General features: G+C 45.8%; 56 protein-coding genes and 2 pseudogenes (2 of these 58 running past the window's edge). 19 read left to right on the top strand and 39 right to left on the bottom strand.

Going from position 1 to position 57,671, the window contains the following annotated elements; translation table 11 throughout:
• On the bottom strand, window positions 1–1,349 hold the 5' portion of the coding sequence (locus NSS94_RS01540) for an ABC transporter ATP-binding protein (protein WP_341038399.1). Its footprint begins 394 nt before the window's first position; the window shows 1,349 of its 1,743 coding nt (coding positions 1–1,349); it begins with the start codon at window positions 1,347–1,349; the stop codon falls past the left edge of the window.
• Window positions 1,350–1,476: 127 nt separating this feature from the next.
• On the opposite strand from NSS94_RS01540, the gene NSS94_RS01535 reads away from it, so the two are divergent.
• A complete protein-coding gene (locus NSS94_RS01535; RefSeq protein WP_318628192.1) occupies window positions 1,477–2,154 on the top strand; it encodes an RNA polymerase sigma factor in 678 nt (225 codons plus the stop codon).
• Window positions 2,155–2,248: 94 nt separating this feature from the next.
• Here NSS94_RS01535 and NSS94_RS01530 read toward each other — a convergent pair whose 3' ends face one another.
• The 3 genes from NSS94_RS01530 to NSS94_RS01520 are packed head-to-tail and all read right to left on the bottom strand — an operon-like array spanning window position 2,249 to window position 5,296.
• A complete protein-coding gene (locus NSS94_RS01530; protein WP_245249107.1) occupies window positions 2,249–3,109 on the bottom strand; it encodes a carbohydrate ABC transporter permease in 861 nt (286 codons plus the stop codon).
• Window positions 3,110–3,121: 12 nt separating this feature from the next.
• Window positions 3,122–4,006, bottom strand: coding sequence for a carbohydrate ABC transporter permease (locus NSS94_RS01525; RefSeq protein WP_209949946.1), 885 nt, complete (start codon window positions 4,004–4,006; stop codon window positions 3,122–3,124).
• Between the two features lie 36 nt (window positions 4,007–4,042).
• The gene (locus NSS94_RS01520) at window positions 4,043–5,296 is read right to left on the bottom strand and encodes a sugar ABC transporter substrate-binding protein (protein WP_209949945.1); all 1,254 of its coding nucleotides are present in this window, start codon (window positions 5,294–5,296) and stop codon (window positions 4,043–4,045) included.
• 602 nt (window positions 5,297–5,898) lie between these two features.
• Between NSS94_RS01520 and bglX the strand changes: the two genes are divergently transcribed.
• The 3 genes from bglX to NSS94_RS01505 all read left to right on the top strand — a co-directional run bounded on the left by bglX (window position 5,899) and on the right by NSS94_RS01505 (window position 12,693).
• Entirely contained in the window at window positions 5,899–8,061 is a 2,163-nt protein-coding gene (bglX, locus tag NSS94_RS01515; RefSeq protein WP_341040374.1) for a beta-glucosidase BglX, read from the top strand.
• A 25-nt stretch (window positions 8,062–8,086) separates the two neighbouring features.
• On the top strand, window positions 8,087–11,527 hold the full coding sequence (locus NSS94_RS01510) for a GH36-type glycosyl hydrolase domain-containing protein (protein ID WP_341038395.1): 3,441 nt from the start codon (window positions 8,087–8,089) through the stop codon (window positions 11,525–11,527).
• Between the two features lie 161 nt (window positions 11,528–11,688).
• The gene (locus NSS94_RS01505; protein WP_029516849.1) at window positions 11,689–12,693 is read left to right on the top strand and encodes a LacI family DNA-binding transcriptional regulator; all 1,005 of its coding nucleotides are present in this window, start codon (window positions 11,689–11,691) and stop codon (window positions 12,691–12,693) included.
• Between the two features lie 93 nt (window positions 12,694–12,786).
• Here NSS94_RS01505 and NSS94_RS01500 read toward each other — a convergent pair whose 3' ends face one another.
• From NSS94_RS01500 to NSS94_RS01475, 6 genes are all read right to left on the bottom strand, one after another.
• Window positions 12,787–13,464, bottom strand: a complete 678-nt coding sequence (locus NSS94_RS01500) for a hypothetical protein (RefSeq protein ID WP_340953849.1) — start codon at window positions 13,462–13,464, stop codon at window positions 12,787–12,789.
• A gap of 93 nt (window positions 13,465–13,557) precedes the next feature.
• A complete protein-coding gene (locus NSS94_RS01495; protein ID WP_340953847.1) occupies window positions 13,558–14,778 on the bottom strand; it encodes a stalk domain-containing protein in 1,221 nt (406 codons plus the stop codon).
• Window positions 14,779–15,111: 333 nt separating this feature from the next.
• Window positions 15,112–15,597 carry a CcdC protein domain-containing protein gene (locus NSS94_RS01490; RefSeq protein ID WP_029516852.1) on the bottom strand — a complete coding sequence of 162 codons (486 nt, stop codon included), beginning with the start codon at window positions 15,595–15,597 and terminating at the stop codon, window positions 15,112–15,114.
• 40 nt (window positions 15,598–15,637) lie between these two features.
• A complete protein-coding gene (locus NSS94_RS01485; RefSeq protein ID WP_029516853.1) occupies window positions 15,638–16,405 on the bottom strand; it encodes an ABC-2 transporter permease in 768 nt (255 codons plus the stop codon).
• Complete coding sequence (locus tag NSS94_RS01480) at window positions 16,402–17,115, bottom strand: ABC transporter ATP-binding protein (protein ID WP_069010117.1); 714 nt, start codon at window positions 17,113–17,115, stop codon at window positions 16,402–16,404. Before NSS94_RS01480 ends, NSS94_RS01485 begins: the two co-directional genes overlap by 4 nt.
• A complete protein-coding gene (locus NSS94_RS01475) occupies window positions 17,112–17,525 on the bottom strand; it encodes a GntR family transcriptional regulator (protein WP_029516855.1) in 414 nt (137 codons plus the stop codon). Before NSS94_RS01475 ends, NSS94_RS01480 begins: the two co-directional genes overlap by 4 nt.
• 217 nt (window positions 17,526–17,742) lie before the next feature.
• On the opposite strand from NSS94_RS01475, the gene NSS94_RS01470 reads away from it, so the two are divergent.
• Window positions 17,743–18,312 carry a hypothetical protein gene (locus NSS94_RS01470; protein ID WP_318628188.1) on the top strand — a complete coding sequence of 190 codons (570 nt, stop codon included), beginning with the start codon at window positions 17,743–17,745 and terminating at the stop codon, window positions 18,310–18,312.
• A 205-nt stretch (window positions 18,313–18,517) separates the two neighbouring features.
• Complete coding sequence (locus tag NSS94_RS01465; RefSeq protein ID WP_165149216.1) at window positions 18,518–19,063, top strand: GNAT family N-acetyltransferase; 546 nt, start codon at window positions 18,518–18,520, stop codon at window positions 19,061–19,063.
• 50 nt (window positions 19,064–19,113) lie between these two features.
• On the opposite strand, the gene NSS94_RS01460 is transcribed toward NSS94_RS01465, so the two are convergent.
• Window positions 19,114–19,446 (bottom strand): hypothetical protein, encoded by a 333-nt coding sequence (locus tag NSS94_RS01460; protein WP_029516858.1) that lies wholly within the window; start codon window positions 19,444–19,446, stop codon window positions 19,114–19,116.
• A 187-nt stretch (window positions 19,447–19,633) separates the two neighbouring features.
• On the opposite strand from NSS94_RS01460, the gene NSS94_RS01455 reads away from it, so the two are divergent.
• Entirely contained in the window at window positions 19,634–20,455 is an 822-nt protein-coding gene (locus NSS94_RS01455) for an alpha/beta fold hydrolase (RefSeq protein WP_318628185.1), read from the top strand.
• Window positions 20,456–20,560: 105 nt separating this feature from the next.
• Here NSS94_RS01455 and NSS94_RS01450 read toward each other — a convergent pair whose 3' ends face one another.
• The 3 genes from NSS94_RS01450 to NSS94_RS01440 form a co-directional block, all read right to left on the bottom strand.
• Window positions 20,561–20,776, bottom strand: coding sequence for a cold-shock protein (locus tag NSS94_RS01450; protein WP_013308357.1), 216 nt, complete (start codon window positions 20,774–20,776; stop codon window positions 20,561–20,563).
• Window positions 20,777–20,907: 131 nt separating this feature from the next.
• Window positions 20,908–21,108: a cold-shock protein gene (locus tag NSS94_RS01445; protein ID WP_007428290.1), complete on the bottom strand. Its 201-nt coding sequence runs from the start codon at window positions 21,106–21,108 to the stop codon at window positions 20,908–20,910.
• A 386-nt stretch (window positions 21,109–21,494) separates the two neighbouring features.
• Window positions 21,495–23,930, bottom strand: coding sequence for a LamG-like jellyroll fold domain-containing protein (locus NSS94_RS01440; RefSeq protein WP_069010121.1), 2,436 nt, complete (start codon window positions 23,928–23,930; stop codon window positions 21,495–21,497).
• A gap of 430 nt (window positions 23,931–24,360) precedes the next feature.
• Between NSS94_RS01440 and NSS94_RS01435 the strand changes: the two genes are divergently transcribed.
• Window positions 24,361–24,705: a DUF805 domain-containing protein gene (locus NSS94_RS01435; RefSeq protein ID WP_029516861.1), complete on the top strand. Its 345-nt coding sequence runs from the start codon at window positions 24,361–24,363 to the stop codon at window positions 24,703–24,705.
• A gap of 317 nt (window positions 24,706–25,022) precedes the next feature.
• Window positions 25,023–25,421 carry a hypothetical protein gene (locus NSS94_RS01430; RefSeq protein WP_341038391.1) on the top strand — a complete coding sequence of 133 codons (399 nt, stop codon included), beginning with the start codon at window positions 25,023–25,025 and terminating at the stop codon, window positions 25,419–25,421.
• Window positions 25,422–25,549: 128 nt separating this feature from the next.
• Here the strand turns inward: NSS94_RS01430 and pyk are convergent, their stop codons facing one another.
• On the bottom strand, window positions 25,550–26,965 hold the full coding sequence (gene pyk / locus NSS94_RS01425; protein WP_029516863.1) for a pyruvate kinase: 1,416 nt from the start codon (window positions 26,963–26,965) through the stop codon (window positions 25,550–25,552).
• 179 nt (window positions 26,966–27,144) lie between these two features.
• Here pyk and NSS94_RS01420 point away from each other — a divergent pair, with 179 nt between their 5' ends.
• Together NSS94_RS01420 and NSS94_RS01415 are read left to right on the top strand one after the other, a co-directional pair.
• The gene (locus tag NSS94_RS01420; RefSeq protein WP_029516864.1) at window positions 27,145–27,933 is read left to right on the top strand and encodes a helix-turn-helix domain-containing protein; all 789 of its coding nucleotides are present in this window, start codon (window positions 27,145–27,147) and stop codon (window positions 27,931–27,933) included.
• Window positions 27,934–28,074: 141 nt separating this feature from the next.
• Complete coding sequence (locus NSS94_RS01415; protein WP_208332761.1) at window positions 28,075–28,218, top strand: hypothetical protein; 144 nt, start codon at window positions 28,075–28,077, stop codon at window positions 28,216–28,218.
• A gap of 67 nt (window positions 28,219–28,285) precedes the next feature.
• On the opposite strand, the gene NSS94_RS01410 is transcribed toward NSS94_RS01415, so the two are convergent.
• The 11 genes and pseudogenes from NSS94_RS01410 to NSS94_RS01365 all read right to left on the bottom strand — a co-directional run bounded on the left by NSS94_RS01410 (window position 28,286) and on the right by NSS94_RS01365 (window position 37,556).
• A complete protein-coding gene (locus tag NSS94_RS01410) occupies window positions 28,286–29,233 on the bottom strand; it encodes an NAD(P)-dependent oxidoreductase (RefSeq protein WP_069010125.1) in 948 nt (315 codons plus the stop codon).
• A 113-nt stretch (window positions 29,234–29,346) separates the two neighbouring features.
• Window positions 29,347–29,601, bottom strand: a pseudogene (locus NSS94_RS01405) (transposase); the annotation flags it as partial.
• A gap of 109 nt (window positions 29,602–29,710) precedes the next feature.
• A complete protein-coding gene (locus NSS94_RS26175; protein ID WP_209018523.1) occupies window positions 29,711–29,848 on the bottom strand; it encodes a hypothetical protein in 138 nt (45 codons plus the stop codon).
• 55 nt (window positions 29,849–29,903) lie between these two features.
• Window positions 29,904–30,130: pseudogene (locus tag NSS94_RS26170) on the bottom strand (transposase); the annotation flags it as partial.
• Between the two features lie 93 nt (window positions 30,131–30,223).
• A complete protein-coding gene (locus NSS94_RS01395; RefSeq protein WP_069010127.1) occupies window positions 30,224–30,628 on the bottom strand; it encodes a hypothetical protein in 405 nt (134 codons plus the stop codon).
• Window positions 30,625–31,062, bottom strand: a complete 438-nt coding sequence (locus NSS94_RS01390) for a hypothetical protein (RefSeq protein WP_341038388.1) — start codon at window positions 31,060–31,062, stop codon at window positions 30,625–30,627. The genes NSS94_RS01395 and NSS94_RS01390 overlap by 4 nt, the downstream gene beginning before the upstream one ends.
• Window positions 31,063–31,151: 89 nt before the next feature.
• On the bottom strand, window positions 31,152–32,570 hold the full coding sequence (locus NSS94_RS01385) for a sucrose-specific PTS transporter subunit IIBC (RefSeq protein ID WP_029516869.1): 1,419 nt from the start codon (window positions 32,568–32,570) through the stop codon (window positions 31,152–31,154).
• 67 nt (window positions 32,571–32,637) lie between these two features.
• Window positions 32,638–34,113, bottom strand: coding sequence for a glycoside hydrolase family 32 protein (locus NSS94_RS01380; RefSeq protein ID WP_340953827.1), 1,476 nt, complete (start codon window positions 34,111–34,113; stop codon window positions 32,638–32,640).
• A 181-nt stretch (window positions 34,114–34,294) separates the two neighbouring features.
• Complete coding sequence (locus NSS94_RS01375) at window positions 34,295–35,317, bottom strand: LacI family DNA-binding transcriptional regulator (RefSeq protein ID WP_165149230.1); 1,023 nt, start codon at window positions 35,315–35,317, stop codon at window positions 34,295–34,297.
• Window positions 35,318–35,485: 168 nt separating this feature from the next.
• Entirely contained in the window at window positions 35,486–36,328 is an 843-nt protein-coding gene (locus NSS94_RS01370) for an aldo/keto reductase (RefSeq protein ID WP_039274230.1), read from the bottom strand.
• Window positions 36,329–36,359: 31 nt separating this feature from the next.
• Window positions 36,360–37,556 carry an MFS transporter gene (locus NSS94_RS01365; RefSeq protein ID WP_340953823.1) on the bottom strand — a complete coding sequence of 399 codons (1,197 nt, stop codon included), beginning with the start codon at window positions 37,554–37,556 and terminating at the stop codon, window positions 36,360–36,362.
• 188 nt (window positions 37,557–37,744) lie between these two features.
• On the opposite strand from NSS94_RS01365, the gene NSS94_RS01360 reads away from it, so the two are divergent.
• Window positions 37,745–38,110 carry a winged helix-turn-helix transcriptional regulator gene (locus NSS94_RS01360; RefSeq protein WP_013368959.1) on the top strand — a complete coding sequence of 122 codons (366 nt, stop codon included), beginning with the start codon at window positions 37,745–37,747 and terminating at the stop codon, window positions 38,108–38,110.
• 78 nt (window positions 38,111–38,188) lie between these two features.
• Here NSS94_RS01360 and adhP read toward each other — a convergent pair whose 3' ends face one another.
• Window positions 38,189–39,205 (bottom strand): alcohol dehydrogenase AdhP, encoded by a 1,017-nt coding sequence (gene adhP, locus NSS94_RS01355; RefSeq protein ID WP_029516874.1) that lies wholly within the window; start codon window positions 39,203–39,205, stop codon window positions 38,189–38,191.
• 217 nt (window positions 39,206–39,422) lie between these two features.
• On the opposite strand from adhP, the gene NSS94_RS01350 reads away from it, so the two are divergent.
• Complete coding sequence (locus NSS94_RS01350; protein WP_341038387.1) at window positions 39,423–40,259, top strand: carbonic anhydrase; 837 nt, start codon at window positions 39,423–39,425, stop codon at window positions 40,257–40,259.
• A gap of 111 nt (window positions 40,260–40,370) precedes the next feature.
• Here NSS94_RS01350 and NSS94_RS01345 read toward each other — a convergent pair whose 3' ends face one another.
• Window positions 40,371–41,657, bottom strand: coding sequence for a Gfo/Idh/MocA family protein (locus tag NSS94_RS01345; RefSeq protein ID WP_341038386.1), 1,287 nt, complete (start codon window positions 41,655–41,657; stop codon window positions 40,371–40,373).
• 138 nt (window positions 41,658–41,795) lie between these two features.
• Between NSS94_RS01345 and NSS94_RS01340 the strand changes: the two genes are divergently transcribed.
• The 4 genes from NSS94_RS01340 to NSS94_RS01325 all read left to right on the top strand — a co-directional run bounded on the left by NSS94_RS01340 (window position 41,796) and on the right by NSS94_RS01325 (window position 46,259).
• Window positions 41,796–42,632 carry a helix-turn-helix transcriptional regulator gene (locus NSS94_RS01340; RefSeq protein WP_341038384.1) on the top strand — a complete coding sequence of 279 codons (837 nt, stop codon included), beginning with the start codon at window positions 41,796–41,798 and terminating at the stop codon, window positions 42,630–42,632.
• A gap of 491 nt (window positions 42,633–43,123) precedes the next feature.
• Window positions 43,124–43,819, top strand: coding sequence for a response regulator transcription factor (locus NSS94_RS01335; RefSeq protein ID WP_318628174.1), 696 nt, complete (start codon window positions 43,124–43,126; stop codon window positions 43,817–43,819).
• 1 nt (window position 43,820) lies between these two features.
• Complete coding sequence (locus NSS94_RS01330; protein ID WP_341038382.1) at window positions 43,821–44,876, top strand: HAMP domain-containing sensor histidine kinase; 1,056 nt, start codon at window positions 43,821–43,823, stop codon at window positions 44,874–44,876.
• A 222-nt stretch (window positions 44,877–45,098) separates the two neighbouring features.
• The gene (locus NSS94_RS01325) at window positions 45,099–46,259 is read left to right on the top strand and encodes an alpha/beta hydrolase family protein (RefSeq protein ID WP_307353774.1); all 1,161 of its coding nucleotides are present in this window, start codon (window positions 45,099–45,101) and stop codon (window positions 46,257–46,259) included.
• Between the two features lie 282 nt (window positions 46,260–46,541).
• Here NSS94_RS01325 and NSS94_RS01320 read toward each other — a convergent pair whose 3' ends face one another.
• The 3 genes from NSS94_RS01320 to NSS94_RS01310 all read right to left on the bottom strand — a co-directional run bounded on the left by NSS94_RS01320 (window position 46,542) and on the right by NSS94_RS01310 (window position 48,835).
• Window positions 46,542–46,691 (bottom strand): hypothetical protein, encoded by a 150-nt coding sequence (locus tag NSS94_RS01320; RefSeq protein WP_322252990.1) that lies wholly within the window; start codon window positions 46,689–46,691, stop codon window positions 46,542–46,544.
• 38 nt (window positions 46,692–46,729) lie between these two features.
• Window positions 46,730–48,028, bottom strand: coding sequence for an ABC transporter substrate-binding protein (locus NSS94_RS01315; RefSeq protein WP_318628171.1), 1,299 nt, complete (start codon window positions 48,026–48,028; stop codon window positions 46,730–46,732).
• A 249-nt stretch (window positions 48,029–48,277) separates the two neighbouring features.
• A complete protein-coding gene (locus NSS94_RS01310) occupies window positions 48,278–48,835 on the bottom strand; it encodes a GNAT family N-acetyltransferase (protein ID WP_341038380.1) in 558 nt (185 codons plus the stop codon).
• A gap of 164 nt (window positions 48,836–48,999) precedes the next feature.
• On the opposite strand from NSS94_RS01310, the gene NSS94_RS01305 reads away from it, so the two are divergent.
• Both NSS94_RS01305 and NSS94_RS01300 read left to right on the top strand, forming a co-directional pair.
• Entirely contained in the window at window positions 49,000–49,875 is an 876-nt protein-coding gene (locus NSS94_RS01305; RefSeq protein WP_341038378.1) for a hypothetical protein, read from the top strand.
• On the top strand, window positions 49,868–50,482 hold the full coding sequence (locus tag NSS94_RS01300; RefSeq protein WP_341038376.1) for a hypothetical protein: 615 nt from the start codon (window positions 49,868–49,870) through the stop codon (window positions 50,480–50,482). The genes NSS94_RS01305 and NSS94_RS01300 overlap by 8 nt, the downstream gene beginning before the upstream one ends.
• Before the next feature lie 69 nt (window positions 50,483–50,551).
• Here the strand turns inward: NSS94_RS01300 and NSS94_RS01295 are convergent, their stop codons facing one another.
• The 8 genes from NSS94_RS01295 to NSS94_RS01260 all read right to left on the bottom strand — a co-directional run.
• Window positions 50,552–51,007: a hypothetical protein gene (locus tag NSS94_RS01295; protein ID WP_341038374.1), complete on the bottom strand. Its 456-nt coding sequence runs from the start codon at window positions 51,005–51,007 to the stop codon at window positions 50,552–50,554.
• Window positions 51,008–51,056: 49 nt separating this feature from the next.
• On the bottom strand, window positions 51,057–52,025 hold the full coding sequence (locus NSS94_RS01290) for an ABC transporter ATP-binding protein (RefSeq protein ID WP_341038372.1): 969 nt from the start codon (window positions 52,023–52,025) through the stop codon (window positions 51,057–51,059).
• Entirely contained in the window at window positions 52,012–53,049 is a 1,038-nt protein-coding gene (locus NSS94_RS01285) for an ABC transporter ATP-binding protein (RefSeq protein WP_341038369.1), read from the bottom strand. The genes NSS94_RS01290 and NSS94_RS01285 overlap by 14 nt, the downstream gene beginning before the upstream one ends.
• 75 nt (window positions 53,050–53,124) lie before the next feature.
• Window positions 53,125–53,970 carry an ABC transporter permease gene (locus NSS94_RS01280; RefSeq protein ID WP_013308329.1) on the bottom strand — a complete coding sequence of 282 codons (846 nt, stop codon included), beginning with the start codon at window positions 53,968–53,970 and terminating at the stop codon, window positions 53,125–53,127.
• Between the two features lie 4 nt (window positions 53,971–53,974).
• Window positions 53,975–54,925: an ABC transporter permease gene (locus NSS94_RS01275; protein WP_029516889.1), complete on the bottom strand. Its 951-nt coding sequence runs from the start codon at window positions 54,923–54,925 to the stop codon at window positions 53,975–53,977.
• A gap of 72 nt (window positions 54,926–54,997) precedes the next feature.
• Window positions 54,998–56,617 carry an ABC transporter substrate-binding protein gene (locus NSS94_RS01270; RefSeq protein ID WP_341038366.1) on the bottom strand — a complete coding sequence of 540 codons (1,620 nt, stop codon included), beginning with the start codon at window positions 56,615–56,617 and terminating at the stop codon, window positions 54,998–55,000.
• Window positions 56,618–56,774: 157 nt separating this feature from the next.
• Window positions 56,775–57,137, bottom strand: coding sequence for a DUF1304 domain-containing protein (locus NSS94_RS01265; RefSeq protein WP_013308326.1), 363 nt, complete (start codon window positions 57,135–57,137; stop codon window positions 56,775–56,777).
• Window positions 57,138–57,268: 131 nt separating this feature from the next.
• Window positions 57,269–57,671 carry the 3' end of a methyl-accepting chemotaxis protein gene (locus NSS94_RS01260; RefSeq protein WP_029516892.1) on the bottom strand. It continues 1,109 nt past the right edge of the window, so 403 of the gene's 1,512 nt are visible here — the last part of the coding sequence; its start codon lies off the right edge, out of view — the gene reads right to left on this strand; its stop codon occupies window positions 57,269–57,271.

Raw genomic sequence — 57,671 nt, 5'->3', positions numbered from 1 at the left:
ATAGCCTCTATTGCATCATTAGTGACTTCTGTGCCTATGCGGATGTTGCCAAAAATAGTAGTATCAAATAAATACACCTGCTGACTGACCAAAGCTATTTGACTTCGATACTCATCTATTTCATAGCTTTGGATGTCAATGCCGTCATAGGTGATTATCCCCTGATCAGGCTGGCTGAATCTCATCATCAAATCCAGCAGCGTAGACTTCCCTGCCCCATTTGCTCCAATGATAGCTACCTTTTCCCCTCGGGCAATCCTAAAGTTCACGTCGGATAGGACGGGTTCATCCTTGATATAAGAAAAAGAAACATGATGAAATGCAATGTGATCTTCGAATGGCGGCTCAGTTAGTATAGACGCTGGGGTGACTGAATTAGATGTCTCTTCCTCTGCCCAGTCCAAGAACTGATAATATCGAATGGCGGAGGGAACGACTTCAGCCAGCATGTAGCCAATGTTTAAAATAGCGAAAACAGGAGTGGTAACATAAGCACTGTAAGAAACAAAGGCAAAAACCCCCCCTACAGTGAGCTGTAAACGAAAGATAAGATTAGCTCCCACAACGTACACAAGCATCATTAGAAGCTGAATTAAAATAGATTCCGAAGCGATATTCCAGGCGTCCAGAAGTGACAATTTCCGTTCTGAATCTACAATTCGACGCTGCTTGGTTGAGAACTGCTGATGCTTATGTGGAATAAGACCAAACATTCGCTGCTCCTTCATGCCCCCGACAGATTCCCCAAACCACTGGGCAAAATCACTACTGCCTTCAATAAAATCCCCTACCAGTTTTTTTCTACGCTTCACAAAGTACTTCACCACAACATATTTGATGGGTAAAAAAAGCAGCACGATTACAGTCATTTTCCAGTTAATGAGCAGCAAACCACATAAACCACCAATCATGCTGAACGCCTGCATAATTACAAAAAATACTCCACTATCTGTGATCCTTGATACATTGCCTACATCCGTGCCAATTTGGTTCAGCAACTCCGCTTCATTAGTTCGGTTAAAATAGCTCATTCGTACTCTTGTCAGATGTAAATACGCTTTTTCAAATAAAGAAAAGGTAACCTGTGCGCTTAAACCTGCCCGAAAGGTTTCTTTACACACATTCAGCAGCTTGTCCAAGCAAACGATTAAAAACGCAGCAGAAGTGTACAGGATTACAGCCTGCATATTCCCTTTCAGAAGACCTTGATCCACAATAACCTTGCTTGTTAAAGGCAATAATATATTCAAGCCCGCTGATAGGATGAGACATATCAAAATGATAGTGACCGTCTTCAGATAAGGCCTAAATGTTGCCGCCAGACGTTTATATACTATGGATTCTTTCATCCTTTTCCCCCTTTCATCAGATGTACCTTCTCCCCCTATTAACTAATTCCGTATCAGAATCAAAATCACCTTAAAACATCTTTTAACTGTTCTAGTAATTCCATATTTACGAGATTAAATATGATTTATGTCATTCTTGAAAATTGGAATTAATGTATATGATTGGCACATACAAAAATCACTTATTTTTTTATCCGTCCAAAGGGGGCTTGAACAAATGCCGACCACGATGGTTATCGACTGTTGCAAAGAGGATCAGTGCAGAGGTAGTTCCAGATGCTTTTACAGAAAAATTTGTGAACTTTATCTGAGTGAGGTATACCGTTTCTGTATGCATTTAGTCAAGAATCAGTCTTGCTTTACATTTATGGCAGAAGAATGTACACAAGATACTTTTGTAGCGGCAAGACAGCAACTGGTCAAGCTCAAACAACACCCCAATGTAAAAGGTTGGCTGTACCTCACGGCTAAAAATCTTATATATAAATCATTTAGGTGCTACTATACACAAAAAAAGCATGAAACTACGCTTGAATGTGAGAAGATCTGTAGTTATTCAAATTCGGTAGAGGAGGAGTGGGAAAATCGTAGATTGGGAGATGTGGATACGGTTATCGTTAATATACTAATGCAGCTTTCCAACAATGAATATACGCTCTATGAAGACTACTTTTGTCGACAACTGGCTGTGCCCTTCCTTGCTGTCAAATATAATATTTCGGTTACGGCTACAACGACTCGAATCTATAGACTGAAAAGAAAACTTCGTACATTGTCCCATCAATATTGCCTAACTCATATATAAATTTATCCATGAAAGCAAAAAAGCGGAGCCCCTCTCCCAAAGGGAAGCTCCGCTGTCCGTTCTTGTGACTATGAATTGTATTCACACTACACGATTACTTAATCCCCGAAATCGTATAGTTCTCAATAATATACTTTTGGAAAACAATGAAGATAATCATGATCGGAACGACCATGAAGGTCGAGCCTGCCATTTGCAGGGCAAATTGACTTTCGTTCTGTCCCTTGAGTAGTGACAGTCCGACAGACAAGGTGTATAGCTTCTCATCGTTCGCAATAATGAGCGGCCACAGGAAGCTGTTCCATCCGCCGATGAAGGTCAGGATGGCCTGTACTGCGATAATTGGCGTCGAAATGGGCAGCACAATTTGTAGAAAAGTGCGGAACTCCCCTGCTCCATCAAGACGTGTCGCCTCCAGCAGCTCTTCCGGGATATCGGACATGAACTGCCGGAACAGGAAGATCGCGAACGCGCCTACCAATCCAGGCAGGACAATCCCCAGCATGGAATTGGTCAATCCCATCTGATTCAGGATCAAATAGACGGGAATCATCGTCACTTGACCTGGAATCATCATCGTTGCCAGTACGAGATAGAACAGAAACCCTTTGCCCTTAAATTGGAATTTGGCAAAACCATAACCCGCCATGGCATTCAGGAATAATCCGAAGAAGGAAGCTAAAACAATGATCAGCGTATTCGTCAGATAGGTTCCAAAAGCCATGCTATCGAATAGTAATTTAAAATTATCCAGTGTAAAATGCTGCGGCCAGATGGTCGGGGGAATTTGGGTTACCTCACCCTCTGTCTTAAAGGAGGATAAAATCATCCACGCAAAAGGCAGCACCATCAACAGACCTCCCACGGTCAGGAGAATCGCCACGAACCATTGAAATGTTTTTTCACCACTGCGCGAGTTGTTGCGGGCTTGTTGAACAGCTGTTTTCACGTTCATCACCTCTCTCTATCAGGACTCCGCTTTATTTTGCAAACGGAACTGAATCAGCGTTACCGCGATGATCGCGAAGAACAGAATGAACGATCCCGCCGCGGCATACCCGAATTTACTAAATTGGAAGCCGTTATTGTAAATGAACAGGGATGCCGTCAGCGTGCCGTCGAGCGGTTTCCCTTTGGTCATGACAAACGGTTCCTCGAAAAATTGCAGCCAGCCGATCATCGTCGTAATGGACACGAAGAAAATAGCGTAACGAAGCTGCGGTAGCGTAATATAACGAATTTGCTGCCATGTATTGGCCCCGTCAAGCTGAGCCGCTTCATAATAAGAACCCGGAATCCCTTTAATAGCCGCAATAAAAATAATCATGTTTAAACCGATGCCCCGCCAAACTGCTAACACAATCAACGAAACTTTCGCTACTGTTGGATCAGTCAGCCATGGGACGGGACCTAAATTCATCAGACCAAGTACATAGTTGAATAATCCCAGCGTCGGATTATACAGATAGCTCCAAACGACCGCGACCGCAACCACATTCGTTACGGACGGTAGATAGAACACGACGCGGAATACTTTGAAAGCACGTGATTTACCCATGTTAATCAGAATCGCGATGCTAAGCGAAAATATCAGCACCAACGGAACACCGATGATGACGAAGAACAGGGTATTACCAAGGGACTTTATAAAGGATGGGTCCAATAGAACGTTTGTATAATTTTCCAGACCTATAAAGCGAATACTATCATAATTAACGAGTCCTGACAGATCCATATTCGTGAAGCTGATTACGAGCGCCAGTAGAATCGGCAACAGCGAAAACAGCGTCAACAGGATGATGGAGGGACCGATAAACAAGTATGGCGCAAGCTTCTGCGAGCTTCCTTTCATGCCTTCACTCCCTTTGACAATGGCGGATATGGATCATTATTTTTTCATAATACTTGCAGCCTGCTGATTAAAGTCATCCATTTCCTTCTGTACATCGGCATGACCGCGGTAAATACGCTCGAAGCTCTTGATGAATTGTTGAGAAACCTCTTCCCATGCGGCCAGTTGCGGCAATGCTGCGGAATGATCCAGCTGTTTGCGAATCGTCCGAAGCATCGGATCACTCTTCAGTTTGGCATCCTCCCACGATTTAGTAGTCGCAGGCAAGTTACTGGACAGATCCATCCATTTCAGTTGCGTTTCTGGTTTGCTCATGTAAGCCATGAATTTGGCCGACTCCTCTGGGTGCTTGCTGAATTGCATAATTGAAAGGTTCGCTCCACCCAAAACGGACAGGTTGTTTACTTTGCCAGGAAGCTCCGCTATATTCCACTTACCTTCCAGTTCTGGTGCCTTGGTCTTGATTTCTTTAATCATGAAAGGACCGCTGATAAACATTGGAACGATCCCCTCACCTTGCAAACCTTGAACGGAGTCAATTCCAATATCCACTGCGTTAGAGCCATTTTGGAAAAAGGTATTTACATACTTCACAGCATCTACAAACGGCGGTTGGTTGAACAGCGGATTGCCTTGCTCGTCAACCAGTTTGGAACCGTTCTGGAGAGCAAACATAAAGCCCATAGACTGCTCCTTTGCACTAAAGGAGATGCCATATTTGCCTTTGCCCCGAGCCGCCAGCTTTTGGGCAGCATCGGAAAGCTCTTCCCACGTTTTAGGTGCTTCATTATATCCGACTTGTTTCAGCAGGTCAGAACGATAGAACAAAACTCTCGTTTCAGTGTACCAAGGTACACCGACCGGTTTTCCTTCAAATTTGGTCGTACTCACAGCACCCGGGAAAAAATTCTTCGAGTCCAGCTCAGGATATTTGCTGATATAAGGTGTGATGTCTGTCAATGCACCCGCAGACGCAAGCTCAGGGACCCACGACGTTCCCAATTGGACCACATCCGGACCAGACTTCGAGGCAACAGCTGTTAGCAATTTATCGTGAGCGTTATCCCAAGGCAACGCCTGTACATCAACGTGAATATCTGGATTCTCTTTCTCAAAATCTTTCACAATTTCAGGCAGCAGCTTTCCCTCCGCTCCCATACCCCACATGGTGATGGTCGTCTTGCCGTTCGCATCTTTGCCAGACGAATCATCCTTGGACGAGCAGCCTGCCAGCGCGCCTCCCAGTAATAAGGTGCTTGCCAAAATGATCCCCAACGTTCTTTTCATCATACGAATTCCTCCCGAGATGACCGGTTTACCGATCATGCAATATGATAACGAATTCAAATACAAGAATTTTGCAAAAATCCACAAAGCGACTTGTAATCAGCAATATATAGAACGAAATGATTTTATTCGCCTATATTATAGACCCTCGGAGCGACTTGAATCGAATTTTGCAAAAGCCTAATACTTGTAAATACATAGCGACTAAAGCATACCTCTATAACACTTATATTCAAAGCACAAGGACCATACTCCTCAATAGAAACGTTTCGATAGTCATTATAGAACAAATTGAAACCGTATTCAATAGAAATATTATTTTTTATTCACCTACAATTCCGACTTTTTTACATTTATATCATCTTTATTACGTTATTTATTCTATAAAAACTTCCCGAATTGGATTTGACTCTCCATTTGAAAGCGTATATAATCCAACTGAGTTCAACAATAGAAACGTTTCGATTAATAATACAACAGAATATTATGCTTCTATACTAGCTATTAGCCTGTTCAGTACTTTTTTGAATCAATTTTATCCAAAAAATCTCATGAATCTGAAAAAAAGAGCTGTCCACCAACAATACAGCTTATGGAGGATTATGATGGAACAACACCTGAATTCCTATTTAGAAAACATGACGCTTGAAGAAAAAGTCGATCAGCTACTACAGCTTGTAGGCGCCTTTTTTGAAGAAGCAGGAGCAGATAGTCAAATTACCGGACCTATGGCTTCGCTCGGCATCACAGAGAAAAATATCCACAACGTCGGTTCCGTGCTAGGCCTCGCAGGGGCTAAGGAAGCGATTCGTGTTCAACAGGCTCATTTGAGTAAAAATCGTCTGGGTATTCCGCTTTTAGTTATGGCAGATATCGTACACGGCTTCAAAACGATCTTCCCTATACCGCTGGCCATTGGTTGCTCATGGGATATGCGGCTTGCAGAAGAGAGCGCTACCATTGCTGCCCGCGAGGCGGCAGTATCCGGTGTTCACGTCACATTCGCCCCTATGGTCGATCTGGTGCGTGACCCACGCTGGGGCCGTGTGATGGAATCTACAGGGGAAGACCCTTACCTCAACAGCGAATTTGCCCGTGCGTTTGTGCGCGGTTTTCAGGGTAAAGATCTGACGAACGATACCGACCGGGTGGCCGCATGCGTGAAGCATTTTGCCGCATATGGAGCTGGCGAAGGCGGACGGGATTACAATACTGTAGATGTATCCGCATGGCAGCTGCGCGAGTATTATCTCCCCTCCTACAAAGCAGCTTTAGATGAAGGCTGTGAAATGGTGATGACGTCCTTCAATACCGTAGAAGGCGTAGCTGCAACGGGCAATAAGCGCCTGATGCGTGATTTGCTTCGTGATGAATGGGGCTTTGATGGTGTACTCATCTCGGATTGGGCCGCCATCAAGGAGCTTATCCCTCACGGCATCGCCGAGAATGAGCGCGAGGCAGCGAAGAAAGCACTGCTGGCTGGGGTAGATATTGAAATGATGACCTCTTGCTATAACGGGCATCTGCCTGAGCTGGTTCGCAGCGGACAGCTGGATGAAGCGCTCATTGATGAAGCAGTGATGCGTATATTGAAGCTCAAGCAAAAGCTGGGCTTGTTCGAAAATCCGCTACGCGGCGCAGACCCTGAGCGTGAACGTGAAGTTGTGTTCTGCGAAGCTCACCGTACGGTTGCCAAAGAATTAGCTATTAAATCTTGCGTGTTACTCAAAAATGATTCCGTTCTTCCATTAAATCGCAATCACCATATTGCGTTGATCGGGCCTTTTGCAGAGAACGGTGATATCCTAGGCTCTTGGTCGTGGAGTGGTTCGCAGGAGGAAGCTATTCGCGTTGTTGACGGGTTCCAATCGAAAATATCCTCCTCGTCGCTCACGGTTGCAGCAGGTTGCTCTATCGACGATATGACTGAGGAGCAATATGCAGAAGCTCTGCAAGCTGCCAGTCAAGCAGAGGTTATCGTGTTGGCGCTTGGAGAGCGCTCGGATATGAGTGGTGAAGCAGGCAGCCGTTCCAATATTCGCTTACCACAAGCCCAGTTGGAACTGGTGAAGCGCCTGAAGACACTGAACAAGCCAATGGTAGCCGTACTATTTAATGGTCGTCCGTTGGATCTGCACGGTGTTATTGAAGAAGTAGACGCTGTACTGGAAGCCTGGTTCCCTGGTGGCGAAGGCGGCGCGGCGATTGCCGATTTGTTGTACGGTGATGCCGAACCTACGGGTCGCCTGACCATGTCCTTCCCGCAATCGGTCGGACAGGTGCCCGTGTATTACAATCATTTTAATACGGGACGCCCGCAGCTAGATCCAAATACAAAAGAACGCTACGTGTCTCAATATCTAGACGTACCAAACGAACCTTTATTCCCATTCGGCTATGGACTGAGTTACACCGATGTCGCCTATGACAGCGTACAGCTTTCCGGCGATACCCTTATACCCGGTCAGAAACTGACCGTTAAAGTGCAGGTAACGAACACAGGAACACGTCCGGTCGAGGAAACCGTCCAGCTCTATGTTCGTGATATCAGTGGTGATACGGTTCGCCCAATGAAAGAACTGAAAGATTTCTGCAAAGTCTTACTTGCCCCAGGCGAAAGCCGGGAAGTGGAATTTGCATTGACCGAGCCTCAGCTACGCTATCATCATGCAGATTTGAGCTACAGCAGTGACAGCGGTGAATTTGCCGTCTTTACAGGACCTAACAGCCGAGATACTAGTGAAAGCCGTTTTCGGTTAGTGAAATAAACAGGAAAGTGAGGCGTTCCCTTTGATGAATACAAGTCTGGATCAAAATATTTTGCTGCGGGCTGGCGACCTGTCTTTTACCTTTTTGAGCAGCGGTGATGTGTATAAGATCGCCCACGGCTCAACGATGATCAACCAACTGTTGACCAATTCAGTCGACGGTTCCTTGAACAATCTGTACTTGAGATTGTACCGTCCGTCTGGTGTAAGTATCACTCCCCTGCTTGGAGTTCGCTCACCGGGAGTCATCCGACAAACGGATCAGCAGATTATTTGGGAAGGTTTCACCGCTGGTGTAGGCTATCAGGTGACCTTCACGCTAAGCCGCCTGGGGGTATGGTTCTGGGATGTAACCCTTCAGGGCGATGACGTGGAAGCAGATGTCGTGTACGGTCAGGATATCGGCATTGCCGATACCGCTGCTGTGCGCAGTAATGAGGCTTATTTGTCTCAATATATTGACCACACTGTCTACCATGATGAACAAAGAGGCTATACCGTTTGCTCACGTCAAAACCAGCCTCAAAGTCAGGCATTCCCCTACATTCAACAAGGCTCGTTAACCCGCACTGTTGGTTACTCGACAGACGGATTTCAGTTCTTTGGACTTTCGTACAAAGAAACGAATGAGCCGGAAGCACTCCGTCGCGACTCGCTCGCCAATGAAGTGTACCAATACGAATTCGCCTATACCGCGTTGCAATCTGAGCGGGTGACACTCGCCGGGGAAGCTCGCTTTACGTTTTACGGTCTGTTCCAGCCCAATCATCCAGCCGCAGTGACAAAGCTGGAGTATCAGGAGCTGGTGACAAAGGCACGCGAAGAAGTAGCTGCCGTTCTAGCGGACGCTTCTGGGACCCGCATACCGGCACACGCGGCAAGTGATCTTCAGGCAGGACGTGTGGCCCCAGCTCAAACCATCGGTGAGCCACTGCGCACGCTGGACTTCACCGATGCCGAAGTGAATCAGCTTTTCCCGAAACGGCAGGAAGAAGAACGGGATGGCGATGAACTGCTTTCCTTTTTCACGGACAGCTATGAGCATGTCGTACTCAAATCCAAAGAGCTTCGTGTAGAGCGTCCCCACGGGCACATTTTAATGGGCGGTCATTACTCAGGAGGTAAGGAAGAAACCATTACAACCACCTCCTATATGTACGGGGTGTTCAATTCCCAGCTTGTGATCGGCAATACCAATTTCAATAAAATGATCACCAACGCGCGTAATGCGCTCAATATTCCCAAGACATCCGGTCAGCGCATCTATGTCGGAATCCAAGGGAAATACCGCCTGCTCACGATGCCTTCCCTGTTCGAAATTGGCTTTAATTATGTGCGCTGGTATTACAAAACGGCTGACGATACATTCATAATTACAAACCATACGAATGCCGATAGCCCAGAAGTTCGGCTTCACATGCGTGCGGTAAGTGGCCAAACCTATCCGTTCCTCATCACTCAGCAAATGTCTATGCATGTGAACGAATATGAGCTTCCGTTTCATATGGAACGTGAAGGTGACGCCCTGCTCTTCCGGGCAGACTCCGCTTCCCTGAGCGCCGAGGCCTATCCCGACCTGCTTTACCGAATGCACGTAGAGGGCGCTCCATTACAGCATGTGAGCGACGCTCAAGCACTGCTACAGGGTAGTGCCTCTCCTGATGCGTCTCTGGTTGTGCTGGAGCTGGGCGACAGCAGCGAATGGACCTGCAGCGTGCAGGGTTGGCTGAATGGGCTTCCAGCTGAGCAAGAATCAGCGCACAAAGAGCGTCACGCTTTCTTTGAAGATGAGCGCGAGCGCTATCGGGAATATTTTGCCGAGCTTATGAACGGTTTCCATCTATCGCTGGGTCAACATGAAACAAGCGAGCTGTTCCGTGTGAACGCAGTGGCTTGGTGGTACACCCATAATATGCTCGTTCACTATTCTGTACCTCACGGTCTGGAGCAATACGGCGGTGCAGCCTGGGGAACACGCGATGTGTGTCAGGGGCCTGTGGAATATTTCTCAGCTGTGCAAAAGTTCGATGAGGTTCGTTCCATTCTGCTGACTGTCTTCAGCCATCAGTACGAGGACAGCGGAAACTGGCCGCAATGGTTTATGTTTGACAACTATACTCACGTGCAGCAAGAAGAAAGCCATGGGGATATTATCGTCTGGCCGCTCAAGGTACTGGGCGATTATTTGACCGCTACCCGTGATTACAGTATTCTGGAAGAAAATGTACCTTACACCCATCGACATACTTTCGATTATACCAAGCAGACCGCGACTCTCATGGAACATGCCCTGAAGGAAATCGAATACATTCGAGATAATTTCCTGCATGATACGTATTTGTCGGCCTATGGCGACGGCGATTGGGACGATACCCTCCAGCCAGCCAATGCACAGCTGAAGCAATACATGGCGAGCAGCTGGACGGTTGCACTCACCTACCAAGTTATTAGTAACTTTGCTGCAGCTTTGGAGCAGGCCCCCGCGGGTGTAGTAAGCGAAGCCGACAAGATTGCACAAGATCTACATCAGATGGCCAATGGCATCCGTAAAGACTTCAGCCGCTACATGCTGGAGAGCGGAATTATTCCGGGCTTCGTGTATATGGAAGAGCCCGGTCAACCTAAGCTGATGCTCCATCCGTCTGACACTGAGACGGGAATCCATTACCGCTTGCTGCCGATGACGCGCAGCATGATCAGCCAGCTGCTCACGCCTGAGCAAGCATTGGCTCATGAGCAACTCATCCGTGAGCAGTTCCTCTGCCCGGATGGTGTGCGTCTGATGAACCGTCCTGCACAGTATGATGGCGGTGTGAGCTCGCACTTCAAGCGCGCAGAGCAAGCGGCCAACTTTGGACGTGAAGTCGGGCTGCAATATGTGCATGCCCATATCCGCTTTGCGGAAGCGATGGCCAAGTTGGGACGCAAGGATGACGCTTGGCATAGCTTGAAGCTCATCAATCCGGTCGGCATCCGTGCGTCCGTACCGAATGCCGAATGGCGCCAAAGCAACGCCTATTTCAGTAGCTCGGACGGTAAATTTAATTCCCGCTATGAAGCACAGGAACGGTTTGGTGAACTGCGTGAAGGAGCCGTACCCGTCAAAGGCGGTTGGAGAATCTATTCCAGCGGTCCGGGAATCTATATGAATCAGCTGATATCGAATGTCCTTGGTGTTCGTCAGTCAGGCGAAGACCTGATCCTGGACCCTGTGCTGCCGGATCATCTCGACGGATTGGAATTTAAGTTTTCCTTTGCAGGGAAACCGATCACCTTCGTCTACCGTATGTTGCAAGAGCATACTGGCGGTGAGCAGGGCCGTGTAGTATTGAATGGAACACCACTGGAAAGCGAGCCAGCCGGCGATAATCGCTACCGCTCCGGTGCCTTACGCATCAAACGCGAGGTTTTCGAGCAGACGTTAGCAGAGCATGATGGTGTACATCGTCTGGAGATTATTTTATAAAGAGTTTTTGATGCTAATCTGGTATAGGCAACAAAGGGATGGCGATCTTGCGGGATCGCCCTTTGCTGCTTAGGTGTAGGACTACGACATTTGGAATAGATATGTGGTTAATAATGAATATACAATAGCAATGATAAGACGGACGACAAGGAGGTGACGATGTGGTCAGCATTAAAGATATCGCCAAACAGGCGGGCGTTTCCATATCTACCGTTTCATATGCCTTGAATGGTAGCGATAAGGTAACAGAAGAAACTTGCGCACGTATTTTAGCCATTGCCAAAGAGCTTAACTATGTGCCCAATGCCGCCGCACGTAATCTCAAGAAAAGGCAGACCAAAATTATTGGCGTTTTCCTAACTGATTTTCGTGGAGACGTTTATGGAGATTTACTGTACGGCATCAAGGAAATTTTGAACCGCAAGGGCTATGATCTCATCGTATGTAGCGGTAAGCAGTCTCACCGAATGCTGCCGGAACGCATGATTGACGGCGCCATTGTGCTGGATCAGACGTTTGAAAGTCAGGAGCTACTGAACTACGCCGAGCGAGGACATAAAGTTGTCGTGTTGGACCGTGAACTGAATCATCCTAACATTAACCAGGTGCTGCTGGATAACAAAGCAGGCGCCGCTCTCGCCATAGAACATCTATTGGAATTGGGACACCGTAAGCTTTATGTGGTTACCGGACCAGAAGGTTCTTACGATTCATGGCAACGGATGCAGGCGGTCAAGCAGACCATTGAGCGTAGCGGCGTCGCTGAAATGATTGAAATTTACGGCGATTTTGAGAAATCGGGCGGCGAACAGGCGGCGGAAATCATTTTGCAGCAACAAGTTGGCCCGGGTTTAGAACCTGTAGCCGTATTTTGTCTCAATGATGAAATGGCAGTGGGCTTTTACAATCGAATGGCTCAGTCAGAGCTGACGATTGGCAAGGATATTCATATCGTCGGCTTTGATAATATCGAGCTGGCGCAATATATTCAGCCCCGTCTGACAACGATTGACTACTCCAAACGTAAATGGGGCGCTGTAGCTGCCGAACAAGTTCTCAAAATCATTGCCGGGGAAGACGTGGAGCATGAACGTTTATACGTTACGCTTGTCCAAAGAGAATCAGCAGGCGCAGTATTCATCACCCAAGATCAACAGAATCTGTGATGAGCAACGCAGAAGTAACCTGCTCGCCGACCTCCAAAAAAAGAACTTCCACAGTCCCAGTACACGGGTTGGAAGTTCTTTTGGTTATACTTTTTAACCTAACAAGTCCTCAATTGAATTCGACAACGACCGTAAGGGATTACCAACCGTTTGCCCCGTCTCCAGCTCCACTTGTAACGCAGCATCAACCATAGACAACTGTGCTACAGCCAGCCCTCTGCTTGGATCAGCCTCCCTTAGCTCATACAGCGAACGAACCAGCAGTTCCTTATACTCGTCTTCACGTCCCTGCATAATCAATTCAAAAGCGTCCTCCACCACCTTGACCTCTATCCAAGAAGAGATATCCGGTTTGCCTAACAGAGCAGCCGTATGATAAAGACGCCTCATCGTTCCCTCTACAGTAGCCGGATTCGTGAATACCAAGGTCCGTGGCAGCAAATCATCGCATATCTCATGAAAAAAGGGCTCATCCAGCGCAATTACTGGTGTAGACAGGGGCAATTGAGCCTTTTCTGCCAAAACAATATAATTCGTGCACGTTATCAAAATAACGTCTATGTCGCTTTGAGCAATCCATCTCAGTTGCTCTTCTACCTTGCGACTGGCATCGTCCGCAGAAAAATGCGGGTCTGACGAGATCCGGCGCATAAGCCCAGGGTCCACAAAATGTATCAGCTCCACCTCATAAGAAGCCAAAGCTCGTTCCACATAGGCTATGTTCGAGTGATGTGCATGCAGGCAGCCCACACGTTGCTTCAAGCCTTCCATCGTCCAACCTCCTGTTATAAGTTTGCATCATTTTAACAGGAAGAGGACGATTAGGAAAGCATGCCAATCAGGCCTTACTCCAAACGCACTTTTTTAAAACTTGCCGTTTGTATTTTTCCACTCTGTTTTAGCTGGAACCTCCTGAACTACGTCCCAATGTTCCGCTACCTTGCCGTTCTCTACCCGGAACAGATCATAGACAGCGGCTGAAGTTCCCTTAGGCGATGTCAACTCACTCACAACCAGCACGAAGTTGCCTTCTCCGATGACCATGTGAACCTGATCATATCCAAAAGAAGCTCCTTGGCTTCCCGCTGCGGAAAATGCTTGCTTCAATTTGGATACACCGTCACCAAAAAGAGGGTTATGCTGAATGTACTGATCACCATTATAATAACTTTCCAATGCAGCACGATTTTTGCCAACTAGGACATCATCCACAAACTTGCGGATTAGCGCTTTGTTGGTCTCCGTTTGGTTGAGATCCGCGAGTTGTGTTGTTCCATCAATCATGGTGTGTCCGCTTGAATTGACTGGAGCCGAGTCCTGCACGTTGTCCCAATGCTCAACAATTTTACCATTGCTATCGAAGCGGAAAATATCAAAAGCAATGCTTGTTTTCCCTGCAATGGACTTTTTATAATGTACTGCTACAACATTGCCATCCTGAATAACCCGCTGGATTTCAACAAGCACATTGGCTCCCTTTGATTGGCTAATCCCTTGCAAAAAGGCATCTCTCCCGCTAGCAAAACTCGGATTATGCTGAATGTACTGATCCTTGCTGATCCAAGCCTCAGCTGCTTTCGTATCGCCCGTTTCAAAGCTCTTCAGAATCTCTACAACCTTATCCTTATTGCTCACCCCGATTTGCAAGGTCTGGCTGGCCGGGTCCCAAATCACTTGCTTGCCCCACGCTTCTTTGACGACATCAACCGGTACATAGGTTACCCCTTGCTTGGTCAAGATGGTCGAGGTGGACAGTGGCACCTTAATCCCGTTGATTTGCGCTTCCGGACTGCCAGACACCAGTACAACCGTCGCCTGATCATATCGGATGGTCGTGCTTTGTCGCGCCGTATTGAATGTAATATGCTTGGCATCCAACGGAATTCCCAAACTGGAGGCCAATTGTCTCAGGGGAATTAAGACCTGCTTATTTCTCACGATAGGTGCAATTTTGTAAGCCTCCTTCTTGCCATCTACCCAAACCTGAATACCCGTATCAGATTTCACCTCGGCCGCTAAAGCCGGTACAGCAGAAGACAGAACAAGCAAACCAGCGAGTGCAGCAGTAACCGTATGTTTTTTCATGACTGTAAGCCCCTCTCAACCTGTAAAATAGAATATGAATACAATTCCTTTTTATGTAACTAATAAAGTTACACCTAATCACAAAAAAGCAATTTTTCCCCGTATACCTAACTTTAAACCCCATTTAAATCTTTTGAAACCTCAATAACCCCCCCTTTCAAAATTTATATTTGTACTGCTACAATGCAAGCCACAAGCCTTAGAATAAAGGATATGGGGAGCAATAACAATGTGTGATAACTTGCTAATGCCGAAACTCAAAAAAGCGGCTCCTATCGGCAAGCGAATGAACGCTTTTTGAATAGTAAGCCGCTGTTAACCCCATTGCTATTGTTATACGGATAACGTTCTCCGAAACTTGATAAAGCTGCCGATTCGCCAGATCGAGATATACACCAACGCCATCGTAATTGCCAGCATGCTAATTTCGGACGTACCCAAACTACTAAGGTACTGGGTCAAAACAACGCGAATCAGGATAATAGCGATAATAATATATTTAAAATATTGGTTCGGCTTGGGATAAATCAGACCGTCAGACCGTCTTTCATACGCTGTATGCAGCAAAATAACATAGCCAAACAGAGCCCCTAATAGCCCGGCAGCCAGCAGTTCCCAAAAGGCGGGGGGCGCGTACGTTTGACCGGGAATATGCATTAATTGGTACACAGACATCATCATAAGCGGGAATGCGATAAACAAGGGGAGGAGAATCCGGGTTCCGTTTCCCTTTATCGGCCCCCTTCGTCTCTTGGTTCTTAACCAGATCATCAGGCCCACCAGAACAGCTACCAATGCATATATGAATATCGTCGTCATGGTGTAACTCCTTCCTCATAGATCATATGGATACGCTAGTCTAAATCGACAGCTTTTTGTCCAACAAATAAGCGTTCAAGCGGATTAATATATACGCAGCAATCCAACTGATCAACACCGCAACCGGGAAATGCCAGGTAAAAGAAAACCACTGTCCTGTCTGAGCATGATCAAACTGCTCATAAAGCCCATGATCGCCCGACCAATAAAAGACACTCCCGCCACCCATCAAAAGAATCCACAGTATCGGGCTAAGCGGCCGCAAGGTACTGTATTTGGTACTGGCAGTCAGAAGGCCCAGCGCAATAACAAAAGGTGTGAAAGCGATAATCATCACAAACCAGTTCAATCCAGCTACAATAAAGCACGCTGCATCCGCGAGCGTATAAGGCTGTATCGTTGATGAGATGAACAATGCGTACAGAGAACCCACCACAAACAGGAACAATATCACGACAATGGTTTGTAGAATTGCCGCAATCCATTTGGCGCTAATCAGCCACATGCGCGGATAGGGAAGGGTCAGCCACCATCCGTAGGTGTCATTTTCCCATTCTCGTCTCAAACTTCCCACACCCATGAAAATGATCATGTACGGCAAGCCCAGGGTCACATACCACAGCCTTGTCAATTCGAGTTGGTTGTGAAGCGCGAAGTACAAGGAAATAGCGAACGCCGCAATGAGAAATAGTGAGAAATACACAAGTCTCCACGATCTCGGTAGTCGATTGCGGCTCTGTTTTCTCCAGCTTCCTTTATTTCGAAATTCATGGCGTATTAAATCTTTGAACAGCCCTGATGAATTCACGCCTTCCACTCCTTTTTGTACAAATTGCGGAACACCTGATTCAGCGAGCCATGCTCTGCACGCAGATCATCCGAATCACCAGACCATAGGATCCGTCCGCGGCCCATCATGACCGTGTAGTCAAACAAGCCTTCCACTTCCTGAATATCATGCGTGCTAATGAGTATAGATTGCTGCCGACCCTCCAAATAATCAATAATTCCGGCCACAATCGCCTCTCTGGAGAGGACATCAATACCTGCGAACGGTTCATCCAGAATCATGAGTGGAACCTCACGTGCCAAACATAAAATCAGTAGCACACGCGCCTCCTGTCCGCGACTCAACCCGGCCATTTTCAACTCCAACTCCACGTCCATATGATCAGCAAGTTTATAGGCATCTTTTATATTGAAGCCAGGCAAAAAGGACTTCCCCCATTCCAGCGTCTGCTGAACTGTATGATTAGGGTACCAGCGTGCCCGGTCAGGAAGATAGGATATATCCCGGTTGGTTTCCCAACCAGGCTGTCGGCCCAACACCTGAAGCTCGCCCCCATCTGGCTGAATCAATCCAGTGATCGCTCGAAAGAAGCTGGACTTCCCACAGCCATTGGGTCCAAGCACGCCTACTATGCGTCCTGCCGGAATGACAACATCCAATTGATCCAACGCTTTTTTACTGCCATATTGCTTCACCAGATGATTCGCAACCACAACAGACTCCGTCATGCCTTATCGCCTCCTTCCTTCTCATTTCCGTCCTGTTTGCTTCGTATATACTGCTGAACATCTCCCCAGGATAGTCCCAGGCTGCTCATTTGTCCGAGAAACTGATCTATATACGTCATAGCCAGTTGTTCCCGAAAGCTGGCAATCCGCTCACTGGATGACGTAACATAAGTGCCTAGACCACGCCGTTTCTCAGTCAATCCGTCCCGCTCCAGCTCCTGATACGCTCGCATCACAGTATTCGGATTCATGCGTAATTCCTGCGCCAGATCACGAACAGACGGCATTTTGCTTCCCATTTCGATCTCCCCTTTAGCAATGGAGCTTCGTACTTGATTTAATATTTGTTCATATAATGGCTGGCTAAAATCAATTAAAAATCGGAACGAGCCAACCCGTTGCTCTTCCATGGGTGTTTCCCCCTAATCGGCTGCATCTATCGTGCCTGTAGTGTATTATATCACTTAATACACATAATACAAGTACTCTATTAGCTAAAATGTCAGTTAGTCACGCTCTCCAAATTCATTCAGTAAATGCTCAGCTTACACTCAGATAGCATTCAAGTTGATCCCTTATGATGTACCACGTACCAAACACCCCATTACTGAAAGGTGGAAAATGAAGATGAAGAGCACCAAAAAAGCAATTTTAGCTGGAACGATGGCGTTAGCATTTTTAGGAGGCGGAGCACTGTACTCCACAAGCGCAGCTCATGCTGCTTCCACTACACCTGAGAAGGCTCCCCTTGCAGACAAAGCACAGGCACCTAAGGGTAACCCAGGCGATGCTAACGGCCCTAAAATCGCAGGAGGAAACTATGCTGAGAACAAAGCTCTCCTGAAATTATTAAAATTATCCTCCAGTCAATTGGATACACAGCTGAAAGCAGGTAAATCCCTTGCTACAATCGCCAAAGCACAAGGCGTAAGTGTAAATTCTGTTATTGATGTGATGGTTTCGAATATGAAAGCGAAACTGGCTACGGAAAAACAAAACGGCAAGATTACGGCAACTGAATATAACCAACGCGTCTCTAATCTAAAACAAATGATGACAGACATGGTGAATGGCGTGAAACCATCCAAGCCACCAGTAGATGGCGGTAAAGCGGATGCAGGTAAAACTCCTGCTCAAGGAGATGCCAAGGCTCCTGCTAAAACCAATACAGCTAAAGCCTCTACTAAGCAGAAATAGCTACAGCTCCCGTTTGGGCACATCCACTCATGTATAATAAATCTCCGTCCGGCTTCCCTGTACGGATAGAGACGACAATAAGCCTGTCCCCTGCTGCGATACAACAGAAGGAGACATGCTTATTTATCATGTAAATAAGATAATATGGTAGACTAACATGATCCAGAATTCATTTTTCACTCTAATCCATAAAAAGGAGAACCTAATGAAAATAAATCAACAGGAATTTGATGTGCAAGGAATGCGCTATACGATCAGATCAGCCATGATTCAAGATGCGAAGAATTTGTCTGAAATCCGTTTGCTGATTGATGGAGAGACTGAAAATTTAGACAGAGAGAAGGGAGAAGCATTTATAAGTACATCCGGTTTTGAACAGCTCATCGAAACGGATACAGAGAATAACAGAAACCTATTTTTAGTTGCAGTAGTTCATGATAAAATCGTCGGATTTTCAAGATGTGAGGGCCATGTTCTGAGCAGATTCTCTCATAAAGTTGAATTCGGCGTATGTGTACTAAAGGATTTTTGGAGTTACGGGATCGGGACGAATCTTTTAAAAAAATCTATTTCCTGGGCTGAATCCAATGGCATCAAGAAAATGACTCTACAAGTTTTAGAAACGAATGATAAAGCCATTGAGCTTTATAAAAAACATGGTTTTGAAATCGAAGGGTTATTAAAAAACGATAAGGTTCTTTCAGATGGCAAATACTACAACACCATTATCATGGGGAGATTTCATAAATAAAAAAAGACCCTGTTCAACAGGATCCTTCATCTTCGTATCAATCACTTACTCTAGTAGCGATAATCATCATAAGGATTGCGATTACGATACTGATCACGCGGCTGCTGAGCTGCGGTAATCATCAAAAATATGCCTGAGAGCAAATGCATCAACCAGCCCACAATCGGAATCCATCCAATAACCGAGGTCACGATCCCTAAAATAGATCCATAATAAGACTCTCTATTCGTCACCGATAGTACCAACGTAACAATGTGGAAAATCAGCATAAAGAACAATATAGTATACGCGGAATTTACGACGAGTAGCCCGCCCAAAACGGGAATAGCTAAAAATAGCTCCAATCCGCCTGTAATCCATTTTAATGTTTTTGATGGTGTCATTGTTCCACTCTCCCGATGCTGTTTCATTCCATAATTATATCCTATCCCTATACAGGATGACATACATTTTTTAACATACTATATGCTTATATCGTGACAGTCCCATCCCTTTCTCGAATGAGCTAAGCCCTGGCTACATATATGTGAGAGAGAACGAAATTCCGTGATTTCTAAAGGGGTGAACACGATGGGATATTATATTGAGGTGGGACGCGGCGTGAAGCTGTATGTCGAGGATATTGGAGAAGGCATCCCTGTTCTGATGGTGCACGGCTGGCCGCTGGATCACCGAATGTACGAATACCAGGCCGCCTTGTTGCCTGCTTACGGGTATCGCTGTATTCAGGTCGACCTTAGGGGGTTCGGCAAGTCTGATCGACCATGGCATGGATACAATTATGATCGATTGGCAGACGATCTGCTGGCTGTGATGCAGGCACTTCAGTTAAACCAGGTACGGCTGATCGGGTTTTCCATGGGGGGAGCTGTGGTTACACGCTACATGAGCAGACACCGGGGATTTGGCGTCAGTCAGTTGATCCTGATCGGAGCAGCTACGCCTCGATTCACCCCAACCAGCGACTTTCCTTATGGTACTCCTGTCACAGAGGTAGATAAACTCATCAAACAAGCCTATACAGATCGTCCACAACTGGTAACTTCTTTTGGCGAAATGTTGTTTGCCAATCCCGTCAGCCAGAGCTTGCGCGACTGGTTACGTGACCAGGGCTTTGCGGCAACAGTTCATAGCATGGCTTGTACTTTGTACTCACTACGTGACTCTGATTTGCGCCCTGATTTGCCATGTATACACGTGCCCACCTGGATTCTACACGGCAAGCTGGATCGGGTCTGTCCTTTCCCCCTGGCTGTCCAAACTCAAAAAGGAATTGCCGGATCAAGACTTATTCCTTTCGAACGAAGCGGCCACGGTGTGTTTTACGAAGCGCTACCCGAATTTAACTCTATCTTACTGAGCATACTAGCCCCATCCTCCGCACATAATTGAAAACCTGTTCATCCTTATGTATAATTTATATTTATAAAAAACAAAAAAGACGCCTCAGCGCCGTTAATGGCTATGGGGCATCTTTCACTACAAACATTTATCCGCTTAGGATTGTTTGGTATGGTTGAAGCTCGTATTATTTAAAACAGCCAGCTTTTTCTCGCCCTTCACCATGGCAGAACCGCAAATGGGGCATGTCGGCTCGACAGAAAAAGCGAAGTTATCTCGCATCCAGCCGTTACATGTATCGCTGGCGCAATTCCAGACAGTTGTAATTTCCTCAGGAATCTCATCCATTGGCTTTTTCCGTGAATTGTACATAAACATCCCTCTTTCTTCATGATTTATAAAGCGATAAGATGTAATCAGTTCAAAAACGGTCTTATGAACAGATAAAAACAAATGCCCCAAACGCTATGTTCGGGGCATCTGAAGTAGGCTGTAATTTAAAATTACAGTTTTACAACGTTCTCAGCTTGTGGTCCACGGTTTCCTTCAACTACGTTGAATTCTACGCGTTGGCCTTCGTCCAAAGATTTGAAACCTTCGCCTTGGATTGCGGAGAAATGTACGAATACGTCGCTTCCACCTTCAACCTCGATGAAACCGAAACCTTTTTCTGCGTTAAACCATTTAACTGTACCTGTTTGCATGGAATTACCTCCAAAATGTATTTATATGACCTTTATTTTTTACAAATAAAAATTCACATATTGCACAAGGTTATTTCAACCTAAAACAATAGCCCTCTACAATATGCGAATCTCAGGTCACAATCTCAATATACTCATATTACCATAAGTGTATTGAAAACGCAAGCACTGGTGAATTTAATTTATGCAGAGTGCTTATGTTCTCTATTGCTGCTTCAAAGCTGTGTTCATTCGGCGGGAGCGAGTCATTAACGCCTACTTAAAACATTATATCCGCAGTTGCTACCTATTATACCAGCAATCAAGAAATAAATATACAAAACATTGCGCAGGAGACGAACTTCTTAATAAAAGCCCATCTCCTGCGTTTATTTGCTTATTTTGAACTACAATTCTGCCAGTGCTTTAATTTCCTCTGCTGTCAGCGCTTTGTTATACAATTGAACTTCATCCAGGCTGCCATTGAAGTAAGCATCGGCGGCAAAGCGGCTTTTGCCGAGATAAGCCTCGCTCGTCAGCAACTCATTGGGATTAAAGGTAATACCGTCATTAACAGCTACTTCCTCACCATTTACATACAATTTCCCTGTATTCCCTTCCAGTGTAACCGCTACATGTGTCCACTGGTTTAGCGGTAATGATGATTTGGAAAGCAAGCTTTGATCCGTACCTTCATGGATTGTAAACTGGAGTACACCGCTACCTTGGGAAGGGGTAAGAAACATATGCCGGGCTTGGCCGTTGCCGAAGTCAAAAATCCGTTGCCAAGCTGCACCGCCCTTCCAGTTCACCCAAGCGGAAAAGGTAAAATCCTTCGCATCTGTTACTGTATTTGGTAGTTGCACGTAACCATCCTTACCGTTTAGGACAAGCGCACCGCCAAGCTTCCCGTCTTTATCCCATGCAGCACCACCATAGGTCTTACCATCAAATTGATTGTATGTGCTGTCGACAACCGTAGTTCCTTGATCTTCATTCCACGAATAGCGTGCGAGCTGAGGACCTTGGGCCTGCCCGGGAACAATGGCTGTAAAGCTTTTCTTAGCGGTGGCTTTGTCCTTTTTAATGGTCGCCGTCAATGTAACTTTTACAGGCTGAGAACCGGCTTCTGGACGGTATACATCACCTGTCACAGAAATATTCTCCGGGTGGGTGGACTCCCATGAAATAGTGGTATCTTGTGCTGCTTGAGTAGGTAGCGTCAGATTATAAAGAACATTGCTCGTATCGCCCAGACTAAGGTCCTTCTGCACAGCAGTTACAATCTTGCTGGCCTTCAGGTCAGGCTTTAGCGAACCCCATACCGCAACACCCTTGGAGGACAACGCGGTAAAAGCAAGCGTCTTGGCACCTGTGTCTGGATCACGGTGCCGCAGGAATACACCTTTGTACTTCGTGCCCTCTGCTGTAATTTCCAACTGATTGTCTGCCCCCAACTTCCATGTACCGTTCACTCCACCAGACAGTTTGCCACCGCGATCCAGATTGACGATAACAGCTTGCTTAATATTTGCCGAAATTTCCTTTCCATGATTTACATACGAGTATTGACCGAGGACATCCTTTTCTGACAGCCTTTTCAGTGAATCCTCATCTCCCGAATAACGATAAGGAGCAACCACAGGCCAACCGTCAGCGTTCATGAACATTTCATGTACCCGCACTTCAAACTGTTCGCCTCTCCCAGGGAAACGTGAATGAAAAATGACAAAATGCTTTTTCGTCTTGGGATCATAATAAGCCGAGTTGTGTCCGGGCGACACATAGCCTGCACCCAGTCCTGTACCCGGATCACCAATTTCTCTTGGAATCAGGTAATTACCTATCAGTTTGACACCGTATGGTTCAATGGAAGCGTCATCAAAAAGTGGTTTGTCCGGATTCGCCTTGACCTTGATCATATCGTTGCCTTCAGCATCGTAGAAAGGACCATCCGGTGTTTTGGACCGAGCCACCCGCAGGTTGTATCCGCCATCCGCTGACAATCCACCATACGATAGGAACAAGTAATAGTAGTCCGTTTGCGGACTGTATTGTATGTACGGCCCTTCCATACGAGCATGGTTGCCGCCTGTCAGCTTTTTCCCGTAGCCTTGACCTGGGAGCGGCTTCCCTGTTTTTTCATCCATCTGCATAATGAAGATGCCTCCTGAGTAGGAGCCATATACCATCCACAGCTTGCCGTTCTTATCGTAAAAGGTGTCCGGGTCCACGGCGTTCGGATGCTTGGTTGCGTCATAGATCGCCCCATCCTCACTCGGTTGGTCCCACATACCGGATTTTAGAAAAATCCCTTTATTCTTATACGGCCCTTCAATTTTATCAGCAACTGCTAGGCCCATTGCTGAACGCGGGGAATCACCTTTACAAGCGTTATAATACATATAGAACTTGCCATCTGCCAGTTGAATGACATCAGCTGCCCACAGCGTGTCTGTCTGCGCCCAATCCAGTGCTTCCTTTAATTCTTCTTTAACGTTGGGAATTAATGCATTACCATTCGCCACTCCTGTAGCAATCGTATCCCAATTCATGAGGTCTTTGGACTTGGCAGCCGCAAGATGGGAGCCAAAAATGTAAAATGTGTCTTTCACTTTCAGGATGGATGGATCATGTACGGAAGTCTCCTTGAAGGAAACGGCCTTTTTACTTTGGATTGAAAGGTTCCCCATATCTTGAGCCTGAAGGGAAGTTTGACCCACACTTTGAGCCTCAACTGTATCTAAATTGAGTGTTTGCTCGGCGCCTACCAAAGAAGCAGGCAACAACAGCGCACCTGCGAGTGAAGCTGCCGTTACTTTACGAACAAATAAATGCTTCATAAATTAATCTCCTCTCGTTTTGAACATCCCTGATAACATAAAACAATTTTGGGAAAGCGGTCAGGATTATGTTTGTAATAACTTCTTCGCCCTCGAATTTAAAGTTACTTATCCCTCCTGTCCAATTTAAAGCGCTTTCAATAGATTTGAAAAATAAAAGCACCTTCTGTTAAGAAGGCCTATTCAAACCTGACGGTTAACCGTACCTCTATATTATTCAATGGATATGGAAAATTCAATATGTAATTTTATATTTTTATAAATTATTCACTGTATTATTAATTATAATAAATGTATTGCTTTAATTCCTAGTTTAAAGTTATAATTTGACAAGTAAAATTCTATATGTTACCTGCCGATATATTTAAAAACAACTGTTTTATGATGATTATAATACAAATATTTACATTTTATGAGGAGGTGAAAATATATGCAATGGTATTTAAATGGATTAAAAAACTATGTAGGATTCCAAGGTAGAGCAAGACGTACAGAGTATTGGATGTTTGTACTATTTAGTGCAATCGCTAGCTTTGTAGTCAGCCTGATCGATAGTCTTGTAGGCTTATCACCGGTATTGACTTTGATTTATTCTCTTGCTGTCCTGTTGCCATCCTTGGCCGTTATGGCCCGTAGACTGCATGACACAGGTAGAAGCGGATGGTGGATTCTAATCAGTCTGATCCCTCTCGTAGGGTCAATTATTTTGATTGTATTCTTCTGCCAAGACAGTCAGCCTAGCGACAATAAGTATGGAAAAAACCCTAAATTGTAATGGTTGTAGATGTCTAAAACCTCTTTCACTTTTGTGAAGGAGGTTTTTTTCATATCCGGCAGAATCCAAAGGGTAAATTACTTCCATTATTCACATCCATGAATTTTTTTAGCTTTACCTGTTTACATTCTCCTCTTTTAGTTTATTTTAAACGAGTATTAAGCTGGCACTAAGATTGGGTGTGTATGATGTATATTAGAATCTGGTAACTACATAAGCCGGATCGGCTAAAGGCATAAACATTACTCCCGTTGGATATCCATATAAGGCTCCACTCTGTCAGAAATTGAATGAAACACAAAGGAGATTTTACACTTATGAATCGAAAACGAATGTTGGTCATCTGTACACTGTTGCTGGCGTTGTCTATTGGGCAATCTTCTACTTGGGGAAGTCGGGCTAATGCTGCTACACTGGCTCCAGAGAGAGCCCCTCAGGTACAGGATAATGAAGCTTCCAAGGATGATGAACTGTTGAAAACATTGGGCGCATCCTCGGATGAGCAATTATATGAAGCGTTGTATAACGGTCAAACCTTGGCAGATATTGCACACACCAATAATCAGGATGCACAGGCTGTCATTGATTTACAAGTAGCTCAGTTAACGGAGCAGTTGGATCAACGACTGGCTAATAAGAGCATTACGCCTGAGCAATATCAAGCCCATAAAGCAGAATTGACACAAGTCGTTGCTAAAAGTGTGTTCGGGCTGTAAGTCAGTGACGTACGTGGCCAGCTATACGCCGTAGTTCAGGACACCCTCAGAGGTGCTTCTTAATTCATGTCAAAAAGGCGCTCCCCCGACGGGATGGCGCCTTTTTGCTGTCTATATTTTGTTGTAAATTACACTTGGTATACTCGGATCAAGTTAGTGGTGCCCGCCTCAGCGACTGGAACACCCGCCGACAGGACTACAGTGTCACCTTTATGGATATATCCTGCATTCAGAGCGTTACGGATGGAGGATTCGAACATTTCATCCGTTGTAGCTACTTTATCCCCTTTGATCGGGAACACACCGGATAACAGGCAAATTTTAGCGAATACCGTATTATTCGGAGTAACCGCAATAATAGGCGCCTTCGGACGATATTTGGATACCATACGTGCCGTGAATCCACTGGCAGTCGAGGTAATAATCGCTTTGGCATCCAGCTCCAGAGACGAACTTACCGCACCCTGACTAATCACTTCGGTAATGTTGGTGCTCTGACGTGCTCTGCGCTTATCGAACTGCTCCTGATAATCCAATTGTGATTCTGCACTGGCAGCTACCGCAGCCATGGTCCGTACAGACTCGACAGGATATTTACCTGCAGCAGATTCACCTGACAGCATAACAACATCGGCTCCTTGCATAACGGCATTAAACACGTCACTAACTTCAGCTCTCGTCGGACGCGGGTTCACCTGCATGGATTCCAGCATGTGGGTAGCTACGATAACGGGCTTGCCGACCAGATTACACTTGTCGATCATTTCTTTTTGCATCACAGGCACATCTTGAATCGGCACCTCGACGCCCAGATCGCCACGGGCTACCATAATGCCATCGGAAGCTTCGATAATATCATCCAAGTTTTCCATGCCTTCAGCATTTTCAATTTTGGAATAAATTTGTACATGCTCCGCATGATGTCCCTTCAAAATCTCACGGATTTCACGGATATCGTCGCCTTTACGCACAAAAGAAGCCGCAATAAGCTCAACGCGCTGCTCCACCCCAAATTGGATGTGTCTCACATCTCGCTCCGTCACGCCTGGAAGGGTTGTATGAATCCCTGGCAGGTTTACACCTTTTCTCGGCTTCAAAATACCGCCGCTTACAATATTACAAATCATTTCCGTACCTTCGATGGAGGTTACAGTCAGATCAACCAAACCGTCGTCAATGAGAATGCGGTCGCCTGGTTTGATGTCCTTCGGCATATCCGGGTAATTCACTGAAATACGATGCTCGTCCCCTAGAATCTCTTCTGTGGTCAGAATGAGCTGGCTACCTGGCTTCAGCAGACAAGATGCCTCTCTCAGCTTGCCAATCCGTATTTCCGGTCCTTTAATATCCATCATGACAGGGATAAAGGTATTCATTTCCTTCGCAGCCTGACGCACATTTTCGATACGCTTAACGTGATCTTCCAGCTCACCGTGAGCCATATTCAAGCGGGCTACAGTCATACCAGCCTGGATCATTTCTTTTAACAAATGAATGGAGTCACAGGCAGGTCCCATAGTACAAATAATTTTCGTTTTAAGCATAGTAATGTCATCCTCCTGAATGTCTTTACTGTATGGTTTTCTATTCCACTTTGCTTCTCTATCTACATTAAACTTATATGGCTCTATTCTACCTGTACCCGTGCACCAAGACTATGAACTATAGTATGATGAATGTACTACAGTATAATGAATGTTGAAGACATCGGGGAGTGAGTTTCGTGATTACATTGGTGGATATACGGCAGGACAACGGAGTGGACTGGTATGAAAAGGCTAGTGCAAATAGCGACAACGATGACTTACTGTTCATTTTGGTCACCTTTGGCAAATGTGTATATTGGGTGAACGATTGCAAATTCATTCTCGGTAAAGGTGAAACACTGCTTTTACCCAGTCATCTGGATTACTATGGCAAGAGCATTCCTACGCTTTTTCATACCAAGTATGTGATACATTGCCGCAAAACATGTACGAACAGCACACTTCCCATCCTGAATACTGACAAGCCGTTGTTGATCAAGCCCGGATGCTACGACATGCTGCATGAACGGATCAAATCGATGTACTATCAATGGACTGAACACCCAAGCTACTACACCATGATGGCTGACTGTCTGCTGACCGAGGCCATGATATATATGAATCAGGAATGGGACAAAGGCGCCATTTCTTGCGATCGAGAGCGACATGTGGAACATATGAAACAGTATATCCAGAACCATTACCGGGAAAAGGTAACCAAGGAGGAGCTTGGCGACGCCATCCGTAAAACCCCCAATTATGCCGCGACGCTGCTGCGTGAGGTAACACGCCAAACGATCAGCGAGCATGTACATACGCAACGTATTAAAACCGCCATCTACATGCTGACCGAGTCCCGGCTAACGATTCGTGAAATTTCGGAGTATGTGGGATATAGTGATGTGTCCTATTTCCATCGAATCTTCAAACGGTTAACAGGCTGCTCACCGTCCGAATTTCTGGATGAACGTTCCTCCATCGTTTAGAACTACAGAAATAGGATTATGGGAAGATGATACGAAGCAATTTTGAATTTGAAGCTAGGGTGTGTACGCAAACTGTGAAGCCGTCCTCTGGGTTGCCCGTACCGGTGCTTCATGGCATTATTTACCCGATTATAATGGCCCTTGGTCTTCAGCCTACAGCTTTTTCTGGCGTTCGTGGTTGATGCACTGGCGAATCCGCTCTGCTTTGAGTTAACACCGGGACAGGCAGATGATTCGGTAATGGATTCCGAGCAAACGAGACCGGAGGAGGAAGCGGGCGTATGACCAGGATACGTATAAAGAACGGCCAATTGATCGACTGTTTTTTTAATAAAATGAAAAATTATCAGAACTATAACACCTGATTAAGCTTGCTTTCGGGTTCTTCACCGTTTTTTATATGCTTTATATTATTCACAAAGAAATCATATCTTTTTTTATGCAACTTGACGCCATCTGGCATGCCAGCAGTATGGGGAGTAAGTATGACATTACTCAGATCCCTTAGTTCACTGTCAATTGAAAGCGGTTCAGATTCAAACACATCCAAGCATGCTCCTGAAATTTCTTTATCTTTTAAAGCAGCTATTAAGTCATTTTCATTGACAATCCCACCGCGAGCCGTATTGATAAAAAGTGCGGTATTCTTCATCTTTTTGAATACTCCTTTATCAATCAGTTGTTTGGTTTGCGGATTCAGTGACGTATGTACAGTGACTATATCTGATACGCTTACAAGATTATCGAAATCCGTCATTTTTACAAAGCTGTCAGGTTGTACAACGGCATGTCTAGCATTAACTAGCACATTCATATCAAAAACCCTGCAAAACTCAGCTACTTTTTTACCGACAGCACCAAAGCCGATAATTCCTATCGTTTTATCTTTTAATTCACTTCCTGTATAATCCAACTGTTTTTCATCTGTTCTGGTTTTCATGAATCTATCAAGGTAGGGTATGTTTTTATAATAAGACAACATCAGCGCCATTACATGCTCGGCCACTGCCTGCGCATTCACTCCTGCAGCATTAGCTACCCAAATACCTAGTTGCGTGCAGGCATCAATATCTACATTATCATACCCTGCACCCGTCTGTACCAGTTTCAAATTCTTTGCCATGGAAAGTAAGTCGCGATCCACTTTGATATGTTCAGGTATGATTACCTGACAGTCTCCAATATGATGCAGCATTTCTTTTCCCGGCGGCACAATTACAATGTCCCAGTCATTAGGAAAATATTTTTTAATATTTGATTTTGAAATTTGTGTAAAATAGCCTACTATAAGAATTTTCATTGTCAAGCCACCTCCAATTTCTTTGTTTTTACAATAATATGTTTATTGATATTTGTAAAATTGATCGTTTATATAAATTCTACATAGACTGAATTTTTGAATTACATTCGTATTCACAAGCGATCAATGACCTCCAACGATTTGTCATTGACGCGTTTCATGAAGGCTGCGACATTGATTCGAATATGATAAAACTTCTTGTAAAATACGTTGTGAACGACATCGCTCTTTAGCCACTTCCATAAACCTTCAATCAGGTTAAGGTCAGGCGAGTACTTCGGCAGAAAAACAAATTGTAATCGGTGATGCTGCTTCAAGAAATCTTGCACTTGGGCTGCATGATGAATGCGGCCGTTATCCAGGATCATCCACAATATCGACCTAATTAGATTGATTAGAGCCTATACGCAAACCTATTTGAGCCACATCCTTATCGAAATCAACGCCAAAAAAGCCTTGAACATGCTCGCTGTCTTGTCATAGCGGATTGCCCAGCGCATCCACCACGGCATGGATTTTCGTGGTTAATCCGCCTCGGGAACGTCCGATCGCTTGCTTGCTGGCCCCCTTTTGCGCCGGCCCCATGCTGATGGACTCGGACAATCGTTGAATCAATCATCATTTGCTCAAAGTCAGGTTCAATGGTAACGTGCTTCAGGATTTCATCCCAAATGCCGGCCTTTTGTAGGCGCCAGAAAAAGCTGTAGACCGAGGACCAAGGACCATAATAATCGGGTAAATCACGCCAAGGAGCACCCGTACGGGCACCCAGAGGACGGCATTCAACATTTGACGACGGTTTTTGGGTGGTCGACCTCCTTGTGATTTTCGTACTGGGGGCAAAAACATCTGAACGACTTCCCACTCACGGTCTGTTAATTTGTATCTTCGTCTCATATCTCTTATTCTCCAAAATATTCTCTTGATCTACAGTTTGCGTACACACCCTAGAAAAAAGAACGCTCATTTTTTTGAGCGTTCCTGGGAAAATCAGTTTTCTTCCTCTTTTTTTTCGTAGGTGAAATTTCTTAAAATGACCTGTTTTGTTTTAGAAGTTATTTCTTCTCCCTTATTATCCAAATTTGCAACCTGATCACTTTGGTACTTGTTTGGAACCTTAACGGGATAAAAATCTCCGTGCTCAGTTAACAGGACATGGGGTTGTTTAGATTCAGCTAGATGAGTTAGTTCTTTCTTTCTCTCTGGTGAGAGCTGGTTAGAATCATCGGTTGCCTTAGTCTCAGTTTTGGTTACACTGGTTTTAGAATCGCCGGTTACCTTAACCTCAGTTTTAATTTCATTAGCAAAAGTTTGGCTTTGAATGACGGTTATAACCCCTCCGATAAGAACAGTTAGACCTAAGACAACAACACTTGTTCTTAATCGCTTGTTCACACGCACACACCTCCCTTCTCAAAAGATGTATTACGTATTTTAGAAAATATTAGTATTATAACGAGTTCATAAAAAACATAATAATCGTGGTTAAGTACCATTACCTGATATTCTCCAAAACCTGAAGCTTTAATTTGAAAATTCCTATTTTCATCTGTATATCTTCCATAAACGGCAAAAACCTCTTTTTCAACAGCAATTGATTCTATGGGTTTCGCATTTTTGATAACTTCATTATATTCTTCAGGCGTCAAACCGCTCAATAGTGAATTCGAATTAGCAATTGAAGAATATGGTGGGAAGTCCATTTCATTGAGATGCTCTGAAACCATTGCGTTATGAGCCGACGTTGGCCAAAGCCAAATTACGTATCCGGATACGTAATGATAAAGTCTATAAAAAACGGTCTCCCCACCTGGAAGCTTCTCTAGCATCCCTTTTCAACAAGGGCCTAGAGCGCTCCAAAGTAGGGCGACCGTTATAGTTCATTTATATGCGAATCTGTGCTTATTCCGAAATCATATTAAGTTGAAGAACCCGCTGTTTTGACCTCTTCCAGCATTTTATCGTTATAGCCAAACATCCAGGTCAGGACAAAGGCTACAACCATAGCAGCCAAGTTCGCCAAAATGTAAAGCGGAAGCTGATGGTTCATGTAGAGCAACGTGCCTGGAATGACTGTAACTGCCATACCTGTAGCCGCCAAATGGAAGAGTGAAGCGATAAAACCGCCAACCGCACCACCGATAAGCCCCATGACAAAAGGCTTCATGTATCTCAGGTTGACCCCGAAAATAGCCGGTTCCGTAATCCCCAGAAAAGCAGACAACGAGGAAGGAAGTGCTAACGCTTTTAGCTTGCTATTCTTCGTTTTCAGTCCAACCGCCAGACAGGCAGCACCTTGAGCAGCCATAGCGCAGGTAATGATGGCGTTAAAGGCGTTCGCGCCGTTCTTTTCAAGCAGTTGAATCTCCAAGAAATTAAAGATATGATGCACACCTGTAACAACGATAATCTGATGCAAGAAACCGATGACAATCCCTGCAATACCGAAAGGCAAATCCAGCACAAACGTTGTTCCGTGCAGCACCCATTCTTCGAGTGAATGGAAAATCGGACCGATGGCAAACAATCCCAAAGTGATCATGATCAACAGTGTTAAAAACGGTGTGAGAATCAAATCTAGCGCTTCAGGCACCCGTTTGCGCAGCGCCCGCTCCAGCTTGGCTCCGATCAAGCCCACGAAGAAAGCTGGCAATACCGAGCCTTGATAGCCCACCACAGGAATGAATCCGAACATCGTCAACGGGTGGGCTGAACCGTCCGCAACACTATAAGCGTTGGGCAAGGCTGGATTTACCAGCATCAGACCGAGAACGATACCCAGCACTGGACTACCACCGAATACTCTAAAGGCTGACCATGCGACTAACGCTGGCAGAAAAGCAAAGGCCGTATCTGTTAATACTTGTGTGTACAATAGAAAATTGGGTGAAATGTCCTGTGGCGTCATGCCAAGTAGAGCGAGAATTTGCGGCTGAGTGAGCAAGCCACGTAGCCCCATGAACAGCCCTGTAGCGACCAGCACAGGAATAATCGGTACAAACACATCACCAAAGGTACGGATGGAGCGCTGGAAGACGTTCCCTTCCTTTTTCGCCTGACTCTTCACCTCTTCTTTAGATGAACCAGTCACGCCAAGCTTTTCAACCTCTTCGAAAATTCGATTTACCGTACCTGTACCAAAAATAATCTGATATTGCCCGGAATTGAAGAAAGCACCCTTGACCTTGTCGATCTCCTCAACTTTTTTCTGATCAATTTTCTCCTTGTCATGCACCATAATCCGCAAGCGCGTCGCGCAATGAGCAAAAGATGCAATATTTTCTTGCCCACCGATTGCCTGGATCACTTCTTTAGCTATTTCTCTGTTCTCCGCCATGATGTTCATCCTCTCGTTGATTCCGTTATGTTTGATGATTAACGATCCACTTGATGTTTTAGCCTACTCATGTAAAATCCCATTTCACCGCCTGGAAGAGAGCCTCTCCCTTGTCGGCAAAAAAGCGTATTTCGTCACTCTCTGGATGCGGAAAAATACGACTGGTGAACACCTCTTCCCCATCATTGACGAAAATCTCAACTGAAGACGCATCTACAAACAAATGAAGTTTGATATGATCTTTATCCCATGAACACTGCCGTATCTCACCATACGAAGTGGCTACAGGCTCACCTGATTGCGAACGATCCAATACTAGTTTGCGACTGATGGCATCATATTTAATTACCGTTTTCTCAGTCTCACTCGCACGGAATTCAATACCAAACATCTTAGCGCTTAAAAGATCTACCTCACAGATCAGCTCATAGGCCGTACCTGTAAATCCTTCATAGGTTTTGCTCTCTGAGAATAACGTGTCAGCTACCCGATCCTCACGATTTCTGCGTAGCGTAGTCAGCTCAGGAATTGGCCGCTGCAAGAGTTTGCCCTCATGAAGCGTAAGCTCCCTTGGTAATGTCAGACAATGAGCCCATCCGTTCGGATCTGTGGGATAGTCGATATCCGGCAGACCCATCCATGCCACCATAATACGCCGCCCCTGCGGGTCAATCATCGTCTGTGGCGCATAGAAGTCAAAGCCTCTGTCGAGCTCGTGGAATGCGCCGTGCTCCAGTATTTTTGTACCGGTATCTAACGGCTTGCCGATTACGTAGCCCGATTGATAAATATTGTGATTTTCATCCCCGGAAGGCTCCAAGCCCTGAGGAGAAAAGATCAAGACACCTGCTTCGTTCAGTTCAAAATAATCCGGACATTCCCACATGTAGCCAAACGACTCCAGCCCTGTGCACAATTCTCCCTCAAACTCCCATGAATGAAGGTCGGTTGATCGGTAGAGGACGGCGCAGCCTGTTAAATTCGTTCTTTGGGCACCAATCACACAGTAAAAGCTATCGCCGTCTTTCCATAGCTTGGGATCACGAAAATGGTCTGTATACCCTTCTGGCACATTGGAAATAACGGGGTGCTCCCATTTAGTAATGCGACCGTTCTCGTCCATAACAGCCATGCATTGATAAGGATGTCTGATCCAATCTTCATCTCGTGCATTTCCCGTATACAGCATATATAATTTGCCCTCATGCTCCAGTGCGCTGCCTGAGTAAGCCCCATGTGAATCAAAATAATCCCCAGGTGCAATGCCAATACCCGCACTATTCCATGTGGCCAAATCTCTGGATTTCAAATGATACCAGTATTTCATCCCATGATCCGTTCCGAGTGGAAACCACTGATAAAATAAGTGGTATTCACCTTGGTAATACGAAAAGCCATTAGGGTCATTGAGCAAACCTGTCGGTGGCTGGATATGAAACGCCTGCCGCCAGTGACATTGCTCCACTTTCTCCTCCAAGCTGGCTATTTCACCGGGCTCTGCCTGCTCGATCACTCGATACTTTTGTTCTCTTGTCATTTTCATAGTTGTACCTCATTTTTATTAAAACTTCGCCTCAGGAACCGGTTCCAAATTAGTGAAAAAAATATTCTTTCGGAACCGGTTCCCATACGATTAAAAAAATGCTCATCCATGGATTTGCAACCGATTCCATTTATGTCCGTATACTATGGAACCGGTTTCGAAGAAATTATAATCCACTTGTTCAGCGTTTGTCAACGCTTTCTCTTTCGATAAGGGAATAATTCATGACCGTCACTTTTTCTACCGATTTATGTTCTACCAGCCGCATAATATTTTGCGCTGCTACACGTCCAGCATCCATATACGGATATTGAACGGTTGTCAGCGCAGGGTGAATGACCTCCGTAATATCGTATCCCCCAAAGCCAGTTACCGACAAATCCGACGGAATGACAATCCCTCTGGAATAAGCCGCATTGATTACGCCCAGCGCAATATTATCCGTAGCACACACCATTAACGTTGGCTTGAAATTGTCCAAAATAGCGGATGCAGCAATTCGTGCATCGGACATTTTAAATCCGGTCTCATAGTATCTGATATCATACCCTGCTGCTTGCATCGCATCGTCCGTACGAGACTCAGTAGGCAATGCATCGCGTACAGCCTGCCTAAAGCCCTCCTTGCGCTGCACACCGACGGCAACATCCTTTTCAGTAACACCAACGTAGGCAATTTCGCGGTGTCCCTGAGACAAAACGTACGTGCCAATATCATATCCTGCACGATAGTCATCATGGATAAGGCTATGAAGCTGCTCGTGCTGCTGGCCCACCAGCAACACTGGAATACCGATGTCACGAATCGCGGTCAGATGGTCGTCTGTAATTTGAGCAGCCAGCAAAATGATACCCGAAATCTTTTGTCGGCCCAGCTCATAAATGGCTTCGATTTCACGCTGTACATCCTGGCTCGTATTGGAGATCAGCATCTGATAATGCTGAGAACGCAGTTCCTCATCAATCCCCATCAGCGTATGGGATGTCGCAAAAGAATCCAGACGCGGCACAACGGTGCCGATAATGTTGGTCCGCTTCGCCTTAAGACTCTGGGCAAAGGCATTGGGCACATAGCCCGTGGCTTTAACCACTTTTTCAATTTTTCGTTTCGTATCCACGCTGACAGACCCGCCGTTCAAAAAACGGGATACCGTGCTCTTGGATACACCAGCCATTTGGGCTATATCTGCAATTGTCTTATTCATGAAGTCCCCCGGAGATTTTTCGTATTCACAAGCTTCCAAAACGTCTCTTTTCACATAACCCTATAATACCATATGGCGGGATTGGATTGCTGTGGCTCCAGACCCATCATGCACAAAACGCCGTCCCTTCAGTGAAGAAGGAAACGGCGTCTCATGATGAACGTAATTTTAAAAATCAAAGTTATCCGGATCTGGACCTACCCGAAGATCGGCATTTAACGCCTGAATTCGATCCATATCCTCGCGCGTCAGTTCGAAGTCAAAAATATCGGCATTTTCGACGATCCGATGCGCCTTGGTAGACTTGGGAATGGTGACAACTCCCTGCTGCACATCCCAGCGTAAAATCACTTGCGCCACCGATTTACCGTACTTGGTCGCTATGTCTTGCAGTACCGGATGATCCAGCAATTGGCCTTGCATTAACGGGGACCAGGCTTCCATTTGAATGTCGTTCTTTTGACAGAATTGCAACAGCTCGGTTTGGGTTAATTGTGGATGGAACTCCACCTGATTGATCATTGGCTTGATTTCAGCATCTTTCATGAGATCTTCCAAATGATGAATCTGGAAGTTGCTGACTCCAATTGCCTTAATCCGTCCTTCTTTATACAAGGATTCCAACGCTCTCCAAGCTTCTTTATACTTTCCCTGAACTGGCCAATGAATCAGATATAGATCCAGGTATTCCAGACCCAGCTTATCCAGACTGGCTTCATAAGCTGCTCGTGTCTCTTCATAGCCTAAATCTGCATTCCACACTTTGGACGTGACGAACAGTTCTTCTCTGGACAGATTATTTTCCTGAAGGGCTTCCTGAATAGCCTGCCCTACACTGCTTTCATTCGCATAGATTGCAGCTGTATCTATACTGCGGTAGCCATGCTTCACAGCAGCCTTTATAGCATCGACCAGCTCCGAACCTTCCTCCACTTTAAATACCCCGATGCCAAACCAAGGCATACGAACTCCGTTGTTTAACAATGTTGTGCTTTGTAAGTTTTGTGTCATTTTGTATCTTCCTCTCTATTTTTTAAAAGCTTTAACCTGCAATGGTGGTTGTATCCCTTTTTTCGAGCATACGACTCCAGCCTGTGAGCAGAACAGCAACGAAAACCATAATGCTCCCGATCCAGGCTGTATGAATGAGACCGAGTGAATCCGTTACAATCCCGCCTACATAAGCTCCGATGGCTATCCCTGCGTTGAAAGCAGCAATATTAACAGCAGAGGCAACATCGACAGCTTTGGGTGCAAACCGTTCGGCTAACATGACTACATATACCTGTAACCCGGGCACGTTCATAAACGCAAGCAATCCCATAAAGAAGATCGTAATCAGTCCTGCCGTTTTAAAAGGTGCCGTGAACAACAGGAGAAAAAGGATCACTGCTTGAATCAGAAACATGTAAAACAAAGCTGAAAGCGGCTTACGGTTTGCTGCTTTTCCGCCAATGACATTCCCGATGGCAATCGCAATTCCATACAGCAAAAGAATAAACGTTACCGTACTTTGCTGAAATCCGGTTATGTCGTGGAGTAATGGAGATAAATAAGTAAACACCACAAATGTGCCTCCATACCCCAAAGCTGTAATGATAAATGCAAGTAGCAAGCGACCATTGGTAACCAGTTTGACCTGCTCGCGGAAAGGAGTCTTGTTCCCTTTGCGCAGTGTAGATGGCAGCAGAATCAGATTGGCCATGAGTGCCACTACACCGACGACCACAATCGCCATAAATGCAGCCCGCCAACCCCATTGCTGCCCAATATAGGTACCCAAAGGTACACCTGTGACTGTGGCTACGGTCAACCCGGAGAACATAATGGAAATCGCACTCGCTCGACGATCATCCGGCACAAGATCGGCCGCGATGGTGGAACCGATGGACATGAACACCCCATGGGCGAACGCCGAGATCACACGTGCAATCAGCAGCAAGGCAATTCCACTAGAGACCGCAGCAAGGCTGTTACCTGCAATAAATATAATCATGATCCACAACAGCAACGTTTTACGGGGAACACTTGATGTTAATGAGGTCAAGACAGGTGCCCCGATGGTAACTCCTAATGCATACAGCGTTACAGTTAGTGCGGACATCGTTACAGATATGTGCAAGTCTTCAGCAATGAGGGGAAGCAGTCCCACGCTGATGAACTCAGTTGTCCCAATCGCAAAGGCGCTTACGGCTAGAGCCAGTAATGGCCATATACTTCCTTTTGATTCTGGCGACATGTTTTTCCCTCCTATCTATAGAAATCTTCAACCAACAGATGTTATTATGAGTTATTCAAGCAATTATGAACAGTACGTACTTTTTAGTGATATAGGTACCAAAAAGTACCCTAAATAAAGTTCTTTTTGATTAAAACAGGCTGTTAAGGTATGTATAACAGAAAGCGATACACATGGAGGGATCGGCATTGGGGAAGAAAAAATACAATATCTCTGTTGAGGCGACGTTAGAGGTGATCGGGGGGAAATGGAAATGCGTGATTTTGTGTCATTTGACACATGGAAAGATGCGGACAAGCGAATTAAAACGGATGATGCCTTCCATAACACAAAAAATGCTGACTCAGCAGCTTCGTGAATTAGAGGAAGACGGCATTGTCAATCGGATTAGCTATAATCAGGTTCCACCCAAAGTGGAGTACGAGCTTAGTGAATATGGATGTAGTCTGAAAAGCATTTTAGATTCTCTTTGTGCCTGGGGAGAAAGACATATCATCAAAGAATATGGGGATAAATCTGCGGTTTTGGAAGATAACATTCTGAATAAGCTGTAAAGCCAAAAAGAGCGCCTGCAATACATCAGCAGGCGCTTCCTCTCTCTAAATTCCAAGGGTTACCAATTCGATTTCATTTTATTTTGTGAAATCAATAACCATACGTCCTTGGATTTTGCCCTGCTCCATTTCCTCGAAGATCTCATTAATGTCTTCGAGCGGACGTTTTTGTACAAGAGGGACGACTTTACCTTCTGCAGCGAACTGGAACGCTTCTTTAAGGTCTTCACGAGTGCCGACCAAGGAGCCAATAACTTGAATGCCGTCCAGAACCAGACGAGGAATGTCCAGATCCATCTTATCGGTTGGAAGACCTACAGCTACAACACGCGCGCCAGCTTTTACAACGTCGATGGCCTGGTTGAAAGGTGTTTTGGCAACAGCAGTAACCACGGTTGCATCCAGACCAGCACCGTTTGTTAATTCCTTGGCACGAGCGACCGGATCTTCTTTCATGCTGTTAACGATATAGTCAGCACCAATTTGTTTGGCCAGTTCTAGTTTTTCATCACTGATGTCAAAGGCTACAACTTTAGCATTGAATACATTTTTGGCATATTGCACCGCCAGGTTACCCAAGCCGCCAATGCCGAAGATACCGATCCATTGGCCTGGTTTGATTTCACTTACTTTAACTGCTTTATATGTTGTAACCCCTGCACAAGTTACACTACTTGCAGCGGCAGGATCAAGACTATCTGGTACCTTGACCGCGTAGTCAGCTGTGACAATACATTGCTCTGCCATTGCACCGTCTACCGTATATCCGGCATTTTTAACTTCACGACACAGCGTTTCCCGCCCAGTTAGGCAATATTCACAATGACCGCAGCTTTCGAACATCCAGGCAATACTTACGCGATCACCAATTTTAAGACTGGTTACTCCTTCACCTAATTCAATGACTTTTCCAATACCTTCATGCCCTAGAACTCTGCCTGTGACATCACCGAAATCTGCATTTTTCACATGTAAATCTGTGTGGCAAACTCCGCAGTATTCAACTTGGACTAACGCTTCTCCATGCTTCAAGGAACGCAAAGGTCTCTCTTCTATACTGACTTTCTTGTCTTTTGTAACAATTGCTGCTTTCATGTAGATCTCTCCTTTAAATAGATATGGAATTATTTTGTAATGTACACTCATTATTATAGTAATTTTTGCCCAAAAAGGACAAATATAAATCTAACTTAAAACTATTTAATCCAAAAACGCTTCTTTCTAAGTCCTTGGACCCTTGTAGGAACTTTGTACAATAATTTACAATGTAAAAAGTTTCACATATTCTATTTTGGAAGAAGGATAAAGAAACATGAAAAAAAACTGGAAAGGTTGCCTGTTCAGCATATTTGCCATTATCTTGGCTGTATCGGTAACAGGATGCAATTCACAGCCCGCCATTTCTAGTACCACTAGCACTTCATCCTCATCAGTTAACAACGCTCATGCAGTTGTTCAGAAAGGCCCACACTGGTCCTATGAAGGAGATCAGGGACCGGAACATTGGGGAGAGCTGGAAAAAGATTTTGTTGCTTGTGGTAACGGCCACGAACAATCTCCTGTCAATATAGAGCATACCCATCTGGAAGCATCGCAAACACAGCAACCGCTGCAAGTTCATTACACTAAAACGAAAGCATCCATTTTGAATAATGGGCACACTGTGCAAATCAATGTTGCCGATGCCAGCAATAACATCATGCTGGACGGTACTAAATTCACTTTAAAGCAGTTTCACTTTCACCACCCGAGCGAACATCAAATTGATGGTAAAAATGCTGAAATGGAGCTTCATTTTGTCCATCAAAGCGACAACGGAAGCACAGCTGTCTTAGGGGTCCTTATCCAAAGTGGCAAAGAAAACAAGGCTTTCAACCGCATTTGGTCCAAACTGCCGAAGGATATTTCCCAAGAAGCGGCTCTGGATGAAGAAATAAATCTCGCTGCGCTGCTGCCAAAAGACCTGCACTCCGTTCGCTACAACGGATCGCTGACTACCCCGCCATGCACAGAACATGTAAATTGGACAGTGCTGGAGCAGCCTATTGAAATGTCCGCAGACCAAATCAACCAGTTTGCTGCCATTTTCCCCGATAACCATCGTCCTGTACAACAACTGGGGACCCGGGAACTGACTGCCGATAAATAATAAAATAAAGTGCCGTAAGATGTAAGGTGCATTCTATATTTGAATACCAAAATAAGACCCCTCTGTTCAATCTAGTTAGAGGGGTCTATTCGGTATTAAATTTACTACTCATTACAAACGCACCAGTTCCTCCACCTTCACTGGCTGACCTGTACGCATAGAGCGGTTGGCGGCGATGCCAGTTAAAATGGACCATGCACCGTCGATATGTGAGGCCGCACGATGGAACCGATCCTCTGCCGGCTTATCAAAAATATCCCGCAGCATAACTGGATCTCCTCCGCCATGACCACCTACGCCTTCTTCTACCTCAACTTCATAAGGTGCTGCAAAGTGAGGATAGATCGTGATGGTCTTCTCTTTTAGCGCACCCTCATCTGCCTTGCTGCCACCGGAATTAACATAGGATTGCTCGGATACCCGAACCTCCATCCGTCCCTTCGTGCCATTAAATACGATGATAAAGCCCTCCCAAGGCATGTAAGCATTCAGCGAATAGTTCATCACCGTCTTGTTCTCATACTTCACCATGACACTCAGCGTATCTTCTATGCTGATATTGTCGCCAAATACGCTTTGATCCCGCACATAGCCATCCTCATGCTCAGCATCCAGATACATACTTTTTAGATGCTCATTACGGTCCAGGTGTAGCGCAAAGGGGTCATTCTCCGCTGCCTTGCTGCCGTAAGCCCGTTGATAAAACTCCGTCACGCCACGCTGCTCCGCATTTTCCCGGCCGTAAAATTTCAGATCTCCCATCGCATACACCGTCTCCGGTTTCGAGCCAAGCCAGAAGTTCATCAGATCAAAATGATGCGTCGATTTATGCACCAGCAGACCGCCGCTATTGCGCTTATCCCGGTGCCACCGACGGAAATAATCCGCGCCATGCTGGGTATTTAGCAGCCATTCGAAATTGACTGACAGCACCTCTCCGAGCGTTCCGTCCATAATAATCTCGCGGATTTTCGTATTATGCGGCGCATAGCGGTAGTTAAAGGTGACGCGCAGCTTCCGTCCCGTGCGGTCTATGGCATCCAGAATGTCTTGGCATTTGTCCTCATCCACCGTCATCGGCTTCTCAGAAATGACATCACAGCCCAGCTCCATCGCCCGGATAATATACCGATGATGCACCCGGTCAATGGTCGTGACAATGACGATATCCGGCTTCGTCTCCGCGATCATCCGATCAAACTCGTGAGCTTTATAGGTCGGAATCGGCTCATGCTCGTATTTCTCCTGCAACAGCCGATTGGCATAATCCATTCTCGTCTGATTGACGTCACAGAACGCGATCAGCTCCGAGGTATCTTTGAAAACCGTAACAACTTCACCGTAAAAAAATTCGGCTCTTCCTCCGGTACCCACAAGCGCATATTTGATTTTAGCCAATTGGCTCACACCCTTTACATGAATTGCTTTTATTTTATAGTATAAGAAAGAGCGAAATCTTCGCTTTTATTATGATTTTTCCCAAAAAATATACATATATTATCCTTATGTATTCTTTCATTAAAGGAGACTATCGATATGATCGCTACACCCCGCTTTGCCATTGAGCAAGCGCTACGGACGGTGCCATTCAGCATGTCCGCCGACCATGTCCACCAAGCGCACGAAATCTATTATTTGCTGGCAGGAGAGCGCTACTACTACATTAATCAGCGGGTATACGCGCTCCAGAAGGGCGATCTGATTTGGATTAGCAAACATGATTTTCACCGTACAAGTAACAAGGGTAGCGGCAGCCATGAACGGATTTTGATTAACTTTGATGAAGAATTTGCAGCCTCGCCAATGACTGTCTCTCCCTCCAGCGATCAGAACCAGCCTCTTCTGCCAGAAAAAAGCTTTCTGCTTCGCCCCTCCGCGGAAGAACAATGCGAGCTGGAGCATCTATTCCAGCAAATGCTGGATGAATACTACCAAGAACATGTCTACCGCCAACTATATCTCCAAAGCTTGCTACTCCAGCTCCTTATCCGCATCCGACGCATACAATCAGCCACTGCCGATACCATTGCACCGGAACGTAGCGAAAAGCAGCAACGCGTGTACTCAGTCATTGCATACCTGCATGCTCATTATGCCGAGAGCCTGTCGCTAAATCAGCTGGCTGAGCATTTTTATATTAGCAGCACGTATTTGTGCCGTATTTTCAAGCAGACAACAGGTTTTACCTTAGTAGAATATCTTCAGGATGTGCGGGTCCAGCAGGCTCGTGTGTACTTGAGAGAAACAAACTGGAAAGTGACTTCCATTGCTGAAAAAACGGGTTTTGACAGCATTGCTCACTTTGGTCGTGTATTCAAGCTTCTTACCGGGCACACCCCGCTACAGTACCGAAAAAAATACAAAAAGGAGTAGCCATACGAAAAATCGGCATCTCCTGTTCCAAAGGTTCTCGGAGTTTTAAAACCCGAAGGGTTGGTGTAATCCAAAATGTGCGTTACATCTCCCTTTACATTACGATAATAGCTGTTACTATAGAGCCATGATCCCTTACTGATTTCAATCAGTAAGGGATTTGGAGCGGAATACCCATTTGAGGTATACCATGTTTCATGATCTTCCCATTTGAGTCCTATCAAAGTCATGTGGAGTGCGTAGCTCGGATGGACTTTATCGGAAAAGGCTGAAAACCAAAACTTGTGATGGTTTTCAGCCTTTTCACACCGCCTTTTGATTAGACACACTCCCGGACATTACGTCAAAAGCTATATGCAGGTCTTCAAGCTGGAATATGTGCATAGCTCGACCGCAGAGACGCTTTGAACGCTACTTTTTTCAATGCGAGAGGATCATGCGGCTCTTGTTTTATAAATTCAGTCCACTTAAAGCGGCTGGGAGGTATAAATATGCTAAAAACGATATTAGTTGTAGACGACGATGAAGAAATCGTAAAACTCATCACAAAGAGTTTAAGATACGAGCAATTTGCAATAATTTCGGCATATTCTGGGAAAGAAGCCTTATCCGCATTGGAAGAAAATCACATTGATTTCATCGTTCTTGATATAGTGATGCCTGATATGGATGGACTTGATGTCTGCAGAAGTATCCGAAATTCTTATAATGTTCCAATTTTGTTTTTAAGTGCGCGTGATAAGGACATTGATAAAATCGTCGGGCTCGAAATAGGAGCAGACGATTACATGACCAAACCTTTCAGTATTCAGGAGCTTGTCTCCAGGATAAAGGCTCACTTCAGAAAAGTGGACAGGCTTTTTAGAGAGTGGGATGAACTTAGTCCCAGTAACGAAAAGGCGGATTCTCCGCTCATTTTGAACGATAAGACGTTTGAAGCATTCCTGAATAGCAGGAAGCTCGACTTATCAACGAAGGAATTTCAGATTCTGTCTATCCTCATGCGCCACCCCAATAATGTATTGACTCGTGAGCAGATATATGAAAACGTCTGGGGAGACGAATACGGAGAAATAAATACCGTAACGGTTCATATAAAAAATATCCGTAAGAAACTTGGTCCTGAATATGACTTTATTAAAACAATATGGGGCATAGGATATAAATACACGGAAAGAGAGCAATAGTATGAAACTGAAAATAAAGCTTCCTCTTTTGTTCCTGCTGATGTTAATAACATTCATGTTTTCTATTGGAATGTACCTGAAGCTTGTCTTTGCAGTATATTCCCCTATACGCAGTTCATTGCTGGACTCGCGATATATAGCATTGCTCCTGCCCATATTTGCAATTGCCTGTTTCATATTTATTATTCTAATTATCTATATTCATTTTTGCATAGAGAAACCCATTCAGCTTCTGAATACCAGGCTTGAAGAAGTAAATATTGTACATCCACTGCCTCCGCTAGCTCTGAGAAGTAATGACGAGATCGGAGAACTTTATAAACACTTCAATAAGATGGAGCACCGGCTTCAACTCGCGCACAAAGAGCAGATCGATATGATCGCGGCAATTGCCCACGACTTGAAAACACCCTTGACATCTATTAATGGTTTTACTGAACTGCTGGCTACGCACAAGGATTTACCAGAAACTGAAAAGCAGGAATATTATGATTTGATTCAAAAGAAGTCAGGATATATGGTTGAACTCATCAATGATTTTTCCAGCTTCACCAAAGAAAAATTGGAGTTGGAATCTATGGTAGCTACACCTGTAAAAGCATCAAAATTATTTGAAAACATTGCCCTTGAATATGAGTATGAGTTGGCAGGACTTGACAACGAGCTTACTTGCCGCCATTCATTTACGGAAAATATATTGCTGATGGTCAATGAACCGATGATACGTCGGGTTTTCGGCAACCTCTTTAGTAATGCTGTAAGATATGGAGGGAAAAGTAAGCTGAAAGTGTATATGACCGGATACCCGCTAGGACAGTATGCCTTTTTTCAAATCGAGGATAATGGAATTGGAGTGCCGGAAAAGGATATATCTTCTCTGTTCCTCAAATTTTTCACTGTGAATAAATCGCGGCAAATCCAAAAGGGCGGACTGGGGCTGGGGCTTGCAAGCTGTAAATCCATTATTGAACATCATAGGGGCGAAATTTGCGCCTACCCTTCCGAATATGGCGGTTTGGGGATAAGATTCAGTCTTCCCTTGGCCGCACAACACTGATTTTATTTGTGCACATTTTCTTTTACTACAGGAGTTAAAGGCTACTGCCAGGTGTGAACACCCAGGCAGCAGCCTTTTTTATTTTTTCAGCGGTTTATAGTTTTTTATATTCTCTTTACAAACATTTATTTTTCTTTTAACGAAGCTTTATCTTTGTGTTGTAAAAATTACTTGTAGTAAAAAAAACTACAATCACTAGAACTGGAAAAGGAGGATGTTACAATGTCAATTGAGTTCAGCCGTTGGCCCAATCACTACATGATGTCATACCAAGTCACCAAAGCTTTAGGTATGGCAAGCCTCGGTGCTACGGACGTCACCGAGATCTACGAGGCCTGCAAAAAAATCGACCCCGATGACAAGGACACGTGGCACAGGGAATGGCTCATAACGGCTCAGGCATTGGAAAGACACGGCAAGGAGGCCGAAACGGCTGGAAACTGGTATACAGCACGAAACTGCTACATTCGTGCCTGCAATTACTACAGAATTGCGGAATATTCGGTGATGGATGATGACACCGAGAAAATCCGTGTATTTAAGAAAGTAAATGAACTCTTCGAAGCTGCCGGAAAGTACTTCGATGTCCAACCGGAGAAGATCCAAATCGATTACGAAGATGTCAAGCTGGATGGTTACTTCTTCTCCCCTTCCTGGATAAAAGGTCCGAAGCCGACCCTTTTTGCTCTCAACGGTGGCGACGAGTGGTCCATTGAAAACTATTTCTGGCTAGGTCCCGCTTTTATTTCGTGTGGATATAACTTTCTGGTCTATGACCAGCCTGGCACCGGCCTCTCGCTGTACGAAAAGGGAAAAGGAAGACGAGCGGACAGTGAGGCTTTCCATTCCCGAGCAATCGACTTTCTTCTAACGCGGCCGGAAGTCGATCCCGATAAGATTATCGTGCACGGTGAGAGTTTTGCAGCTTACGACTCTTTGCGATTCGCTTCGTTCGATCACAGGATTGCTGCCGTCATCTCCGACGGCGGTACGCACGCCTTTGATTGGGATGCAATGCTTAAATGGATGCCATCGAGTCTGGCCGCACATGGCATGAGAATTCTGGGGGCAAAAAGCTTGGAGGACTTTGCGGGTAATCCGCGTTTTGCCTATGATCTTGAGGGCGTGCTCCACCAGATAGAATGTCCGCTTCTTGTAATGCACGGAGCGGAAGAGATATTGGTTCAGCCAAATCCGCTGACACAAGCCTTGAAAAATTATGAGCAAGCGGGTTCGAAAAACAAGACGTTCTTCCCGATAGAGGATAGACGACTTGGCGGATTAGAACACTGTCAGGTAGACAACATCAACGTGCTGCATGAGGTAGCGCTGAATTGGCTCTGCTCAATTGGGCTTGGGCCAGCCGCACCTCGCCCTGAGTGATTGCCAAGACGTCATAACGTAAAAGTCTATTTCACTCGCATTCTCCTTTCGTAGTTTTGAATATGAGTCAATCGTTTCTTCTGTTGTGTCTAGATTAACAAATAGTACAGAAGAAACTTCAATGGACTGGCGTAGATAGTATGTTGATGACGTAAACAGCATGAAATACGAGTACATTTCCGTCCGGACAACTAAAAGAGGGTGTCGCAAATCAGCTGTAAATTAGCTGTTTCGCGGCACCCTCCATTCATTTGGGCATGCCTCTCTGATGATTCATAATATTCACGGCAATACATCATCTGAGTATACCTCAAGCAGGTTATTAATATAATTTCTGCTCACGGGAAGATTGGTAATCTCATGACCATTAAAAATATCGACGTTCCTTGCTTGTTTATAAGGCCCCCACAGCGCTTGATGCTTTTTCTGCATCTGGTCACCTTCCTCCCCGGCCACGGGTCATCCCGTGCCTACTTGACCGCCTTGGATATGATCTGATTCAACTTTTCAATAGTTGCCGCAGCATCCTGCTTGCCCAAGAACATCAGGTCGATGGTCTCCGTGATATCCGAGTTCAACCCCGGCACCTGAGCATCATAGGCCAATGCAGATCCATGAGCATGCCCTATGTTACGTCCCTCGGTCAAATAGCTTGAATGCTCAATGGTCGCCTTTTTCATAATGCTCTCATCTGCGGCAGCAAGCGTACCCATGGCATTCCCACCTTCAACCAGCCGCGCCTCCTGCCCCTTCACAGAGACGTAGAATGCTGCCAGCTTCATGGCCTCTTGCACATGCGGACTATTTTTATTTACAGCTACATAGGCAACCGGAATGGCAACGGGCTCATTCTTTCCGCTATTGGATGGCCAGTAGATATAATCAAAGTCGAGGCTTTTATTTTGATTAAACAAGGGCTCCAGCCATCTTCCCGCCGCCAGCATACCGACTTGATTGGACATGAACATCGCGTCAGCCCCTTGCCCTTTGGGAAGTGATCCGAGATATACGGCATTTCCCCTTTTCACCATATCGTACATAAAACTGAAGGCTTCCTTGCCCTTTTCATTGTGGTCCAGCACATATTTGCCTTGTTCATCAAAAATCTGACCGCCATTCGACCACACCCATGAATACCAGTGAGCCCACCAGTTTTCCGCAATATAACCCTGTTTTCCGGCTGCCTTCAGCTTGGAAGTAGCCTCCTCAAAGGCATCCCAGTTCCACTTGCCTTCGTCATAGTATTCTTGCGGCGTCTTCACGCCTGCTTCCTTGAATACCTTTTTGTTGTAATACATGACCATCGGGTTTGAGTCGGGAGTGACCCCATAGATTTCCCCATCACGCTTTGCCGGTCCCCACAATCCTTCTGGAAAATCCTCAGCCTTCACATCACTTGCATCACTTTTTAAAAACTCACCCAAAGGCTGTACCTGCTTCGCCCCGATCAAACGCGCAATCGTCGGTTCATACGAATAAAACACATCCGGTCCGCGACTTCCCTGAAGCTGTGTCAACAGCTTTTGCTCATATTGGTCTCCCGGTACAGGCACCAGCTTAACCTCGATATTCGGGTTTTCCTTTTCAAATGCATCGAGTGCCCGCTGATACACCTTTACCTCCGCAGGATTACCCCAAACCTGCATCGTAAGCCGCACTTTTTGCCCGTCTGTGTTCTCTATTTTGGGAGAGGTACTGCATGCCGCTGCAAGTAAAAACAGAACGATGAGGAAAAATCCAATCTTTATCCAGCTCATGTAATCGTCCACTTTAACCGCCTCCTGTAGCTTCACTTGGTTGTATGCCTTCCTATTTTAAAACGCTTACAAAACTTCCCTATCATCATATGTAGAAGGGTGAGACACGATATCCCCATTTTCATTTTCATATAAATTTTCTCTTTTGGAGGACTCTGATATGACAGCGATCAAGGGAAAGTAAAGGCTGCACAACAAAAAAAGAAGAATGCAGATCACCTGCTTCCTTCTTTCGTATTCCTTGAGCTATAATTCAGTTTTCTAAATCTTTATTAGCATCTTTTCAAAAGTATTATAGCCGTTCGTTTCGCCTATATACGTATAACCGCATTGTCTGTAAAACTCGCTAAGCTTGTCATTGCCCGCAATACAGTCTAAACGGATTCGGTCCTTGCCTGTGAAGTGGATACCTTGTTCAATCCATTGCATCAGCTCACGGCCTAGACCCTTCCCGGTGCTATCGCGATCCACAACCAAACGATGCAGATATACTGAGGTTCCTCCCTCAGAATCCGTTTCGTCTAATCCCCACAACTTACGGTCCCATGCACTGGGCTGCTGCTGCAAGATCACTGCGCCTGCCAAGCCTTGATCCTCTGATGCTCGGAAAATAATCACTTCTCCACGTGCAATAGCGCCGCCTAGGTTGTGATCATCTTTTCCTTTTAGTAAGCGTCCCCATTGCGTAGAGCCTTTGCTGTGCAGCCACCTGGCCGTCTTTAAAATTAACTCCTGAACCTGCTCCTGATCTTCAGTGCTTGCCTGAAAAGCCATTAATCCTGGTTTGACGGATGATTCGACAATAGTCATTGATGTCATGCTGCACCTCAGCTCTCTAATTTTCCTTATGTATAAAATATAGCATAAAAAAAGAGCGTCGGTGATCTGGCAGAGCGTTAAAAATATGTATACTACTATACTCTTATCGGTCATTTATGGTGAAAAATGTAACCTTTCTAATCTTTTCAACCGATGATATCCGTATGAGAACAGTTGGAAAGGTTGTGAATGAGGTGCCAAGCCGTAATCCATATCTCCTCAAAAAGATATTTGGCATGAACAAAGAACGTATACTCATTTTCGCGCTGCTGCTGATCCCGGCTATCGCCGCCTTTATTGGAACACGGCCTATGCCTGCACAGTATATTTTGCAAGGAGAAATGCATCCGGTCAAAGATCTTGGCGTTCAGGGAAGCGTGTTTTTTTCGTCTGTTCAAACGGGTATTGCTAACAATCTCCTGGAGCGTTGGAATGTATATTCCAGTGAAAATGTATCCGGGGGTGCGATTAAGTTTGAACCCATTGCCCCTGATGAAGTGGACTCTTATTTGAAGGACCTTTCAGAGACGGACACGCTAAAATATTCTGCTATGCAAGCTGTACATGCAGCGACGGAATTAAGTGTTGACAGCGAAACAGGTGGTGATTCAACACCTTTCTCGAATCTTAGCAAATTGGAAGATGCTCGCTATGCGGAGCTATTGACTCATTTGCAGGATCTTGCAGGGAATTCCTTGGGTCTGATGACAGGCATCGGACTGTATGAGGAAGCCAATAACATCGACTTTTCAGATGGCGGACGTCACAAAATTGCAGGCACTGGCACGATGGAAGAATACGGGGATGTCGGATCGGTCGGTGGGCTGGAGCAAAAACTGCTGGGAGCCGAGGCGGCAAAGGTTGATCTATTTTTCGTACCGGCAGATTATGAATGGTATGGAGAGGAAGGCAACGAAGCAGAGGCTGCCCGAGTCCAAAAGGAACATGGACTCAAACTGCGCATTATCCCCGTAGAAACACTGGAGGATGCTATCGTGTATTTGAAGCAACTAGACTGGGAGGAAGTACATCTTGAATGAATCAGATTCCAAAGCATTTCCATCCAAGACAGCTGGCAGCGTACACCAAGCCTTGCTAGCGATGGGCACTATAGGTGAATTTATTATCCTTATTTTTACGTTAGTGTATATTTACGCAAATGATTTTTATTATGATCATTTATACGAGTTGGAGCAAAAATTTACAGTCTTTAGCTTTGTTCTGTACTACATGTGTTTTGTAACCTATCTGATCTGGCTAGTTCAAGTACATAAAGCCATCCGGCAAAAACATTCCGATTATCCGATTCGTACCGTGGGAGCCATTGCTCGCATGATTCCTTTTATTAACTTGTGGGGATTCTCCAATACATTCACCCATATTTATAGGTACTTTGCGCTCCACCCCGAATTGGAGCGTAAAGCTCGTTATATTCAAAAGATGATTGTTCCGCTATATTTTGTCTGGTTTGGTGAAGGAATTATTAACCGGATTCTTATCTTACATTTCTCCCAAATGGAATCGATGTCCATGTTGTTGGGAGCTATTATGCAAACCACCAGAATGGCCTTCTTTTACTGCATGACACGAATCATTCACAATAGTCTGGTTATGCTGAATAAAAAAGATGAAGAAGGATTGCATTAAAAAACGAGCTGGCCTCCACGGTCAGCTCGTTTCAATTTCTGGTAAAGTATATTACTTCATCCCCAGGATTTAATTCGTCTGTGAAGCAGGTACAATTCGGTATAATCCTGAAGTCTCGCCAGCCGCGGGACGTACTTCCTGGATGACCCAGCCTAATGACAGTACCCGCCCAAGCCGATCATACTCAGCCTTCGTCAGTTCGGATGTAACGGCTTCGCTTCCTTCCTCCAGGGACAGCTCAGGCTCCCGCCCGAACGCAACGGCAATCCACGAACGAATGCCCCGGATCGTATTGTACTTGATCTGATATCCTTCCGTTACCGCGCTGACAAACACCTCCGGCTCTTGGGACGCCAGCCCAGTGACAAGCTCTGTATAATCAAAATCGGATGGTCCGTCCGTTGGCAGCTCATTTTGCTGCACCCGACGGATTAATTCCTCTTGGGACCAGCCTAAAGAGCGTAATGATTCCAGCAAGAGCGCGTCCCATTGGGAAATACGTACTCTTTTCGTCGATTCAGTCATCGTTTTTTGCCTCCTTTGGGTCATGCACATCGTACAACCGATCTTAACCCTAACGGTTAACCGGGTATGCTACATAATGGCCGGGACTGATTTCTCTCAGCTCGGTTGCACTGTTGTTATCCTTGTCCCATACTAATGAACCGTCTGGTTGGGCCAAGCTTCCCCCCAGTCCCTCCCGCTCTCCGACTGCTCTCGGATCAGGCACAGGGATGGAGGACAGCAGCGCCTGCGTATAAGGGTGAGCGGGCTGCTCATACAATTCATCTGCATCGGCTACTTCTACCAGTCGGCCATGGTGCATCACACCGATTCGGTCTGAAATATGCCGCACCATCGACAAGTCATGGGCGATGAACAGGTACGTCAGCCCGAACTCCTGCTGGAGATCCTCCAGCGTGTTAATGACCTGCGCCTGGATGGACACATCGAGTGCCGAAATCGGCTCGTCACAGACGATGAACTCGGGGTTCACGGACAGAGCACGAGCGATGGAAATCCGCTGGCGCTGCCCGCCGCTGAACTCGTGCGAGTAGCGGTACAGATGCTCTCGCTTCAGCCCTACCTTCTCCAGTAAAGCCACTACGGCATCCTTACGCTCACTCCCCTGATGCAATCTGTGAATATCCATCGGCTCACCGATCAGGTCAAGCACGTTCATACCCGGATTAAGAGAGGAATATGGGTCCTGAAAAATGCTCTGAATGCGCCGACGCAGCGGCTTGAGCTGTTTATCGTTCAGCTTGGAAATATCCTGGCCGTCAAAGCGTACCGTACCTTCTGTATAATCGTATAACCGCGTCAGACAGCGTCCAACCGTCGATTTGCCACTCCCTGACTCACCGACCAGTCCGAACGTCTCGCCACGCTTGATTTGAAAGCTCACGCCATCCACCGCCTTGAGTATCTCAGAGCTACGCCCTAACAAATCCTTTGCGGTCACAAAATGCTTCTTAAGCTGGTGTACCTCTACCAAGGGCTGATGCTCGCCCAATACATTATGTGCTTCACTCACCGTCATTCCCCTCCTCTGCATGGCCCGCTTCGGGCGTCTCGTAGACTCCAGCAGGCACGGCGTCTGGCTCGTTCAACCAGCAGGCTGCTCGCTGATCCGGGCGCAGCTCTACCATCGGCGGCCGCTCCACACAGCGGGCAAACGCGTGCGGGCACCGTTCCATGAACGGACAGCCCGATGGCGGGTTCAGCAGGTCCGGCGGCGTGCCCTCAATCGGCACCAGCCGCTCTCGGAAGCCATTCGTACGCTGGGGCACAGAACGCAGCAGGCCCTGCGTATACGGGTGGCCCGGACGATAAAAGATATCGTCCACGCGTCCCTCCTCCATCACCATGCCGCCGTACATCACGATGACACGGCTGCACACCTGGGCGACGACGCCCAGATCATGGGTGATTAGAGCAATCGACATGTCGGATTGCTGCTTTAAAGACTTGAGCAGCTCCAAGATTTGCGCCTGAATCGTCACGTCCAGCGCTGTAGTCGGCTCATCTGCAATCAGCAGCTCCGGGCTGCACGAGAGCGCCATAGCAATCATCACCCGTTGGCGCATCCCGCCGCTGAATTGATGCGGGTATTGGTTCATTCGGCGCTCCGGCTCGGTAATGCCTACTTGTCGCAGCAGTTCTACAGCTGCTTGCGTAGCCGCTTCCTTGCTCAGTCCTCGATGTCTGCGAATCACCTCGACCAGGTGATAGCCCACCTTTTTGACCGGATTCAGCGAGGTCATCGGGTCCTGAAAGACCATCGCAATCTGGTTTCCCCGTATTTTGCGCCATTGCTTTTCCGTCAGAGCGGTCAGACTTTGTCCCCGATAACGGATATCGCCGTTCAGCCGCTTGCCCGGCGGGGCAATCATCGACATGATCGCTTTCGCTGTCACACTTTTGCCGCTGCCGGATTCTCCTACGATTCCTACCGTTTCTCCAGCATCAATATGAAAACTAACCCCTCGAACTGCCTGATTCTCCCCTTCACGAGTGAAAAACGAGACCTCCAGCTGTTCGACGGACAGTAGATGTTCTGTCATTGTGTTTTCGCTCCTTCCTGTCGCTCCTGGAGCCATTTGTAATGGACCTGTACTATGAATCTATGAAACTATGAATCATCGTTTTACTAATTTGGGTTCAAAACCTACACGCAGCACATCTCCCAAAACATTAAAGCTCAACACAGTCAGTAAAATAAGCAATCCCGGAAACAATGCCATATATGGGGCCTGTGCAATATATCCTTGGGCATTATTCAGCATACTGCCCCACGTAGCATTCGGCAGCTGAACCCCAAAGCCGAGGAAGCTCAGTGACGATTCCATCATAATCGCTGAAGCGATATTGTTCGTCGCCCCTACGATAATTACCGGAATCAGATTAGGTACAATGTGCTTCATAATAATACCAAACGTACTTTGTCCCGAAGCTTTGGCGTATAGTACATACTCCCGTTCACGCAACGTCATTGTCTCTGCACGGACCACCCGGGCAATGTTCATCCACATGAGCAAGGCGATAATGACAATGATATTGCCGACGCCCGGCTTCAAAAACACACTCAGCAGCAAAATAACCAAGAAAGACGGAATCGACATGATCAGCTCCAAAACCCGCATAAGCAGATTGTCGATCCATCCTCCAAAATACCCGCTCACAATACCTACCACTGCACCGATACTGGTCGCAATAATCATGGACGCAAAGCCTACCAGCAATGATACACGTCCGCCGTACAGTGCTCTTGTAAAATAGTCCCGCCCATAATCATCCGTTCCAAACCAGTGTGCCGCTCCCGGTGGTTGGAGACGCTCCAGCACGTTCAACTTATTCGGGTCCTGCGGCGATAAAAATGCGAAAATCGCCCCTAACGAGAATACGATCAATAGTATGAGGGCGACGGCGCCCATTTTGCTCGTCATCAGCTCAATCCCGATGTTGCGCCATTTGCTCCGATTCATGAATTCACCTCGTTGATTTAATTCTCGGGTCCGCAATGCTGTACAAGATATCCGCAAGCAGATTACCCAGGATCAGCAGCAGAGCGGAAAATAAAGTAATCCCCATGATGACAGGATAATCCATCCCTTTCACCGCCGTCATGCCCAGCGAGCCAATGCCCGGCCAGGAAAATACCGTCTCCGTCACAATGGCTCCAGCCACCAGGTCCGCAACCGACATTCCGAGCAGCGTAATGATGGGCAGCAGCACATGCTTGAGCACATGTCGAAACAAAACCAGTCTTTTTCCAGACCCAAACGCGTATTGAATCTGCACATACTCTTCCTTGAGCTGCGTAATCGTGCTGGAACGGATGTACCTCACATACACAGACAGAAAGCCGAAGGCCAGTACAAAACATGGTAAAATTCCATGCTTGATCACATCCAGCACCGAGTCCGTACCGATGGTACGCATCCCAGTACTCGGAAGCCAATGCAGATAAATCGCAAACAAATAAATAAGTAAAATACCGAGCCAAAACAGCGGAACAGAAATCCCGATGTACGACATCAGATTAATGAGCTTGTCGATCCAGCGATTCCGATTCGCCGCAGCCGTCAAACCAAGTGGGATGGCAACCAGCACAGCAAGTATGATGGATGCGCCCATTAACCCGGCTGTAGCCGGGAGACGGTCGAGAATCTGATCCAGCACGGGCTGGTGATTAATTAGCGAGTAGCCGAGATCACCCGTTAGACTCTTTTTAAGCCATAATATGTACTGCACGTAAGCGGGCTGGTCCAGCCCCAAGCTATGCCTCATTCGTTCAATGTCTTCCAGATGCATATTCGGTGTAACAAAAGAGAGAACCGGATCACCTGGGGCCAGCTTGATCAAGCCGAAGCAGACGATGGACACAAAAAATAGCATCGGTATAACTTGCAGCAACCTTCTGGCGATGAGTTGTCTCATACGTTTCCCTTCCCCTTGCTGTTTTCGAAAAAAATAAGCTGGTTAGCCCAGCTTATTTTTGAAAACCCTGTCTTATTTGTGATAAATTTTGGACAAATCCTCGAAAATCACGACCGGCTTCAGCACAGCCTGATCAATACCGCCATACTGCTTGTCGAAAGCTACAATAGTCTTGGTGTAAGCAATCGGATAGATGACAGCATCCTCAGCCAGCAGCTCTTGTACCTTTTTATAAATTTCGCCACGTTTAGTCGTATCCGACTCACCCGCGCCCTCTTCCAGCAGCTTATCCACTTCTTTATTTGAATAATGCGAATAGTTGGAGGATGATCCGGTGCTATACAAAATACGATACGCGTCAGGGTCATACCCCATGATGTAGCCGCTGATCGCCAGATCAAAGTCCTTGGCATTCGTATCGACGAACTTTTGCGACCATGCCGATGAATCCATGCTGTTCACGTCCAACTGAACGCCTATGTCCTTGAGCTTCTGCTGGATATAGAGTGCTTGTGCTTCCTGTACCTTGTTGCCGCCCGGAATGATAATGCGCAGCTTCAGTCCTTCAGCGCCAGCCGATTTCAGCAGCTCTTTTGCCTTGTTCACATCATTATTGAAAAATGCAACGTCGTTCGTGTGATACAGCACATCCTGTGTCAAAGCAGATTTCGCAGTGTCTGCATAATCCTTGGAGCCATAGGAAACTTGAATCAACTCATCCTGATTTAATGCATAAGAAAGCGCCTGACGCACTTCTTTTTTGTTCAGCTGCTTCGTATCACTATTTTCATTAAACATCAGATAAGCTAAGCGACCTTCGCTGTAAGGGAAAATGTCAAACTTATCTGTTGCTTTAATGGTCTCCACATTTTGCGGATCGAGATAATTTACATTAATCTCACCATTTTGAAGGGCCAAATTCGCAGCATTTGAATCTTTAACAATTCGGTATGTTACTGAATCCAGATGCGGCTTTCCGCCAACATAGTTATCGAACCGTTCGAGTGTAACGTACTCACCGGTTTTGTACTCTTTAAATTTGAAAGGACCTGATCCAACCGGAGAGTTGTTTTTTATACTTTTCTCAATATCCGCTTCATTCTCGAAAATGTGCTTCGGAATCGGGGATACCTGTACCAGTGCTGCCTCAAAAGCAGGAGCTGGCTGAGGAAGCTTGAAATCCACCGTTGTATCATCAACCTTGCTCGCCTGAACCGGTTTGCCATTAACCATAAAATTACTTCTCAAAAAGCTGTGCTGCTTCTCATCCAAAATTTTGTTAATGGTGAAAACAACATCGTCAGCTGTCAGCTTCTCGCCATCATGCCAAGTCAGATTTTTTTTCAGTTTTAGTGTATAAGTCAGCTTGTCTGCTGAAGGAGTCAGACTGTCTGCCAAATAAAATGTCTTTTTGCCATTGTTCACTTGAAATAATGGTGCGAATATCGCCTGGTCTATCGTCAGACTTACCCGATCACCCGCATAGTTCGGATTCAGCACCACCGGATCAGCTTGTACGCCAATGATCAGGCTGCCGCCGTCTTTTGGCTGTCCGTTATCAGCTGTTGTGGTAGCTGTACCGGGTGTATTCCCATTCGTCTCAGACGTAGATCCAGAATTCCCGCCGGAGCATGCACTTACAACCAACATCAATACAATGAATACCAATACACCAGTCAAATTACGACGCATCGCTCTAGCCCCCGTGTCCTCTTAGTATGTAATAAATTTATTATAAATCGGAATAGTCGGATTTACAATCGGTCAAAAACTGTTTATTCCCCTTGTCATTAGCATTCCAGACATTATGTGATCGAATCTAGAAAAAAGACACCCGTTAAGGGTGTCCTCAGAGTATCCACAAACTGATTAGTGCCAGGATGGCAGGCAGACCTTGCTTTAATAAAATAGACTTATTGGCAGTTAATGCACCATATACCGCAGCCACTACCACACAAATGACAAAGAATAATTGGATTTGCCGCCCGATTACAGGTTCCGGATAGAACAAGCCCCACACCAATCCGGCTGCCAAAAAGCCATTGTACAGCCCCTGATTTGCTGCCAGGGATTTGCTTGCTTCCGCCAGCTCCTTCGAGGTCCCGAACGTACGCATCGCCCGCGGAGTCGTCCACAGAAACATTTCCAATATTAGAATGTACACATGTTCCAGAGCTACAATTCCGACCAATATTGAACTAAGTAAGCTCAAGGTATGTTCCTCTTTTCCACATAAAGTTACTATGAGGTGATTTTTAGATCGATCCTCAAAAAGTATAGTTCATCTTCCAAAAACAGTAAAGAGACCGAACCTTAGGCCCGGCCTCATTTCTACATGAAGCCTTACATCGTTCTCGCGAAATCCAACAAAGCTTTGGACATGCTGTTGATCTCGTCCGTAGATGCATTCACTTGCTGAGTTAGGGCGGCTTGTGTCTGTGTCAGCGTAGACATGTTCCCGATATTGTGCAAAATCCGCTCGATGAGTGTCTTCATTTCGTCCAGACTGGTCTCGATATTTCCGGTCGCATCAGCACTGTGAATAGCGAGTTTTCTCACTTCATCTGCGACTACCGCAAAACCCCGCCCCTGCTCGCCCGCACGCGATGCCTCAATGGCAGCATTCAGACCCAGCAGATTCGTTTGATTTGCAATCTCTTTAATGAAGTTGGAAATGTTTTGTGTCTCTTCTGCACTGACTTTGGCTTGATTCGCTGCGTCTGTCGATTGCTCCTGAGCCGTAGCC

The sequence above is a fragment of the Paenibacillus sp. FSL L8-0644 genome (assembly GCF_038008165.1).
GTDB classification, from domain to species: domain Bacteria; phylum Bacillota; class Bacilli; order Paenibacillales; family Paenibacillaceae; genus Paenibacillus; species Paenibacillus polymyxa_D.
This window is presented reverse-complemented; position numbering and strand designations above follow the sequence as displayed.

What these genes read in the sequence shown, in the direction of transcription:
- NSS94_RS01430 (WP_341038391.1), top strand. Translation starts at nt 25,023, where the DNA reads ATGAATCGAAAACGAATGTTGGTCATCTGTACACTGTTGCTGGCGTTG.
- NSS94_RS01510 (WP_341038395.1), top strand. Translation starts at nt 8,087, where the DNA reads ATGAATACAAGTCTGGATCAAAATATTTTGCTGCGGGCTGGCGACCTG.
- NSS94_RS01535 (WP_318628192.1), top strand. Translation starts at nt 1,477, where the DNA reads ATGTCATTCTTGAAAATTGGAATTAATGTATATGATTGGCACATACAA.
- NSS94_RS01340 (WP_341038384.1), top strand. Translation starts at nt 41,796, where the DNA reads ATGATCGCTACACCCCGCTTTGCCATTGAGCAAGCGCTACGGACGGTG.
- NSS94_RS01520 (WP_209949945.1), bottom strand. Translation starts at nt 5,296, where the DNA reads ATGATGAAAAGAACGTTGGGGATCATTTTGGCAAGCACCTTATTACTG.
- adhP (WP_029516874.1), bottom strand. Translation starts at nt 39,205, where the DNA reads ATGAAAGCAGCAATTGTTACAAAAGACAAGAAAGTCAGTATAGAAGAG.
- NSS94_RS01445 (WP_007428290.1), bottom strand. Translation starts at nt 21,108, where the DNA reads ATGCAAACAGGTACAGTTAAATGGTTTAACGCAGAAAAAGGTTTCGGT.
- pyk (WP_029516863.1), bottom strand. Translation starts at nt 26,965, where the DNA reads ATGCTTAAAACGAAAATTATTTGTACTATGGGACCTGCCTGTGACTCC.
- NSS94_RS01470 (WP_318628188.1), top strand. Translation starts at nt 17,743, where the DNA reads ATGAAGAGCACCAAAAAAGCAATTTTAGCTGGAACGATGGCGTTAGCA.
- NSS94_RS01290 (WP_341038372.1), bottom strand. Translation starts at nt 52,025, where the DNA reads ATGACGGTGAGTGAAGCACATAATGTATTGGGCGAGCATCAGCCCTTG.
- NSS94_RS01350 (WP_341038387.1), top strand. Translation starts at nt 39,423, where the DNA reads ATGAAAAAAAACTGGAAAGGTTGCCTGTTCAGCATATTTGCCATTATC.
- NSS94_RS01320 (WP_322252990.1), bottom strand. Translation starts at nt 46,691, where the DNA reads ATGCAGAAAAAGCATCAAGCGCTGTGGGGGCCTTATAAACAAGCAAGG.
- NSS94_RS01500 (WP_340953849.1), bottom strand. Translation starts at nt 13,464, where the DNA reads ATGGAAGGCTTGAAGCAACGTGTGGGCTGCCTGCATGCACATCACTCG.
- NSS94_RS01275 (WP_029516889.1), bottom strand. Translation starts at nt 54,925, where the DNA reads ATGAGACAACTCATCGCCAGAAGGTTGCTGCAAGTTATACCGATGCTA.
- NSS94_RS01295 (WP_341038374.1), bottom strand. Translation starts at nt 51,007, where the DNA reads ATGACTGAATCGACGAAAAGAGTACGTATTTCCCAATGGGACGCGCTC.
- NSS94_RS01330 (WP_341038382.1), top strand. Translation starts at nt 43,821, where the DNA reads ATGAAACTGAAAATAAAGCTTCCTCTTTTGTTCCTGCTGATGTTAATA.
- NSS94_RS01495 (WP_340953847.1), bottom strand. Translation starts at nt 14,778, where the DNA reads ATGAAAAAACATACGGTTACTGCTGCACTCGCTGGTTTGCTTGTTCTG.
- NSS94_RS01525 (WP_209949946.1), bottom strand. Translation starts at nt 4,006, where the DNA reads ATGAAAGGAAGCTCGCAGAAGCTTGCGCCATACTTGTTTATCGGTCCC.
- NSS94_RS01410 (WP_069010125.1), bottom strand. Translation starts at nt 29,233, where the DNA reads ATGAAAATTCTTATAGTAGGCTATTTTACACAAATTTCAAAATCAAAT.
- NSS94_RS01385 (WP_029516869.1), bottom strand. Translation starts at nt 32,570, where the DNA reads ATGGCGGAGAACAGAGAAATAGCTAAAGAAGTGATCCAGGCAATCGGT.
- NSS94_RS01375 (WP_165149230.1), bottom strand. Translation starts at nt 35,317, where the DNA reads ATGAATAAGACAATTGCAGATATAGCCCAAATGGCTGGTGTATCCAAG.
- NSS94_RS01370 (WP_039274230.1), bottom strand. Translation starts at nt 36,328, where the DNA reads ATGACACAAAACTTACAAAGCACAACATTGTTAAACAACGGAGTTCGT.
- NSS94_RS01440 (WP_069010121.1), bottom strand. Translation starts at nt 23,930, where the DNA reads ATGAAGCATTTATTTGTTCGTAAAGTAACGGCAGCTTCACTCGCAGGT.
- NSS94_RS01475 (WP_029516855.1), bottom strand. Translation starts at nt 17,525, where the DNA reads ATGGAAGAGCAACGGGTTGGCTCGTTCCGATTTTTAATTGATTTTAGC.
- NSS94_RS01270 (WP_341038366.1), bottom strand. Translation starts at nt 56,617, where the DNA reads ATGCGTCGTAATTTGACTGGTGTATTGGTATTCATTGTATTGATGTTG.
- bglX (WP_341040374.1), top strand. Translation starts at nt 5,899, where the DNA reads ATGGAACAACACCTGAATTCCTATTTAGAAAACATGACGCTTGAAGAA.
- NSS94_RS01365 (WP_340953823.1), bottom strand. Translation starts at nt 37,556, where the DNA reads ATGTCGCCAGAATCAAAAGGAAGTATATGGCCATTACTGGCTCTAGCC.
- NSS94_RS01390 (WP_341038388.1), bottom strand. Translation starts at nt 31,062, where the DNA reads ATGCTAGAGAAGCTTCCAGGTGGGGAGACCGTTTTTTATAGACTTTAT.
- NSS94_RS01325 (WP_307353774.1), top strand. Translation starts at nt 45,099, where the DNA reads ATGTCAATTGAGTTCAGCCGTTGGCCCAATCACTACATGATGTCATAC.
- NSS94_RS01380 (WP_340953827.1), bottom strand. Translation starts at nt 34,113, where the DNA reads ATGAAAATGACAAGAGAACAAAAGTATCGAGTGATCGAGCAGGCAGAG.
- NSS94_RS01455 (WP_318628185.1), top strand. Translation starts at nt 19,634, where the DNA reads ATGGGATATTATATTGAGGTGGGACGCGGCGTGAAGCTGTATGTCGAG.
- NSS94_RS01450 (WP_013308357.1), bottom strand. Translation starts at nt 20,776, where the DNA reads ATGTACAATTCACGGAAAAAGCCAATGGATGAGATTCCTGAGGAAATT.
- NSS94_RS01310 (WP_341038380.1), bottom strand. Translation starts at nt 48,835, where the DNA reads ATGACATCAATGACTATTGTCGAATCATCCGTCAAACCAGGATTAATG.
- NSS94_RS01530 (WP_245249107.1), bottom strand. Translation starts at nt 3,109, where the DNA reads ATGAACGTGAAAACAGCTGTTCAACAAGCCCGCAACAACTCGCGCAGT.
- NSS94_RS01465 (WP_165149216.1), top strand. Translation starts at nt 18,518, where the DNA reads ATGAAAATAAATCAACAGGAATTTGATGTGCAAGGAATGCGCTATACG.
- NSS94_RS01335 (WP_318628174.1), top strand. Translation starts at nt 43,124, where the DNA reads ATGCTAAAAACGATATTAGTTGTAGACGACGATGAAGAAATCGTAAAA.
- NSS94_RS01305 (WP_341038378.1), top strand. Translation starts at nt 49,000, where the DNA reads ATGAGAACAGTTGGAAAGGTTGTGAATGAGGTGCCAAGCCGTAATCCA.
- NSS94_RS01490 (WP_029516852.1), bottom strand. Translation starts at nt 15,597, where the DNA reads ATGACGACGATATTCATATATGCATTGGTAGCTGTTCTGGTGGGCCTG.
- NSS94_RS01285 (WP_341038369.1), bottom strand. Translation starts at nt 53,049, where the DNA reads ATGACAGAACATCTACTGTCCGTCGAACAGCTGGAGGTCTCGTTTTTC.
- NSS94_RS01435 (WP_029516861.1), top strand. Translation starts at nt 24,361, where the DNA reads ATGCAATGGTATTTAAATGGATTAAAAAACTATGTAGGATTCCAAGGT.
- NSS94_RS01460 (WP_029516858.1), bottom strand. Translation starts at nt 19,446, where the DNA reads ATGACACCATCAAAAACATTAAAATGGATTACAGGCGGATTGGAGCTA.
- NSS94_RS01480 (WP_069010117.1), bottom strand. Translation starts at nt 17,115, where the DNA reads ATGACGGAGTCTGTTGTGGTTGCGAATCATCTGGTGAAGCAATATGGC.
- NSS94_RS01280 (WP_013308329.1), bottom strand. Translation starts at nt 53,970, where the DNA reads ATGAATCGGAGCAAATGGCGCAACATCGGGATTGAGCTGATGACGAGC.